Here is a 57671-nt window from a genome sequence, read left to right on the forward strand (position 1 = left end):
GGAATCATGAGTGCTGCTGAACAGACGTTTGTGATCGTGGGCGCCGGCCAGGCCGGCGGCGAAGTCGCGGTGGAGCTGCGCAAGCAGGGCTATACCGGCCGCGTGCTGCTGATCGGCGAAGAGCCGCATGTGCCCTATCGCCGCCCGCCGCTGTCCAAGGCTTATCTCGCCGGTACGGTTGGCGAGGAAGGCCTGTACATCACCCCGGCCGCGAGCCTGGCCAAGCACAACATCGAATTCATCGGCGGCACGCGCGTCACCAAGATCGACCGCGCCGCCAAGACCGTGAGCCTGTCGGACGGCCGCAGCATTGCCTACGACAAGCTGGCCCTGACCACCGGCGGCCAGGCGCGCATGCTCAACCTGCCCGGCGCCAACCAGCCCAATGTGCTGGCGGTGCGCAGCATCGAGGACGTGGCCAAGCTCAAGCCCTATGTGGCGGAAGGCCGGCACATCGTCATCATCGGCGGCGGCTTCATCGGCCTGGAAACCGCGGCGGTGGTGAAGAAGCTGGGCATGAAGGTCACCGTGCTGGAAGGCCTGCCGCGCGTGCTGGCGCGCGTCACCGTGCCGGAAGTTTCGGCCTTCTTCGAGCGCGTGCATCGCGAAGCCGGCGTGGACATCCGCACCGGTGTGCAGATCGCCGGCTTCGAGGGCGACGAGAAGGTCAGCCATGTGAAGCTGGGCAATGGCGAGATGCTGCCCGCCGATGTGGTGGTGGTGGGCATCGGCCTGGTGGCCGGCGTGGAGCTGGCCGAGGCCGCGGGCCTGGCGCTGGACAACGGCATCGTGGTCGATGAGTTCGCGCAGACCTCGGACCCCGACATCGTCGCCGCCGGCGACGTCACCAATCATCCCTCCGAATTCCTGGGCCGGCGCGTGCGTCTGGAGTCGGTGCAGAACGCCATGGAGCAGGGCCGCATCGCCGCGCGCAGCATGCTGGGCAAGAAAGAGCCCTACCGCACCGTGCCCTGGTTCTGGTCCGACCAGTACGATCTCAAGCTGCAGATGGTGGGCGTGTCCACCGGCTTCGACCGCGTGATCATCCGGGGTGATCTGGCCCAGGGCCGCGCCTTCGTCGCGTTTTACCTGAAGGACGGCAAGCTGATTGCCGTGGACACCGTGAACCGTCCGCAGGAATTCATGCTGGCCAAGAAGCTGGTGGCCGCGCACGCGGTGCTGGATCCCGACAAGCTGGCCGATGACAGCATCCCGCTCAAGGAAATCGCCGCCTGATGCGCCTGCTTGATCTGCAGCGCCGCCTGCCGGCGGTGCTGCCCCATCCTCTGCGTGCGCTGCTGGGCACGCGCGTGCACGTGCCGGATGACTTGAGCGCGGTCACGCAGATCGACCACGCCGCCGAGTGCGAACCGCAGCGCGTGGCGATGAGCGACGAAGGCGTGGCGCGGATCTGGAGCGCGGTGGAGAACTTCTACCGCACCGGCCTTCAGCCGGCCATCACCCTGGTGATGCGTCGCCAGGGCCGCGTGCTGATGAAGCGTTCCATCGGCTGCGTGCGCGGCAATCTGCCGGGCGAGGAGCAGGACTTCGAGCCGCTTACGCCGGACACGCCCATCAGCCTGTTCTCGGCATCCAAGTCGATCTCGGCGCTGCTGGTCCACAAGGCCGCCGAGCTGGGCCTGCTGCAGCTGCACGACCACATCGCCGATCACATTCCGGAATTCGCCGCCGCCGGCAAGGCCGCCGTCACCGTGCGCGATCTGCTCGCGCACCGCGCCGGCATTCCCGCCGTGCCGCAGGTGGAGCCTGCGCCCGAGCTGCTGCGGCAGTGGGACAAGATCATTGCCCTGCTCTGCGCCGAGCGGCCTTTCGACCGGCATTTCGAGCGCCAGGCCTATCACGCGCTGTCCGCCGGCTTCATCACCGGCGAGCTGCTGCGCCGCGTCACCAAACGCGAGCTGCCCGAGCTGATGCGGGAATGGCTCGCCGAGCCGCTGCAGCTGCGTTATCTCACGTATGGCCTGAAGCCCGAGCTGCGCCACCTGGCGCCGCCCAATGTGCAGACCGGCGTGAAGCCTTACTGGCCGGCGACCCGGTACATCGAGCGCGTGGTGGGCGTGAGCTTCGACGCCGCCATCCATGCGTCCAACGATGACGCCTTCCTCTCTGCCGTGGTGCCGGCCGGCAACATCTACGCCAGCGCCGACGATGTGAGCCGCGTGTTCCAGATGCTGCTGGATGGTGGCGAGCTGGACGGCCGGCGCGTGCTCAAGGCCCAGACCGTGCGCGAAGCCCTGCGCCCTGTCGGTGCGATGCAGCTCGACCGTACCCTGCTGCTGCCGATGCGTTACTCCGCCGGCTTCATGCTGGGCGAAAACCCGTTCGGCCTGTTCGGTCTCAAGAGCCGCCGCGCCTTCGGGCACCTGGGTTTCGTGAACGTCCTGGCCTGGGCCGACCCCAGCCGCGACATCTCCGTGGCCCTGCTCAACACCGGCAAGTCACTGGAGCCGGCCGCCTACGTGCGCCTGATCGGCGTGGTGCACGCGATCGGGAAGGCGTGTTCGCGGCTGGATTGAGCGGAGCGCTGGCGCGGCGCGCATAACGCTCACCACGCGGCGACCGTAGCAACTGCAGCACCCGTAGGGCGGTTAGGCGCGCTAGCGCCGTAACCCGCCAGGGCTTTGCTAATTGTTGCTGCGCGTGTTTCTCGATCTATTGCCTCTTTCGACCGCCCTTCGGCGGCCGACTCACTTCTCTTTGCTTGTGCAAAGAGAAGTAAGCAAGAGAAAGCACACCCCGGCTCTGGCGCCCGCTACGCGGGTGCCTTCGCTGTGCAACGTGCTCGGGGCCGTTGCAGACACGCCATCCCTGGCGTGGCCGCAACTGAGCCGCCCTTCCTGGGCGGCTCTCCCCTGCGCTCGCCGCACAGCTCAGCGCCAGAGACGGGGACCCCAAAGTCAAAAGCAACAGCGTAGCGACGCTCATCGCTGCGCTGTTGCTTTGCTGTTGACCTTCCCCCCTTTGCCTCGCACCGAGCAGCGCAGCGAGCGCAGGGGAGAATCGAACAGGATGTTCGATTCAGTTGCATACAGGCCATGGATGGCCTGTATGCGACGGCCCCGAGCACGTGAGCAGCGCAGGCTTCCGGCGCCGCGACAGCGGCGACGGATGCGAGGCGTAGGGCGTGCTTTCTCTTGGGTACTTCTCTTTGCACGAGCAAAGAGAAGTACCTCGGGCGCCGGAGGGCGCACGAAACCAAGGCCAGATCAAGAGTTGAACAACGAAGTTACAGCAAGGCCCAGGCGGGTTGCGGCGCTCACGCGCCTAACCCGCCCTACGAATGACGGACTTTCCTGCACGATGTGAGCGCAGGCCAAGACAGCCGCAGACACTGTCGCGCCGCTACCGGGCCGGCGCAGCTGCGTGTGGACCTACAGCTGTGTTGGGCCACAGCACCGCATGCGGCACATGATCCGGCGACAGTTGCTCGCGCCGGGTGCCGGCGACGAAGGCCGGAGCGTGGTCGCCCACCACCACCAGGGCGGTATCGTGGCGCCTGGCCATCATCTCGGCCAGCGATTGCATGAGCAGATGGTGCAGCTTGGCCAGGCGGCATTCCTGTTCGTCGCCGGCCGTGGTCGGGCTCTGGCTGCAGTCCACGGCGGCGCGCGGGTCCTGGCTTTCATAAATCGGCAGGTGCGCATTGAGACTCAGCCAGTACACGAACTGCCTGGCGTGCGCGGGATCGTCGAGCTGGCGGCCGATCAGCGCGGGAACGTCGCCATCGCAGACGCCGGGGAAGGTGGCGCCGCAGCGGGACTCGCGGCCCAGGCGCGTGAGCAGCTCGCGGTCGAACAGGCGCTCGGTGAAGCCCAGCTGCGGATACCAGTGCAGGCGGTTGAACATGCTGCCGCGATAACCGTGCATCGCCACGCTGTGATAGCCCAGCGCGGCCAGCTGATGGGGCAGGCAGTGATCGAGCTGGATGCGCGGATCGGGCAGGCGGATGGAGCTGCTGCGCAGGCCGCAGAGTTCGCGCAGCTCGCCGTTGACGGTGGAGCCCTGGAACAGGGTCTCGCCCAGCTCCAGCCGGAGGTCCGGACGCTGCGCGGCCAGCTGCGTCAGCGGTGCGGTGATCAGCGCGCGCGCGCGCTCGTCCTTGAACCAGCCCCAGGATTCCACCACCACCAGCACCAGCTTCGGCGGCAGCTGCTGCTGCGCGAGGCCGGCGACGATGGGCGCGCTGGCGCGTTCCGGCGCCGGGCTCAGCGTCAGCGGCTGCGAGTTGCCCAGCTGGTGGCGCAGCTCGCGCAGGATGAAGGCGCCCGGCGAGCCGGCCACGTTCACGGAGGTGACGGCGCGGTCCATGCCGGTGAGCAGGTTCGGCGACAGCGCCAGATCCGCGCCCAGCACCAGCAGTGTCAGCAGCAGTGCGCAGCTGCTTTCGCGGACGCGTGCCGCGCCGGGCGCGCGCAGGCGCAGCATCAGCCCGGCCAGCGCGGTGGAGCCCAGCAGCACCACCGCGACAATCGGCAGCACGAAGGACGGCGCCAGATTGAACAGCTCCTGCGTGGTTTCCAGCACCTTGCTCAGATCGAACTGGTAGGTGGGTGCCACCGTCATCGCCAGATCGGCGATCAGGGTCAGGGCCAGCGCCGGCAGGCCCAGCCACCAGGGCAGCCAGGGAATCAGGATGCCCAGGGCCAGGTAGTCGAGATTGGCCAGGGTGTGGCTCACGCCCAGATAACGGGCGATGAGATTCATCAGCAGATCGGGCAGCAGGCCATAGGCCAGCGCGCTGCGCAGCAAGACGCGCAGCCAGGACGGCTCGGGTTCGAAATAGCGCCTCATGACACGACCACCGGTGCGTCTGCGGGCTTGCGCGGACTCCAGCGTCGCGCCAGATACTGCCGCAGGCGCGACTCCAGCAACTCATAGCTGACCCAGGCCACCGCCCAGCTCAGCAGCAGGCTGGCGAGGGTGAAGACCACGAACGTCAGCTCCGGACCCAGCACCGGCAGCAGCTTGGGCACCAGGCTGCGCTTGAGCGGCCACATCAGCACCGCATGCCAGAGATAGAAGCTGTAGCTGACCGTGGCGGTGAACTGGATGGGCCGCCAGCGCAGCGCCGCGATCAGCAGGCCGCGTCCGGCAACCACCGCGTCGAACAAAATCAGGCCCAGGAAGAAGGACAGCACCAGCAGCGCCGCGTACCAGGCATTCAGATGGGCCTGCGCGCGCGAGTAGTCCAGCACCAGGGTCTGCCAGACCACCACCAGCGCCACGAAGCTCAGCGCCGGCGGCACGCGCCGCATCCAGGGCGAAATCAGCTGTTCGCGCCACAGGCAGATGCCGATGCCGGCGAAGAAGAACATCGCGGTGGCCGAGCGCGAGAACAGCAGGAAACCCACGGCGAGGGCAAACGCCGCCGCCGCCGCCGGCCGGCCGCGGTGATAGAGCACGAAGGCCCAGGCGGCCGCGAGATAGAACGCCATCTCGAAGGACAGCGACCAGGACACGTTGAGCACGATCGGCAGCTGGAACACGCCGGGCAGGAACAGCAGATTGGCCAGGATGTGCAGCGGCCAGCTCCAGGCCGGCGTCTCGGCAAACATTTCCACGTGCCGCCAGATGCCGAACACGCACAGCGGAATCAGCACGCCGATGTAAGCCGGATACACGCGCAGCAGGCGGTCGATGAGAAAGCCCGGCACGCTGGCCTTGCGGATCAGGGTCTCCGTGATCAGATAGCCGCTGATCATGAAGAACATCTCCAGGCCGATGCGCAGGCTGCCGAAGACGTGATCGGCGAAACTGCCGGGCGCCACGACCAGCGCGCCGGTCTGCGCGGCGCCCAGGTAGGCGTGATAGACCAGCACCATCAAGGCGCCGGCGCCGCGCAGTCCGTGTATGTATGGGTTATAGCCGCGAGGCGTCGCTGTGGTGGCGCTCAAGTGTGAACCCGTGTTGGAGAGGCGGCAGCCGTTTCCCCCATGAAGACAGCCGCGCCGGCGCTTATCCTCGCACAGTGCCCGTCAGCCGCCCAGCCGCGCGGGCACGACGATTGCCAATGGCACCGCGCTGCGGCAACCTGCCGACCATCTCCCGATCATTATCACCCAGCATGTCCATCCTGATCGCGGCGCCAGGCCCCGCGACGGCCGCGCGCTGCGCAGCCCCGAGCCCCTTGCCATGAAATGGCTGCGTCGCCTCAGCTTCGCCCTGCTGCTGACGCTGGCGCAGTCCAGCGCCGCACGGCTGAGCATGCCGGGAGTGTTCGGCGATCACATGGTGCTGCAGCAGCATCGCCCCATGGTCTTCTACGGCTCGGCGCCGTCCGGCGCCACGGTGCGCGTGCAGGCCGGTGCGGCGCAGGGCAGCACCGAGGCCGACAGCGAGGGCCGCTGGCAGCTGCGCCTGCCGCCGCCGGAGCCGGGCGCGGCCTTCGAGGTCAGCGTGCGCTGCGCGGACGAGGAACTGCGCTTCCGCGACGTGGTGGCCGGCGAGGTCTGGCTGATCTCCGGGCAGTCGAACATGGAGTGGCCGCTGAATTTCCTGCCGGACAGCAAGGACGACATCGCCGGCGCCGCCAATGCGCAGCTGCGCCTGATGCTGATCGGCCACCAGCGCCGCGTGAAGGCCGATGTCAGCGACGTGCCGGGGCGCTGGGCGCCGGCCACGCCGGAAACCGTGGCGGGCTTTTCGGCCGTGGGTTTCTATTTCGGTCAGGCCCTGCAGCAGGAACTCAAGGTGCCGGTCGGCATCATCCAGGCCACCTGGGGCGGCAGCAATATCGAACCCTGGATTCCGCGCGACGCCTGGCTGCAGACCCAGCGAGCCGGCGAACTCAAGCCCAGCGACATGGGCGGCGGCTTCCTGTGGCTGGGCAGCATGTACAACGGCATGGTCCATGCACTCACCGGCTATACCCTGCACGGTGTGCTCTGGTACCAGGGCGAGTCCAATGTGAAGAACGGCGAACGCTATCTGCCCAAGTTTCTGACCCTGATCCGCGGCTGGCGCGCGGCCTGGCAGGCGCCGCAGCTGCCGTTCTATTACGCGCAGCTGGCGCCTTTCGAGGAAAAGCTGGGCGGCGCCAAGCTGCCGCCGCTGTGGCAGGTGCAGACCCGGGTGCGTGAACGCGTGCCCGGCACCGGCATCGTGCCCACCCAGGATCTGAACCCGGAACTGAACGTGCATCCGCGCCGCAAGCGCGAGGTGGCGCAGCGCTTTCTCCGGCTGGTGCTGGCGCGCGAATACGGACGCGAGGGCCTGGTGGAAGGGCCGCGCCTGAGCGGCCTCAGTCGCGAAGGCGGCGTGCTGCGCCTGCGGTTCGTCGACGCCCAGGGCCTGCAGGTGCGCAACGAGGAGCAGGCCACCGGCTTCGAGATCGCCGGCGCCGATGGGGTGTTCAAGCCGGCTTATGCGCGGATCGATGGCGAGAGCATCGTGCTGCGCAGCGCACAGGTGCCGCAGCCGCAGCAGGCGCGCTATGCCTGGGACTTCGAACTGGCGACCATGGCCAATGTCGTCAACGCCGCCGACCTGCCGCTGCTGCCCTTCTCCAGCCCGCCCTAGGCGGCCTCATCACCATCCCCCGAACCCCTCTTGAACGCCGCCAAAGACCCTTCGAGCCCTCCGGTTTCCTATGCCGAGCTGACGGTCCAGCATCGCAGCTGGCTGGGGCGCTTCAGCCATCGCGCGCGCTTCGATCTGGCCCAGCGCCTGCTGGCGCCGCAAGCCGGCGAGCACGTGCTGGACTACGGTGCCGGCGATGCCTATCTGCTGTGTCTGATGCACGCCCGGCAGCCGCAGGCGCGGTACAGCGCCTACGAGCCCTATCCGGCGATGGCGCAGCAGGCGCGCGCGCGGCTGCAGGCGCAGATGCCGGAGGCGTCCCTGTTCTGCACGCGCGAGGAGCTGCAAAACCAGCGCTGCGACAAGCTGGTCTGCTGCGAGGTGCTGGAGCATCTGCAGGAACCGGAGCTGGCGCAGGTGTTCGCGGATTTCCGGCAGCTGCTCGATGCAGAGGGGCGTCTGCTGCTGTCGGTGCCGGTGGAAGTGGGGCCGGTGGCCCTGGTCAAGCATCTGGTGCGCATGCGTGGCGCCCAGGCGCGGCGCACGCCGCTGCGCCATGTGCTGGCCGCCGCATTCGGACGCGTGCGCGAGCTGCCGCGTCCGGCGCAAGGCCGCTACATCTACGCGCACCTGGGTTTTGATCATCGGGCTCTGCGCCGGCGCCTGGCGCAGGAGGGTTTCGTGATCGAGACCGAGCATTTCTCGCCGCTGCCCTGGCTGCGCGACTGGGGCAATTCGCAGGTGTTCTGGCTGTGCCGCAAGGCCTGAGGCGCCTCGCTGGCATTGTCACGGCATCGGGATAGACTGCGAGGCATGGACACCGCGCCCGAGAAACTGCCTGCCGCCGCCAGCACCGGCGAGCTCAGCGCGCGCGGCGGCGAAGCCCGCCAGAACCTGAGCGTGGACGCCTGGGCGCAGGCGGCGCTGGAGGCCATGGCCAGCGGCGGCCTGGAGGCGGTGGCGGTGGAGCCGCTGGCGCGCCGCCTGGGCGTGACCAAGGGCAGCTTCTACTGGCACTTCCCCAATCGCGAGGCCCTGCTGCATGCGGCCCTGGCGCTCTGGGAGCGCAGCGAGACCGACGACATCCTGCAGCGCGTGGGGCCGGAGCCTGATCCCTACCAGCGCATCGTCAAGCTGTTCAAGGCCGCCAACGCCAGCTATCGCTCGGGCCGACTGTATCTGGCCATCGCCGCCGCCGAAGACAAGCCCATGGTGCAGGAAGTGGTGCGGCGCGTCTCCGAGCGGCGCATGAGCTATCTCTACGACTGCTATCGCGCCCTGGGCTTCGAGGAGCCGCAGGCGCGGCACTGGGCGCGCTTTGCCTACGCCACCTTCATGGGCAATCTGCAGATCGGTCGCGACACGCCGGAGCTGATGCCCAATGGCGCCGAGTTCAGCGAATACGTGAAGCTGATGATCCGCGTGCTGATTCCGCACGAGGCGGGCACGGCATCTGCTGACGCGGGAGGCTGATCCAACCCTCGCGGTCCCCCGGATGAAGGAGCGATGTGCATGACCGTCACGATCCTCCTGCTCGGTTTCGCCTGTGCCTGGCTGCTGGCTTTCGTCGGCGCCGCGCTCTGGTCGTGGACGCTGGGGGGCGCCCTGCTGCTCTTGCTGCTGGCGCTGTTCGACGCCCTGAGTCCCGGCGCGCTGATCGTTCTGGCGGCGCTGGGGGCGCTGCTGGCGCTGCTGCTGCATCTGCCGGCGCTGCGGCGCAATGTGCTCTCGGCGCCGGCGCTGAGGGTGTTCCGCAAAGTGCTGCCGGAGATGTCGCGCACCGAGCGCGAGGTGCTGGAAGCCGGCGACGTGTGGTGGGAGGCGGAGCTGTTCCGCGGCCGTCCGGACTGGCAGAAGCTGCTGGATTTTTCATACACGGCGCTGACCGCCGAGGAGCAGTCCTTCCTCGATCATGAGTGCGAGGCCTTGTGCGCGCTCTGCGATGACTGGCGCATCGAGTACGAGCAAAAGGACCTGCCGCAGGCCGCCTGGGATTACATCCGCGAAAGGAAATTCTTCGCGATGCTGATCCGCAAGGAATTCGGCGGCTTGGGGTTTTCCGCCCTGGCGCAATCGGCGGTGGTGACCAAGCTCGCCAGCAAGTCGGTGACACTGGCGGTGACCGTGATGGTGCCCAATTCGCTGGGGCCCGGCGAACTCCTGATGCGTTACGGCACCGAGGCGCAGCGCGCGCAGTGGCTGCCGCGGCTGGTCAGCGGCGAGGCGATTCCCTGCTTCGGCCTCACCGGTCCGGAGGTGGGCTCGGATGCCACCGCGATGCCGGATCTGGGCGTGGTGGGTTACGGCGAGCACCAGGGCCAGCGCATCGTGGGCCTGTATCTCAGCTTCTCCAAGCGCTACATCACCCTGGCGCCGGTGGCGACGGTGATCGGCCTGGCGTTCAAGCTGCGCGATCCGCAAGGCCTGCTGGGGGATCCGGCGCGGATCGACTACGGCATCACCTGCATCCTGCTGCCGGCGGATCATCCCGGCGTGCATGTCGGCCGGCGGCATTATCCGGGCGCGGCGTTCATGAACGGCACCATCCATGGCCGGCAGGTGTTTGTGCCGCTGGATGCCATCATCGGCGGCGTCGCGATGGCCGGCAAAGGCTGGCGCATGCTCAGCGAATGCCTGTCCGCCGGGCGCGGCATTTCATTGCCGGCGCTGTCCACCGCTGCCGGCCAGCTGGGCTATCGCATGGTGGGCGTGTACGCGCGCATGCGCCGCCAGTTCAAGGTGGCGATCGGAAAGTTCGAGGGCGTGCAGGAAGCCACCGGGCGCATCGCCGGATTCACCTACACCCTGGAGGCGATGCGGCTGCTCACGGCCTCCGCAGTGGATCACTGCGCGCCCAGCGTGGCCACGGCCATCGCCAAGTACCAGATGACCGAGCTGATGCGCATCGTGGTCAGCAGCGGCATGGACGTGCTGGCCGGCAAGGCCATCCAGCAGGGACCGCGCAATTTCATGGCCACGGGCTTCAAGGTCATGCCGGTGGCGATCACGGTTGAAGGCGCCAACATTCTCACGCGCAATCTGATGATTTACGGCCAGGGTGCGATCCGTTGCCATCGCTATGTGTTCGAGGAGATGGAGGCGGCGCATGCCGGCGATCTGAAGAAATTCGACCGGCTGCTGTTTGCGCATCTGGGCTTTGCCGTGAACCGTGCGGTGCGCGCGTTCACGCTGGCCTTGAGCGGTGCGCGTCTGGCGCGCTCGCCGCTGCGCGGTGAGCTGGCGCCTTATTTCCGGCAGCTGGAACGCTGCTCGGCGGCGCTGGCCTTTGCCTCGGATCTGACCATGGGCGTGCTGGGCGGCCGGCTGAAGTTCATGGAGCGATTGTCGGCGCGGCTGGGCGATGTGCTTTCACAGCTGTACATCGCCTCGGCGGTGCTGAAGTTCTATCTGGAGGGCAGCCGCTCGCCTGCCGAGCTGGCGCATGCGCGCTGGGCGCTGGAGCACTGCCTGTACGAGATCGGTCAGGCGCTCGGCGCTTTCGTGCGCAACTTCCCCGTCGCGCCAGCCCGCTGGCTGCTGCGTCTGCTGCTGCTGCCGCTGGGCAATCCGTATGCGCCGGTGAGTGACCGCGTCAACGCGCAAGTGGCCGACCTGCTGCTGGAAGCCAGCGATGTGCGCGAGCGGCTCGGCGGCCTGGTGTTCAAGAACGGCGGACCACACGATCCCGTGGGACGCATGGAGCAGGCCTGGCAGGTGGCCGAGGAATGCGAGCGCGCGTATCTGAAGTTCTTTCATCTGGCCAACGCCGATGCGCTGCGCGGCGACAGCGTCGCCGAGCGACTCGACGATGCGCTGGCGCGGCAGCTGCTGACGGCGGCCGAGGTGGCGCAGGCGCGCCGTTACGACGAAGCGCGCTACGAGGTGATTCTCACCGACGACTTCAGCAAGGAATATCTGGCCGGCGATTTCGCAGCCGAAAGCGCCGAGCGCATCGAGCAGGCCGGCTTGCACGCACGCGTGGCCTGAGCGCGTTGTCCTGCGGCACGCCTTGGCCGAAGATAGCCCGCATCGGAAAGCCGAAAAAGGGAGCGGGCGGATGACGGAGGCGGTCGTGCTGGGCAAGGGCGAGACGCCGCAGCGTTTGCTGCTGGCGTACGGCAATCGTCACGGCCTGATCGCCGGCGCCACCGGCACCGGCAAGACCATCAGCCTGCAGGTGCTGGCCGAAGGTTTTTCCGCCGCCGGCGTGCCGGTGTTCGCGGTGGACATCAAGGGTGATCTGTCCGGCATCGCGCAGCCTGGCGAGGCCAGGCCCAAGCTGGCCGAGCGCGCCGCTGCCGTGGGCCTGGCGGATTACGCGCCGCAGGCGGCGCCCACCGTGTTCTGGGATGTGTTCGGCGCGCAAGGGCATCCGCTGCGCGCCACGGTTTCCGAGCTGGGGCCCTTGCTGCTGTCGCGGCTGCTGGACTTGAGCGAGGTGCAGGAAGCGGTGCTGGCCCTGGTGTTCAAGTACGCCGACGACCAGGGCCTGCTGCTGCTGGATCTCAAAGACCTGCGCGCCACGCTCAATCACGTCGCCGCCAACGCGAAAAGCCTGGGCGCCGATTACGGCCTGATCAGCAGCGCCTCGGTGGCGGCGATCCAGCGCGCGCTGCTGCAGCTGGAGTCCGATGGTGCCGAAGCCTTCTTCGGCGAGCCGGCGCTGGAACTGGCCGACCTGATGCGCGTGGACTTGAGCGGGCGCGGCATCGTCAGCCTGCTGGCTGCGGATGTGCTGTATCAAAAGCCGCGTCTGTACGCGGTGGTGCTGCTCTGGCTGCTCTCGGAACTGTTCGAGCAGCTGCCCGAGGCCGGCGATCTGGACCGGCCCAAGCTGGTGCTGTTCTTCGACGAGGCGCATCTCTTATTCAAGGACGCGCCCAAGGTGCTGGTGGACAAGATCGAGCAGGTGGTGCGCCTGATCCGCTCCAAGGGCGTGGGCGTGTACTTCGTGACACAAAATCCGCTGGACCTGCCCGATGCGGTGCTGGGGCAGCTGGGCAATCGCGTGCAGCACGCGCTGCGCGCCTTCACCCCGCGAGACCAGAAGGCCGTGAAGGCGGCGGCGCAGACCTTCCGCGCCAATCCGAAACTCGATGTCGCGGCGGTGATCCAGGAACTGGGCGTGGGCGAGGCCCTGGTGTCCACGCTGGGCGAGCAGGGCGTGCCGGGCGTGGTGGAGAAGACCCTGATGGCGCCGCCGCGCGGCCGCATCGGGGCGCTGGAGGCCGCGCAGCGCCAGCTGATCCGCGCGCGTTCGCCGCTGGCCGGGCGTTACGAACAGGCCGTGGATCGCGAATCGGCCTATGAAAAACTCGCCGCGCGCAGTCAGGCGCCGGCGCCGGAGGCGCAGGCCGGCGAACAGGATCGCGGCTGGTGGGATCGTGGCAGCGCCGCGCCCGCGAGCCGCCGCAGCGCCGCCAGGCGCAGCGACACGGTGATGGACGCCGCCATCAAGAGCGCCACGCGCAGCGTGGCCTCCACCGTGGGCCGCGAGATCGGTCGCCAGCTGCTGCGCGGCCTGCTGGGCTCGCTGTCGCGACGTTGAAGCCCTGCGTTTCGCGCCTTGCCCGGCGCGATTTCCGGCAGCAAGGCAGACGTGCGCAGTTCACGGCTAGCTTCTTATACTGCGCGCCGTTTTGCTCAAGGTGTCCGTTTCCCATGTGTCATCGCCGGAGTGTGTCGTGAGCGCTGCCCTGCAGGCGCAGCTGGCGCGGGGCCTGGAGGAACTGGGCCTGCGGCTGGACGCGGAGCAGCTTGCGCAGCTGCTGGCCTATCAGACCGAGCTGGGCAAGTGGAACACCGCCTACAACCTCACCGCGATCCGCACGCCCAGCGAGATGGTCACGCGCCATCTGCTCGATTCGCTGGCGCTGCTGCCGCTGCTCGACGAACAGATGCCGCCTTCCGGCGCGCTGCTGGACGTGGGCGCCGGCGCCGGCCTGCCGGGCCTCGTGCTGGCCATCGCGCGGCCGGCCTGGTCGGTGACGGTGCTGGACAGCAATGGCAAGAAGGCGCGCTTCATGCGCCATGTGCAGCGCCAGCTGCTCCTTAATAACGTGCAGGTGGCCGAGTGCCGCGCCGAGGACTGGCAGCCGAGCGCGCCGCAGGATGTCATCGTCAGCCGCGCCTTCGCCGCCCTGGCGGATTTCTTCGCCCTGACCCGGCACGCGCTGGCGCCGGGTGGTGTTTGGGTGGCCATGAAAGGCAAACTAGACGATGCCGAACAGGCGGCGGTGCCGGCGGACATCGAAATCCGCGAGAGTCGCCGCCTGCAGGTGCCGGGTTTGCGCGAGGACCGCCACGCCCTCATCGCCAGTGTGAAGACATGAGCTACGTCATCGCCGTTGCCAATCAGAAGGGCGGAGTGGGCAAGACCACCACCGCCATCAATCTCGCCGCCTCGCTGGCGGCGACCAAGCGCCGCGTGCTGCTCGTGGATCTCGACGCGCAGGGCAATGCCACCATGGGCGTGGGCGTGGACAAGAGCGCCCTGCAGTACAGCTCGCGCGATGTGCTGCTGGAGCAGGTCAAGATCGGCGCCGCGATCCAGCATCTGGATGCGCTCAATCTCTGGGTGCTGCCGGCCAATGCCGACATGACCGAGGCCGAGATCAAGCTGCGCGAGGTGGCCCTGGGCGATTTCGCGCTGAAGACCGCGCTGGCCGAGGTGGCCGATCAGTTCGACTACGTGATTCTCGACTGTCCGCCGGCGCTGTCCAAGCTCACCGTCAACGCCCTGGTCGCCGCCGACGGCGTGCTGATTCCCATGCAGTGCGAGTACTACGCCCTGGAAGGTTTGAGCGCGCTGGTGGACACCGTCGGCAAGATCAAGCGCGTAATCAATCCCCGGCTGGAAGTCGAAGGCCTGCTGCGCACCATGTTCGATCCGCGCAACAACCTGGCCAACGATGTCAGCAATCAGCTGATCCAGCATTTCGGCGACAAGGTCTATCGCACCCTGGTGCCGCGCAATGTGCGCCTGGCCGAAGCGCCCAGCCATGGTCTGCCGGTGATGATGTACGACGCCGGCTCCTCCGGCGCCAAGGCTTATCTGGCGCTGGCGGGCGAGGTGCTGCGCCGCCACGACGGCGGGCAGCTGCGGTTGCCGGCTTGAAGAAAGATGCCTCCTCTTCCCCGGCACGGGGAGCGGGCAGGGTGAGGGGGAAGCGGCCAGAGATAAGGCGGCGTGCTTGCCGAATGAGGGCGTCCCCCCTCACCCTAACCCTCTCCCCCCGGCGCTTCGCGACGGGGGGAGAGGGGATTGATCTAAGAGAGCCTTGGAGTCGAAAGTCTTGAGCGTGAAAAAGCGTGGACTGGGCCGCAGCCTCGATGTGCTGCTCAGCAGTGTGGCGGCACCGGCGGCCGAGGAGGGCGGCGAGGAGCTGCGCGAGATCGCCCTGGACCGCCTGCAGCCGGGCAAGCATCAGCCGCGCCGTGACTTCGACCCCGCCGCCCTGGATGCCCTGGCCGCCTCGATCCGCGCACAAGGCATCGTGCAGCCGCTGGTGGTGCGCAGCATCGGTGCGGATCGCTATGAAATCGTCGCCGGCGAACGCCGCTGGCGCGCGGCGCAGCAGCTGCTGCTGAAGACCGTGCCGGTGGTGATCCGCGCGCTCGACGAGCGCGCGGCGATGGCGGTGGCCCTGGTCGAGAACATCCAGCGCGCCGATCTCAACGCCCTGGAAGAAGCCCAGGCCCTGCACAAGCTGATCAAGGAATGCGGCCTCACCCACGAACAGGCCGCCGAGGCCGTGGGCTGTTCGCGCGCGCACATCAGCAATCTGCTGCGGGTGCTGGATCTGCCGGAGGCGGTGCAGACGCTGCTGCGCGGCGGGCGCCTGAGCCTGGGCCATGCCAAGGTGCTGCTCGGCGCGCCGGCGGCACGTCAGGAAGCGCTGGCGCAGCAGGTGCTGGAGCGTCAGCTCAGCGTGCGCCAGCTCGAAGCGCTGCTCGCCCTGCAGCAGGCCGACAAGCCCAGGACCGCCCCGGCGGCGCGCGCCGGCGGCATGGAAAAGGAGCTGAGCCGCAAATTCGGACTGCCGGTGCGCCTGCGTCAGGACGAGCAGGGCCGGGGCAAGCTCACGGTGAGCTTTGCCAGCGCCGAGGAATTACGGGCGCTGTTGCAGCGGCTCGCTTGATTGTGTCAGAGCTGATTCATGCAGCTGAAATGTGCTTGCGCGCTACAAATTTTTGATTGACCTGGGTTCCTGCAACAACATAAAATCGCCGCCCGTTGATCAGCCCGCAGGCCGACGATGGGGATCGTCGCGGTGCGCGGACAGCGATGCAGATATCAAAAAGGGATTTTTTGCTGGCGAGAGCGGTATGCCTCGTGCAGCTGGGTATCGCGGGCATGATGGCCTTGGCATTCGGCGTTTACGTCGGCCGGCCACAGGCATACGCCGCTCTGTTCGGCGGGTTGACGGCAGTGGCACCCACGCTTTATTTCGCGATTCGGATCTTTGTGCGGCCAGCAGATGCCACGCCGCAGCAGATGGTCGGCGCCTTATTCCGTGGGGAAATTGGCAAGTTGGGCTTGACGGCCGTGCTGTTCTGGGTGGGCGTCATGATTTTTGCCAAACAGTTTTTCGCGCTGATGGCGACTTACGCAGCCTGTCTTCTGGCCTATTGGCTAGTGATGGCGCGGGTCGGATTCGATCGTAAACAAGGATAGCAGGCGAGTTATGGCAGCCGAAGAAGGCACGCACGATTCCGGCAGCTACGTGGTCCACCACCTGACCAACCTCAAGTTGGACTTGCAGACCATGACGCTGAACGAGCACGCCACCGGCTTCTGGGTGCTCAATATCGATTCCGTTGTCTTTTCGGTCGTCCTCGGCGCCCTGTTCCTGTTCCTGTTCCTGCGTGTCGCCGCCCGCGCCAACTCCGGCGTGCCGACCGGCGTCGAGAACTTCGTCGAGATGTGCGTCGAGTTCGTCAGCAATCAGGTCAAGGAAGTCTTCCCGGGCGCCGGTTCGCTGGTGGCGCCGCTGGGCATCACGGTGTTCATCTGGGTGCTGCTGATGAACATCATGGATATCTTCCCCGTGGACTGGTTCCCCTACATCGGCGAGCACGTCTTCGGCCTGTCGCATCTGCGCGTGGTGCCGTCCACCGACGTCAACATCACCTTCGGCATGTCGATCTCGATCTTCGTGCTGATGTACATCTTCAGCTTTGTCTACAAAGGCCCCATCGGCCTGGGCAAGGAATTCCTCACCCATCCCTTCTACATCCACGCCCACGGTCCGGCCGCGCTGGTCAACATCCCGCTGATGGCGGTGAACGTGGTGCTGCGTCTGGTGGAAGACCTGGCCAAGCCGGTGTCGCTGGCGCTGCGACTGTTCGGCAACCTGTTCGCCGGTGAACTGATCTTCGTGCTGATCGCCGTGTTCTCCAGCAACGCCTTCAATCATGGTGTCGCCGGCTTCATCGGCTTCGGCCTGTTCGGCGGCCTGATCCAGTTCCTCTGGGCGGCCTTCCACCTGCTGGTGATCCCGCTGCAGGCCTTCGTCTTCATGGTGCTCACCATCGTGTATCTCGCCTCGGCGGCGCAGAGCCACGGTGAGGACCACTGACGCTTCACCCCTTTTCCACCGCGCAAACGCTACAAACTAGGAGTCATTGCAATGCAGGAAATTCTCAGTCACACCGCGCTGGCCGTTGGCCTGATCCTCGGTCTTGGCGGCGCCGGCACGGCCATCGGCTTCGGCCTGCTGGGCGGCAAGCTCATCGAAGGCACCGCGCGTCAGCCTGAGCTGGGCGGCATGCTGCTGGGCCGCATGTTCCTGGTCGCCGGTCTGCTCGACGCCGTGACCTTCGTCGGTATCGGTATCGGCATGTTCTTCGTGTTCGCCAACCCGTTCCTGGGCCAGCTGCACTAAGCAATCCGGCAAATCGCGGGAGCTTTTGAAAAGCTCATCGCGCTTTAGGGTGATCCGATGGACTTAAACGCAACTCTGATCGTTCAGAGCATCACGTTCCTGATTTTCGTGCTGCTCATGTGGCGCATCGCATGGCCGCCGATCATCGCCGCCATGCAGGCGCGTCAGGCGCGTATCGCCGATGGTCTGGCCGCCGCTGACCGCAGCGCCGCTGCGCTCGCCGACGCCACCGCCAAGAGCGAGCAGGCCGTGAGCGCGGCCCGCGTGCAGGCGCAGGACATCCTGGCCGCCGCCAACAAGCAGGCGCAGCAGCTGATCGAGCAGGCCAAGAACACGGCCCAGCAGGAAGCGGCGCGCATCGTGGCCAAGGCACAGGACGACGTGGCCCGCGAAGTCGGCCATGCCCGCGAAGAGCTGCGCAAGCAGGTCGGCGAGCTGGCCGTGGTCGGCGCCGCGAAGATCCTCAAGCGCGAGATCGACGCCAAGGCGCATGCCGACGTGTTGAACGATCTGGCGGCGCGCATCTAAACGGGAGCCGGCACGATCATGGCGGATTTCAGCACCCTGGCTCGTCCTTACGCGAAAGCGGCTTTCGAGCTGGCGCGCGATTCGGGCGACTACCAGTCCTGGAGCGATGCGCTTCAGGCCATCGCGGGCCTGGTGACGGATCCGCAGGTTGCCCAGCTGGTCAGCAACCCGGCGCTGGCGCGCGCGGATCTGGCGGCCACGCTGTCGGCCGCGCTCAGCGGCAAGATCGGCAAGGAGCCCCTGGCCCTGCTGCAGCTGCTCATCGAGAACGGCCGCCTCGGCGCGCTGGGCTCGCTGGTCACGCAGTTCGAGGCCCTGCGGGCGGAAGCACAGCGTCGTGTCGAGGTGGACGTCACCTCGGCCGCCGCAGTGGAGCCGGCGCAGCAGCAGGCCCTGTCCGATGCCATCCGCAAGCGGCTGGATCGTGATGTCGCAGTGCGCTGGCATGTCGATCCGGCGCTCGTCGGCGGTGCGGTGATCCGCGCCGGCGATCTGATCATTGACGGCTCGCTGTCCGGTGAGCTCGAACGTCTGCAGACCGCCCTGGCGCGGTAAGTCGAAACTATTAGGAATCGCTTCCCATGCAACTCAATCCTTCCGAAATCAGCGACCTGATCAAGGCGCGCATCAAGAACTTCGATGCGTCCTCCGAGTCGCGCAACGTGGGTCAGATCGTCTCGCTGCAGGACGGCATCGTCCGCGTGCACGGCCTGTCCGACGCGCTGCAGGGCGAAATGCTCGAATTCCCGGGCAACGTCTTCGGCATGGCGCTGAACCTCGAACGTGACTCCGTCGGCGCGGTGGTGCTCGGCGACTACAAGCACCTCAAGGAAGGCGATACCGTCAAGACCACCGGCCGCATTCTCGAAGTGCCGGTCGGTGAGGCGCTGCTCGGCCGCGTGGTGGACGCGCTGGGCCGCCCCATTGACGGCAAGGGCCCGATCGCCGCGAGCGCGATGAGCCCCATCGAAAAGGTTGCCCCGGGCGTGATCACCCGCAAGTCGGTGAGCCAGCCGGTGCAGACCGGTTACAAGGCCATCGACTCGATGGTGCCGATCGGCCGCGGTCAGCGCGAGCTGATCATCGGTGACCGTCAGACCGGCAAGACCGCGCTGGCCATCGACGCCATCATCAACCAGAAGTCCTCGGGCATTAAGTGCGTCTACGTGGCCATCGGCCAGAAGGCGAGCTCGATTGCCAACGTGGTGCGCAAGCTCGAAGAGTACGGCGCCATGTCCTACACCACGGTGGTCGCCGCTTCGGCTTCCGAATCCGCCGCCCTGCAGTTCATCGCGCCGTACTCCGGCTGCTCGATGGGCGAGTACTTCCGTGACAAGGGCGAAGACGCGCTGATCATCTACGACGACCTCTCCAAGCAGGCCGTCGCCTATCGTCAGGTCTCGCTGCTGCTGCGCCGCCCTCCGGGCCGCGAAGCCTTCCCTGGCGACGTGTTCTATCTGCACTCCCGTCTGCTCGAGCGCGCTGCGCGCATCAACGAGGAGTACGTGGAAAAGCTCACCAACGGCGCCGTGAAGGGCAAGACCGGCTCGCTGACCGCGCTGCCGATCATCGAAACCCAGGCCGGTGACGTGTCGGCCTTCGTGCCCACCAACGTGATTTCGATCACCGACGGTCAGATCTTCCTGGAAACCGACCTGTTCAACGCCGGTATCCGTCCGGCCATGAACGCCGGTATCTCGGTGTCGCGCGTCGGTGGCGCGGCCCAGACCAAGCTGGTCAAGAAGCTCGGCGGCGGCGTGCGTCTGGCCCTGGCCCAGTACCGTGAGCTGGCGGCCTTCGCGCAGTTCGCCTCGGACCTCGACGCCGCCACGCGTGCGCAGCTGGAACGCGGTCAGCGCGTCACCGAGCTGATGAAGCAGAAGCAGTACGCGCCGCTGTCCGTGGGCCTGATGGGCGCTTCGCTGTACGCCGTGGAAAAGGGCTACATCGACAAGGTGCCGGTGAACAAGGTGCTGGCCTGGGAAGAAGGCCTGCATCAGTTCATCGCCAACGGCCACAAGGACCTGCTCGCCAAGCTCGACACCGGCGACTGGAACGACGCGCTCGAAGCGGGCCTGAAGGCCGCGATGGACGCTTACGTCAAGCAGTCCGCGATCTGATAAGCCAAGGAGCCTGACGTGGCCGGCGCCAAGGAAATCCGCACCAAGATCAAGAGCGTGAAGAACACGCAGAAGATCACGCGTGCGATGGAAAAAGTGGCGATGTCGAAGATGCGCAAGGCGCAGGAGCGCATGGCGGCCGCGCGTCCTTACGCTGAGCGGCTGCGTCGCACCCTGGGCCATCTGGCGCAGGCGAAGCTGGAGTACAAGCATCCGTTCACGGTGGAGCGCGAAGCCAAGCGCGTCGCCTTCCTGATCGTGTCCACGGACCGTGGTCTGTGCGGCGGCCTGAACATGAACGTGTTCCGCCAGACCGTGCGCGCGATCCGCGAGTGGCAGGGCAAGAACGTCGAGGTCGATCTGGTGCTGATCGGCGCCAAGGCCGTGTCGTTCTTCCGCCGCATCGGCGGCAAGGTGCTGGCCACCGCCACGCATCTGGGCGACCGTCCGCATCTGGACCAGCTGCTCGGCAGCATCAAGGTGCTCAGCGACGCCTATCTGGAAGGCAAGATCGACCGCGTGTTCCTGGTCGGCAACACCTTCGTCAACACCATGACGCAGAAGGCCGACGTGCTGCAGCTGCTGCCCGTGCTGCCGGTGAAGACCGAAGGCATGCTGGAGCAGTGGGACTACATCTACGAGCCCGACGCCAAGGAGCTGCTGGGCACCGTGCTGCAGCGCTACGTCGAATCGCAGGTGTATCAGGCGGTGATCGAAAACGCGGCCTGCGAGCAGTCCGCGCGCATGGTGGCCATGAAGGCCGCCAGCGACAACGCCGGCAAGATCATCAATGCGCTGCAGCTGCAGTACAACAAGGCCCGTCAGGCCAGCATCACCAAGGAACTGGCGGAAATCGTCGGCGGCGCGGCGGCGGTTTGAGGAATGTGAGACGTGAGGTGTGAGACGTGAGACGAAGCGGACGTGGCGCCTTTTGGCGGTGCCTCACGTCTCAGGTCTCACCTCTCACGGTCGAATTTGAAGCGGAACTATTGAGATAGCAGAGCTATGAGCACTGGCAAGATTGTTCAGGTTATCGGCGCGGTCGTGGACGTGGAGTTCCCGCGTGATGCGATTCCGAATATCTACGACGCCCTCAAGGTCGGCGGCACCGAGCTGACGCTCGAAGTGCAGCAGCAGCTGGGCGACGGCGTGGTGCGTACCATCGCGCTGGGCTCCACCGAAGGTCTCAAGCGTGGCCTGCTGGCCACCAACACCGGCAAGGCGATCTCCGTGCCGGTGGGCCCTGCGACCCTGGGCCGCATCATGAACGTGCTCGGCGAGCCGATCGACGAAGTCGGTCCGGTCGATGCCAAGGAGCACTGGGGCATTCACCGCGCGGCGCCCACCTATGAAGACCAGGCCGGTTCGACCGAGCTGCTGGAAACCGGCATCAAGGTGATCGATCTGCTCTGCCCGTTTGCCAAGGGCGGCAAGGTGGGCCTGTTCGGCGGCGCCGGCGTGGGCAAGACCGTGAACATGATGGAGCTCATCAACAACATCGCCAAGGCGCACTCGGGTCTGTCCGTGTTCGCCGGCGTGGGTGAGCGTACCCGTGAAGGCAACGACTTCTATCACGAAATGATGGAATCGGGCGTCGTCAACGAGAAGAACCTCGGCGAGTCCAAGGTGGCGATGGTGTACGGCCAGATGAACGAACCGCCGGGCAACCGTCTGCGCGTGGCCCTGACCGGTCTGACCATGGCCGAATACTTCCGCGACGAAGGCCGCGACATCCTGTTCTTCGTCGACAACATCTACCGCTACACCCTGGCCGGCACCGAAGTGTCGGCACTGCTCGGCCGTATGCCTTCGGCCGTGGGCTACCAGCCGACGCTGGCCGAGGAAATGGGCGTGCTGCAGGAGCGCATCACCTCCACCAAGAAGGGCTCGATCACCTCGATCCAGGCCGTGTACGTGCCCGCCGACGACTTGACCGACCCCTCGCCGGCCACCACCTTCGCGCACTTGGACTCCACCGTGGTGCTCTCGCGTGACATCGCGGCCCTGGGTATCTACCCGGCCGTGGACCCGCTGGACTCCACCAGCCGCCAGCTCGATCCGAACGTGATCGGTGCCGAGCACTACAACACCGCCCGCGACGTGCAGGGCGTGCTGCAGCGCTACAAGGAACTCAAGGACATCATCGCCATCCTCGGCATGGATGAGCTGAGCGAAGAAGACAAGCAGGTCGTGTCGCGCGCGCGCAAGATCCAGCGCTTCCTGAGCCAGCCCTTCCACGTTGCCGAAATCTTCACCGGCTCGCCGGGCAAGTACGTCTCGCTCAAGGAAACCATCCGCGGCTTCCGCGGCCTGGTGGATGGTGAGTACGACCACCTGCCGGAGCAGGCCTTCTACATGGTCGGCACCATCGACGAGGCCGTCGAGAAGGCCAAGAAGCTTTGATGTAAGCGCCGAGGCGTGGGCGCAGCCGCGCGCACGCCTCGCAACTTACGTCTTACGGGAATCAAGTCATGGCACAACTACACGTTGACATCGTCTCCGCCGAAGGCGCCATTCATTCCGGCGAAGCGGCGATGGTGTTCGCTCCGGCGAGCATGGGCGAAGTGGGCATCGCGCCGCGTCACGCGCCGCTGCTGACCACGCTCAAGCCCGGCACGGTGCGCGTCAAGACGCCGAGCGGCGAAGTGCTGCCGTTCTTCGTCGGTGGCGGCATTCTCGAAGTGCAGCCGAATCTGGTGACGGTGCTCGCCGACACCGCGCTGCGCGCCAAGGACGCCGACGAGGCCGCCGCGCTCAAGGCCAAGCAGGACGCTGAAGAGAAGCTCGCCGGTGCCAAGACCGATATGGATCTGGCCAAGGCGCAGTCCGAACTCATCGAGGCCGCCGCGCGCCTGGAGTTCGTCAAGAAGATCAAGGGCGGGTCACACTAAAAAAAGCAGCTGCAGCACCGCATTGCCAAAGGCGCCGTCAGGCGCCTTTTTGTTTTGCCGTCGTTCCCGCGCAAGCGGCAATCCAGGGCCGTTCCCGTATGCCCGCGGGCCTTGGCGTTCCGGCGCCGGCCGCCTTCTCAACGTCCCGCACAAACCCCTTAAACTCACCGGCATGGCCAAATCCGCACCCGCCCCTCTGCACGTCGTCATCCTCGCCGCCGGACAGGGCACGCGCATGAAGAGCGCGCTGCCCAAGGTGCTGCAGCCCATCGCCGGCAAGGCCATGCTCGGCCATGTCATCGACGCCGCCTCGGCGCTGGGCGCGGCCGGCATCCACCTCGTCATCGGCCATGGCGCCGAGCAGGTGCAGTACTGGGCGCGCGCGCAGTACGGCAAGGACGCGCCGCTGCACTGGGCCTATCAGGCGCAGCAGCTGGGCACCGCGCACGCCGTGCTGCAGGCCCTGCCGCAGATTCCGCAGCAGGCCCAGGTGCTGGTGCTCTACGGTGATGTGCCGCTGGTGTCGCTGAGCGCACTGCAGAATCTCTGCGCGGCCGGCACGCGCGCACTGGCGCTGATGAGCGTGACCCTGGCCGATGCCAGCGGCTACGGCCGCATCCTGCGCAACCGCGCCGGCGCCATCACCGGCATCGTCGAAGACAAGGAAGCCAGCGCGAAGCAGAAGCTGATCCGCGAGATCAACACCGGCCTGCTCAGCGTGCCGGCCGCGCCGCTGCGCCGCTGGCTGCCCAAGGTGAAGAACGACAACGCCAAGGGCGAGTACTACCTCACCGACATCGTGGCGATGGCGGTGAAGGGCGGGATGAAGGTGCAGAGCGTCGGCGCCACGCCCGAGGAAGTGGAGGGCGCCAACGACCGCCTGCAGCTCGCGCGCCTGGAACGCTATTACCAGCTGCGCCAGGCCGAAGGCCTGATGCGCGACGGCCTGAGCCTCGCCGATCCGGCGCGCTTCGACCTGCGCGGCACGCTCAAGGCCGGGCGCGATGTGAAGATCGATGTCGGCTGCGTGCTGGAAGGCGCGGTGGAGCTGGGCGATGGCGTGCAGCTGGGCGCCTGCTGCGTGCTGCGCAATGTGCGCATCGCCGCCGGCAGCATCGTCAACACGCACAGCGTGCTGGAAGACTGCGAGATCGGGCCGGACTGTCGCATCGGTCCTTTCGCGCGCATCCGTCCGGACAGCGTGCTCGGCGCCGAGGCCCATGTCGGCAACTTCGTGGAACTGAAGAATGCCAAGCTCGGCCCCGGTGCCAAGGCCAATCATCTGGCTTATGTGGGCGATGCCCAGGTCGGCGGCAAGACCAATATCGGCGCCGGCGTCATCACCTGCAATTACGACGGCGCCAACAAGCACCAGACCGTGATTGGCGAAGACGTGTTCGTGGGCTCCGACACGCAGCTGGTGGCGCCGGTGCGTGTGGGCGACGGCGCGACCATCGCCGCCGGTTCCACCATCACCCGCGACGTGCCGCCCGGCGGCCTGACGATTGCACGCGCACGCGAACAGAAAACCGTGCCAGGCTGGAAGCGGCCGCGCAAGCAGAAGCGCGAGTGAGCGGCGGGGCGTGCGGCGTGAGGCATCGCCGCGCGCGCCCGAGCTGACGGGCATGCCTGCGCTTACTGCTTTTCCTGCAAACGCTGCCAGTCCTGTGGCGTGTCGATGTCGATGGCCGCTTGCGGCATGACGATGCGGATCAGGCTGTCGTGATGCTGCTGCAGCAGGGTGCGTGCACCGCGATCCCCGCGCAGCGCCGCGAGTTCCGCCAGAAAGCGTGCCGGAAACAGGCAAGGTGGCCCGAGCGTCTCGCCGTGGTCGGCGGCGATGATTTGCTGCGGATCCGCCTGATGCGCTGACAACAAGGCGCGCAGTGCCTGCGCATCGACCAGCGCTTGATCGGCGAGTGTGATCAGCACAGCATCGAGGCTCGAATCCCCGAGCAGGCTCTGCGCCCCCAAAGCCAACGAGCTGCCCATGCCGTGCTGCCACTGCGGATTGCGCAAGAGGCGCAGCGGTAGATCGTGCAGCTCGGCTTCAACCGCTTCTGCATGAGCGCCGGTGATCACGGTCAGCTGCGTGCCCGCAGCCAGCGCTGCGCCTGCCGCGCGCCGCACCAGACTCTGGCCATCAAGCTGCAGCAACTGCTTGGGCGCGCCAAAGCGCGAGGCTTGTCCGGCGGCGAGCAGCAGGGTGTGGATGCGTGGATTCACGGCGGCGTCACCCTGCAGGCGCCCCCTCTCCCCTGACCCCTCTCCCGCCAGGGGAGAGGGGAATGGCGCGCTGATTGTTTGGGAGATGGCGGTGACTGACGGCGCGTCGGCAGCGCGTCTGCCACAGCGAGTGCAGCGATGCGATCGTGCCCTGCTTTGCTCCCCTCTCCCCTTGCGGGAGAGGGGCGGGGGAGAGGGGGCGACCGGCGAGGTTCACGAACCGCCTCAGCGATGAATCGGCGTGGCCACGCGGCTCAGCAGGCCACCTTCGTGACCGTTGCTCACCGCCAGCATTTCCGCAGCAATCGACAGCGCGATCTCTTCCGGCGTCTCCGAGCCGATGTCCAGGCCCGCCGGGGCGAAGAACGCGGCGCGGATCTCCCCCAGCGCCTCGCGCAAGCGCTGCACACGCGCCCGCGCGCCCAGTGCGCCCAGGTAGCGCAGCGGCTTGATCGCCAGCGGCCGCAGGTAGTCCAGATCGCGCTCCAGATTGTGCGTCATCACCAGCACGCAGCTGCGCTCGTCGAATTCCACTGCGCCCAGCTGTGCCGGGCTCATCACCTCGTACGGCACGTTCTCGGCCAGCGTCTCCGGGCGCGGCTGCTCGGGCTGATGATCGATCAGCTGTACCGCCCAGCCCAGCTGACTGAGCAGGCGGGCCAGGGCGAAGGCGCTGGCGTTGACGCCGACCAGCAGCGCGCGCAGCGGCGGCTCCAGCGGCTCCAGCAACACCTCGTGACCATCGATCAGCTCGACCTGCGGCTTGCTGCGCGGCGGCAGCTGCGCGATGCGCGCGCGGATCTCGCCGGCCAGGGCGCGATCCTGCAGCTCGTCGAACGCGTCACCGCCGACCAGCAGATGCCTGGGCCGTGGCAGACAGACCGCATCGCGCGTGAACACCGTGGCCAGCACGCCGCTGCGACGCTGCAGCAGGCAGCGCTGTGCGGCTTCGGCAAACGCGATGTCGTTGCGGCGCAGAAGCGGTTCGATCAGCACTTCCAGCTCGCCGCCGCAGCCCATCTCCAGCATCACATCGAAATTCTGCTGACGGTTGTAGCGCAGCAGCCGCGCCTGGCCGACGGCCAGCGCCTCGCGCGCGTGCAGGGCGATGTCGCGTTCCGGACAGCCGCCGGAGAGGCCGCGCAGCAGACGGCCGTCGGCGTAGACCAGCATGCGCGCGCCGGCGCGGCGGAAGGTGGAGCCGCTGGTGCGGGTGAGCGTGGCCATGGCCAGGCCCTCGCGCGGCAGCGCACGCAGCGCCGCGAGAATCGGCGCGAATTCCTGCGGCGTGTTCATGCGCGCACCCGGCGCGCGGCGGCTGGCCTCATGTGCTGAGCTGACTGGCGATGGGCAGCTTGCGGATGCGCTGGCCGCTGGCGGCGAAGATGGCATTGGCCAGGGCCGGGGCCAGCGGCGGCACGCCGGGCTCGCCCACGCCGGTCGGCGGCGCGGCGGAGGGCACGATGTGCACTTCCACCTTCGGCATCTCGTTCATGCGCAGCATGGGATAGCCGTCGAAATTGCGCTGCTGCACCGCGCCCTTGTCCACCGTGATCGCGCTGTACAGCGCGGCGGTGAGCGCAAAGCCGATGCCGCCTTCCATCTGTGCGTGGATCACGTCGGGGTTGATGGCCAGGCCGCAGTCCACGGCACAGACCACGCGGTCCACCTTCAGCTGGCCGTTCTTCAGGCTGACTTCCACCACCTGCGCCACGAAGCTGTTGAAGGATTCATGCACGGCGATGCCGCGTCCGCGCTTCACGCCTGCGCCAGCTTTCAGCGGCTTGCCCCAGCCGGCTTTCTGCGCGGCCAGATCCAGCACGCCGAGATGGCGCGGCGATTGGGCCAGCAGGCCGCGGCGGAACTGGTAAGGGTCCTGGCCGGCGGCGGCGGCCAGTTCATCGATCATCGATTCCGTGGCAAAGGCGGTGTGCGTGTGCCCCACCGAGCGCCACCATTGCACCGGCACGCCGTTGACGGGCGAGTGCAGTTCCACCTGCACGTTAGCGGCGGCATAGGCCGCCAGAATGCCTTCCACCGAGGCGCCGTCGATGCCGTTCTTCACCAGGCCAGCCAGCGGCGTGCCGCTCATGATCGACTGCCCCACCGCGCGCTGCTGCCAGGCGAGGATGCGGTTCTGCGCATCCAGGCCGGCGCGCACGCGATGCAGGAACAGGGGCCGGTAGTAGCCGGCGCGGGTGTCTTCCTCGCGTGTCCAGACCATCTTGATGGGCACGCGATGGCCCTGCGCGGCGGCATTCCTGGCGATCTCCGCAGCCTCCAGCACGTAGTCGCCATTGGGATTGGCGCGACGTCCGAAGCTGCCGCCGGCATAGAGCTGCGTGATCTGCACCTTCTCCGGCGGCAGGTTCAGCAGCCTGGCGACGCCGGCCTGATCGAAGGTCTGGAACTGCTCGCCGTTGTAGATCTGGCAGCCATCTTCCTGGATGTGCACCACGCAGTTGAGCGGCTCCATGGCGGCGTGCGAGAGATAGGGAAACTCGTAGTCGGCCTGCACGGTTTTCACCGCCTGGGCCAGCGCGGCGGCGGCATCGCCTTCCTGGCGCGCCACGGTGCCGGCCTGGTCGGCCAGGCTGCGGTACTGCGCCATCAGCTCGGCGCTGCCGACGCTCATCGCCGCGCTCTCATCCCATTCCAGTTTCAGCGCATCGCGGCCCTGCCGCGCGATCCAGGTGTTGTGCGCCAGCACCGCCACGCCGCTGAAGCGCTTGGCATCGCCTTCGAAGCGCACCACGTCCACCACGCCCTTGATCGCCTTGGCGGCGGCGTCGTCGAAAGACTTGAGCCTGGCGCCGAAGCGCGGCGGATGCGCCACCACGGCCACCAGCATGCCGGGCAGCTGCACGTCCTGCGTGAACCGGGCGCTGCCGTCGGTCTTGTCGTGGCTGTCGCGGCGGCTGAGCTTCTGCTTGCCGATCAGCTTGAACTGCGACGGCTCCTTGAGCCTCACCTGCGCCGGCACCGGCTGCTGTGCGGCGGCCTCGGCGAGTTCGCCGAAGCTGGCCTTGCGCCTGGAGGCGGCGTGCTGCACCACGCCATTGCTCACGCTGATCTGTGCGGGGTCCACCTGCCAGCGCTGCGCGGCGGCGGAAACCAGCATGGCGCGTGCACTGGCGCCGGCGCGTCGCATCTGTTCGTGGGCATTGGCCATGGCATTGCTGCCGCCGGTGCCCTGGATACCGCCGAGCAGGGTATTGCCGTAGCGCTTGGCGTCGGCCGGCGCGCCTTCCACCTGCACCTGGCTCCAGTCGGCGTCCAGCTCCTCGGCCAGCAGCGTGGCCAGGCCGGTATAAGTGCCCTGGCCCATTTCCAGATGCTTGGCGATGACGGTGACGCGGTTGTCGCTGCCGATGCGCACGAAGGCGTTGGCGGCGTACTCGCCCGGCGCCTGCTGGGCCGTCGCCTGCGCGGATTCAAACGGCGACAGATACACGCCCAGCACCAGACCGCCGGCGCCCTGCAGCACGCGGCGACGGCTCAGATTCACCGGCGCGCTGTCCACGGCGGCGGTTTTGGCGAAACGTTCGATGATGCCCATGCTCGATGCTCCCGGAACTGGCTCAGGCCTTGGCCGGCTGGCTGGCGTCGTGGATGGCAGCGCGGATGCGCTGATAGGTGGCGCAGCGGCAGATGTTGCCGCTCATGGCCGCGTCGATCTGCGCGTCGCTGGGCTGCGGCGTCTGCTTGAGCAGGGCGGTGGCCGACATCATCTGTCCGGACTGGCAGTAGCCGCACTGCACCACGTCGAGCTTGCGCCAGGCTTCCTGCACGCGCTTGCCTACCGGGTCCTGCTGCAGCGCCTCGATGGTGCGCACGTCCTTGCCGGCCGCCGCCGCCACCGGCGTGATGCAGGCGCGGATCGCCTGGCCGTCCAGGTGCACGGTGCAGGCGCCGCACAGCGCCATGCCGCAGCCGTACTTGGTGCCGGTGAGGGACAGCTCGTCGCGCAGGAACCACAGCAAGGGCATGTTGGGGTCGCCGTCGAACTGCTGCGGCTTGCCGTTGATGCTGAGTTTGACCATGGGGTGAATCCTCCATGCGGCGGTCTTTTTATGGGAATGGAAATGATACGCCGCGGCCCGGAGACATGCCGGTCGGGGGCTCGTTAGGCGCCGGTCAGGGCGGAGGCCGTAAAATGGCCGTCATCATTTTCAGGCAAGGCCAGGCTCAAACCCCATGTGCGGAATCGTCGGCGCCATCGCGCAAACGGATGTCACGCCTCTTCTGATCGAGGGCCTGCGGCGTCTGGAATATCGCGGCTATGACTCCACCGGCATCGCGCTCAGCGACGGCCACGGCGGCCTGGCGCTGCGCCGTGCGGTGGGCAAGGTGACGCGCCTGCAGGACAAGCTGGCCAGCGCGCCCTGCGCCGGCGTGCTGGGCGTGGCGCATTCGCGCTGGGCCACGCACGGCGGCGTCACCGAAGCCAATGCCCATCCGCATGTCTCGGGCGGGCGTATCGCGCTAATCCACAACGGCATCATCGAAAACTATGTGGAGCTGAAAGCCGAGCTGAGCGCTCAGGGCTATGTGTTCGCCTCGGAAACCGACACCGAGGTGGTGGCGCATCTGATTCACGCCGAGGTCACCAAGGGCCTGGACCTCACCGCCGCCGTGCAGCAGGCGGTGCGCCGGCTCAAGGGCGCTTACGCCATCGTGGTCTTCGACGCACAGCAGCCGGACCGCATCTGCGTGGCGCGCATCGCCAGCCCGCTGGTGATCGGCCTGGGCGAGAACGCCAACTACGTCGCCTCCGACGTGCAGGCCCTGCTGCCGGTGACGCGGCGCTTCCACTTCCTGGAAGAAGGCGATGTGGCCGATGTGCGCCGCGAAGGCGTCACCATCTACGACGCACAGGGCCGGCGCGTGCAGCGCAAGCTGCATGAGTCCTCGCTGTCCGCCGACGCCGTAGAGCGCGGCGAATTCGCGCACTACATGCTCAAGGAAATCTACGAGCAGCCGCGCGCCATCGCCGATACGCTCTCCGAGCGCATCGTCGGTGATCACGTGCTGCAAGCGGCCTTCGGCCCCATGGCGGCCGAGATTCTGCCGGCGGTGCAGAGCGTGCACATCGTGGCCTGCGGCACCAGCTACCACGCCGGCTTGGTGGCGCGTTACTACCTGGAGCAGGGCACGCGCATTCCCTGCACCGTGGAAGTGGCCAGCGAATATCGCTACCGCGATCCGGTGGTGCTGCCCGGCACGCTGTTCCTGGCCATCTCGCAGTCCGGCGAAACCGCCGACACGCTCGCTGCGCTGCGCGAAGCCAAGCGCCTGGGCTATCTGGCCACCGGCGCCATCTGCAATGTGCCGGAATCCTCGCTGGTGCGCGAAGCCGATCTGGTGCTGATGACGCGCGCCGGCCCCGAAGTGGGCGTGGCCTCCACCAAGGCCTTCACCACGCAGCTGGCCGCGCTGGGCCTGCTGGGTCTGGCCATTGCCCAGGCGCAGCTGCAGGATCGCCGTCGCATCGCCCTGTTCGCGCGGCAGATGCTGCAGGTGCCGGAGATGGTGGAACACACCCTCAAGCTCGACGGCCAGATCCGTGAATGGGCCAAGCACTTTGCCGACAAGCATCACGCCCTGTTTCTCGGCCGCGGCCCCAGCTACCCGATTGCCCTGGAAGGCGCGCTCAAGCTCAAAGAGATTTCCTACATCCACGCCGAAGCCTATCCCGCCGGCGAACTCAAGCACGGCCCGCTGGCGCTGGTGGACGACGACATGCCGGTGATTGCGGTGGCGCCCAACAACGCCCTGCTGGAAAAGCTCAAATCCAATCTGCAGGAAGTGCGTGCGCGTGGCGGCAAGCTCTTCGTCTTCGCCGACCCCAACACCGGTTTGGAAGAAGCCGACGGCGTGGAAGTGATCACCATGCCCGAACACATCGAAGCGCTGCAGGCGCCGCTGGTATACACGATCCCGCTGCAGCTGCTGGCGTATCACGTCGCGGTGCTGAAGGGCACCGATGTGGATCAGCCGAGGAATCTGGCGAAGAGTGTGACGGTGGAGTGAGGGGGCTGGTCTGAGATGGGGTCTGTTCTCGCGCGCAAGCATCACGCATTGATGCAGACCGTGCTGAACGCAATCATGGCCGGCGGTACAGGATGTTATCGGTTAACAGCTTGATGTAATTGCTGAATGCCTCGCGCACTCTGCTCTGTCGACGATGATTGGTTCTGATCAGAGCGCCGTGATCGTTCACAGCGAGGCCGAGAGCGCACGCAGCATCGCTGCACTCGCTTGATGGCCGGCGCCATCACCTCCGCAGGCAATGCCAGCTAGACTAGCTGCCCGTTTTTGCCGGTATGCGTCATGGCCAAGCCCAATTATCAGTTCGACAAGCGTCAGCGCGAGCTGAAGAAAGCCAAGGCGCAGGAGGAAAAGCGCCAGAAGAAGCGCATCCGCGATGCGGCCGAAGCCTCGCCGGAAGAACCGACGTCTGCGGCGGATGCGGCATGAAGATTCCGCCGTCGCTGCAGCCCCTGGTCGAGAACGGCGTGATCAGCGCGGTCACGCGCCAGCTCAAGAGCGGCAAGGAAGCCGCGGTGTTCGTGGTGGACTGCGCGGGGCAGGCTTGTTGCGCCAAGGTCTACAAGGAGGCCGAGCGGCGCGGCTTTCACAAGCTCGCGGCGTATCAGGAAGGGCGCAAGGCGCGCGGCAGCCGCGAGGCGCGGGCCATGGATCGGCGCAGCCGCCACGGCCGCCGTGTGCAGGAAGAGGAATGGAAGAGCGCAGAAGTCGATGCGCTGTACCGGCTCGCCGCAGCCGGGGTGCGCGTGCCGCAGCCGCGCGGTTATTACGATGGCGTGCTGCTGATGGAGCTGGTGCTCGATGCGCAGGGCCGGCCGGCACCGCGACTCAATGAAGTGGAGATGAGCGCCGAGCAGGCGCGCGCCTGGCATGGCTTCATGGTCCGCCAGATCCAGCTGATGCTCTGCGCCGGCCTGATTCACGGCGATCTGTCGGAGTTCAACGTGCTGGTGGATCGTGATGGCCCGGTGATCATCGATCTGCCGCAGGCGGTGAGCGCGGCCGGCAACAACAATGCCTTCCAGATGCTGCAGCGTGATGTGGACAACATGCGCGCCAGCTTCGGCCGCGTGGCGCCGGAGCTGCTGGAGACGCAGTACGCGCGCGAAATCTGGCAGCTCTACGCCCGCGCCGAGCTGCAGCCGGATACGCCGCTCACCGGCCGCTTCGTCGATGACTCGGGCGCCGCCGATGTCGGCGCGGTGCTGGATCAGATCGAGGAAGCACGCCGCGAGGCGCTGGCGCGCGAGCGTGGCCGCGTGGCGGCGCAGGAGGAGTGAGGCCCGCGCGCTTGCCTCTGCCGCCTGCCGCTGGAAGCGGCTGCGCCGGCGGCATGAGTCAAGGAAAGCGATAGCGCAGCGTTGCGCCCAGGGTTCGCGGGGTGCCGGGCATGCCAACATAAATGGCATTGACGATGGCGCCCGCGGTGAGCAGGTATTGCTGATCCAGCAGATTGCGCGCCCAGAGTGACAGTTCCAGAGTGTCGTGCGCGCGCGTCCATTGCAGTGTGGTCGAAGCGTTGAGCACGCCGTAAGCCTGGATGCGTGCGTAGCGTGAATTGTCGAGGCTGCCGTTGACGGCGGAGCGCCAGGCGTAGTTCAGCGCAAACTGCTGGCTGAGTTCGGGGCGCCAGTCGGCCTTGTAGAGCAGGCCGCTGTTGACGGTCCAGCGCGGCGCGCCTTGCACCGCCTGGCCGCTGAGACTGCAGGAGACCGGTTCCTCGGGATTGGTTTCCGCCGGGCAGGGCGCATTGTCGAAGCTGCGATACACCGCATGATTCCAGCTGCCATTGAGGCTGAGCACCAGCCCGCGCGCCAGCAGCGTGAGCAGGTCCCATTCCACACCCCGGCTTTCCAGCTTGCCGACGTTGGTCAGCACCTGCACCGGCAGCGCCTGACCGGAGACCGTGCGATTCACCGAAGCCTGGTAGTCGCTGACGCGAGTGTCGAAGAGATTGAAGTTGGCGCGCAGGCGTTGTCCCAGCCAGCTGCTCTTGTAGCCAAGCTCCAGGTTGTTGGAACGCTCGGGCGCGACCTTCAGCGACTCGATGCCCAGCGCCGGTCCCGAGCCCACGCCGTTGACGTTGAAGCCGCCGGACTTCTCGCCATGCGAGATCGTGGCGTAGAGCAGCTGCGCGCTCGCCGGCTGCCAGCTCAGGGTCAGCAGCTGCGAGGGGCTCAGCTCGTGCAGGCGCAGGCGGCCGTAGTCGCTGGAATTCCAGGGGCCGATCTGGGCGTTCTGCACATTGCTGAACGGCGGCACCGTCCAGCGCACCGCGGCCACGGGCTCCTCGCGCTCGGCATGGCCGGTTTTCACTTCATAAGTGCCGCGCAGGCCGGCGGTGAGGATCAGCTGCTCGGTGATTTTCCAGTTGCCTTGAGCAAACAAGGCGCCGCTGTCGGTGAGTACCTTGCCGTAACTGTCGGACAAGGCACTGCTGAGAATCTGATAGCCGCCGTCGGCCAGATTGATCGGCAGCCACACCGTGCCGGCGGCGGTGGCCAGCGGGGTTTCAGTGGGCAACAGGCCGGCATCGGCTTGCGGCCCGAAGTCGATATGCAGATGGTTGCGCACCGCCTGGTGAAACCAGTAAGCGCCCAGCACGTAGTCGAGACGACCGTCGCTGGGCGAGGCCAGGCGAAGCTCCTGCGACCATTGGCGGTCGCGCACGCTGACGCCGTAATCGTCAAGAATCGGCGCATTGGTGAAGTCGGCATCGTTGTGCGGTGTGAAGTTCCAGAAGCGCCAGGCGCTGATCGAACTCAGGGTGAAATCGCCCCAGTCCACATCCAGCTGCGCCGAGCCGCCGCCCTGGCCGGAACGCATGCGCTGTACGCCGTCGATGCGGGTCTGGCGAAGGTCGGGGTTCACCGGACTGAGATCAGCGCCGGTGGCGGCCTCCACCTCGGATAGATCGCGAAAGTGTGGCCGGGCCGGACCCGCGCCGCTGATCACGGCCGAGCCTTGTGAGTCCTGCTCCTCGGCATAGTCCGCGATGAGGCGCAGCTTGTATCCGTCTCCGGTGTACAACAGCTGGCCGCGCAGGCCATAGCGGTCGATGCTGTCGAGCCGGCCGCCGCCGTTGAGATTGCTGACCCAACCCTCATCATCGGTCTTGGCCAGAACGATGCGCCCGGCCCAGCGCTCGCTCAGGGCGCCGGACCACAGGCCGCGCAGAATGCGGCTGTTGCGCGCGCCATACGAGGCTTCCAGCTTGCTTTCCGTGGCGAAGCTGGGCGCACGCGACTGGATGTTGAGTACGCCGGCGGTGGTGTTCTTGCCGAACAGCGTGCCTTGCGGGCCGCGCAGCAGATCGACCTGTTCGATATCGACGAGGTCTTGCACCGCCATGCCCGGACGACCGAGAAAGACGTTGTCCAGATAGATGCCGACACTCGGCTCCAGCCCTTCATTGGCGGGGTTGTTGCCAATGCCGCGGATCGCCAGGCTGGACTGACGCGCCTGACCATAGGCCGCATTCAGGCTCGGCAGCAGCTGCTGAAAATTCTGCACCTCGGCGATGCCCTGCGCTTCCAGCTGTTCACCGCTGACGCTTGAGATGGCCGTGGGCACATCTTGTGAACGCTCGCTACGGCGCCGTGCCACCACGACGACGGTGGGCAGCTGCTCATCCGTCGTCGCACTGGCGTTGCGCTCCGGCAGCAGCGCAGGCGCTGCATTCACCGCGATGCTGCTCAGCGGCGCTCCGGCTTGTTCGTTCGTCTGTCCCCAGGCGGGCGCCAGACTGGTGCCCGCAATGATGGCCAGTGCAGCGCGCAGGCTGCCTGGCATCGGCTTGATGATCATGATGTCCCTGTCGCCGCGCCGGCACCCCGTTTGCCGTGCGCGGGCTTCCCGTCAGAGCGATGATCATCGCGAGCCGGCGAGCGGGAATGAAGTGATATCTTGGTCTAAGGTAAGACGCAGCCGCAGTGCGGATTTTCGGGATCAGTTTGACCAGTACACATAAGCTGCATCGGCCGGCGCCGGCACGCCCAGCGGATAGTCGATGCGGATCGGTGCCTCCAGCAGCGCCGGCCACAGAGGCTTGGCCATCTGACCGTTGTATTCGGCCAGACGCGCCTTGAGCTCGGCCAGCTTCTCTGGATTGCGCGCGGCGAGATCCACTTGCTCGGTGGGGTCGTCCTTGAGATTGAACAGCCAGTCCTTGCGCGGCGTGCCGGAGACCTGCAGCTTCCAGTCGCCATCGAGCAGTGTGGCGTAATCGCCGGATCGCCAGTACAGAGTCTGGTGCGGACGTCCCGTTTCGCGGCCCTGCAGATAGGGAATCAGATCGACGCCGTCCACCACGCGATCAGCCGGAAGCGTCGCGCCAGCGGCACGCGCCGCGGTGGCGAACATATCCACGTGCGCGACCGGCTGTTCGTAGCGACCGCCGGCCGCCAGCTGCGCCGGCCACTTGATGAAGAAGGGCACATGGATGCCGCCTTCGAAGAAGCTGGCTTTCCAGCCTCGGTAAGGGCGGTTGATATCGGGCAGGCCGATGTAATTGGCGCCGCCATTGTCGGTGGTGAACAGCAGCAGGGTGTTGTCATCCAGGCCCTGTGCCTTGAGTGCCGCCGTGATCTTGCCGACATTGCGGTCCAGAGCCCGGATCATCGCCGCATATACGCGCAAGCGATGATCCGGTATCTGTGCCAGCGCCTCGTAGTCTGACTTGAGCGCCTGCAGCGGCGTGTGCGGCGCGTTGAACGCCACGTAGAGAAAGAAGGGGCGCTTGGCATTGGCCTGAATCGCCGCCACCGCCTGATCGCCGAGATAATCCGTCAGATAACCCGTGGGTTTGAAATAAGCCTCGTTGTTGAGCTGCACCGCAAAGGGCAGGTTGGCCCACAGGAATTTGTCGATGGGATCGAAGTCCTGCTTGGAATTCACCACCTCCGGCGAGTCTTCCGGCAGATACATCGAAGCGCCCGGATAAAAGCCCAGCGACTCATCGAAGCCCGCCGCCAGCGGCCGGAACTGTGGCGCTGAACCCAGATGCCACTTGCCCAGATGAATGGTGTGATAGCCCTGGCGCTTGAGCAGTTCTGCGAGCGTGATTTCGGAAGTCGGGATGCCCATGTCGTCCAGGGCAATGGCTTGGGCCTCGCGCTCGGCGTGATAGATGACCGGCGGCCGTCCGGGCTCATTGGGGAAGCGGCCGATCACCTTGGCGAATTGCGTGGGTACCGGCGTGAACTCGAAGCCGAAGCGGGTCGCGTAACGGCCGGTGAGAATCGCGGCGCGCGAGGGCGCGCAGGTGGCGTTGCCGGCATAACCCTGGGTGAGATTCACGCCCTGCTGGGCAATGGCATTGATACTGGGGGTGGGCACGGCGCCTTCGGCAACGCCGCCCCCGGACAGACTCAGATCGTTGTAACCCAGATCGTCAGCCAGAATCAGCACGATATTCGGGGCTCGCTTGCCGCCTGGCGCTTGCGACGCCGGGCCGCTCGCCCAGTTCACCGCGCGCGATTCACTGACATGCGGCGCGGTCCAGCCGACGATGTGCAATACCAGATAATCACGCGCATGCGGCCAGGCCAAGGCCGCAAGCAGAGTAAGCAGCAAAGCAATCGCGCCGATCCGGCGAACACGCAAGCTCATAAAAATCCCCGAGCGCCTATGATGTTTTGGCGGCGCGCGGCGAGACTAGCAAACTCATCTCGCTTGCTTACGCACTCAAGACGATTGAACTAAGCATATGCCAAAAATCCGGCCCGTCCTGGGCCTGTTCGCTTCACTGTTGCTGCTCGTCGCGGTGCTGCCGCTGCTGCGCCCGCACGCGCCTGTGCCGGTCCAGAGCGCGGCGGCGCAGTATGTGGGCGCGGCGGCCTGCGCGGGCTGTCATCAGGCCCAGACCTCGGCCTGGCGGCGCTCGCAGCACGCTCTCGCCATGCAGGAGGCGAATGCGCAGACGGTGCTGGGCAATTTCGAGAATGCGCAATTCAAGGATGGCAGGACCGTCTCCAGTTTCCTGCGCAGGGACGGTGCCTATTTCGTGCGTACTGACGGGCCCGATGGCCGGCTCGCCGAGTTTCCGGTGCGCTACACCTTTGGCGTCTATCCCCTGCAGCAATACCTGGTGCCGTTTCCCGATGGTCGCCTGCAGGCCCTGCCGATTGCCTGGGATGCACGACCCGCCGCGCAAGGCGGTCAGCGCTGGTTTCATCTGTATGCCGGACAGGGTCTGGATCATCGCGATCCGCTGCACTGGACGCGGCTCGAACAGAACTGGAACTTCATGTGTGCGAGCTGTCATTCCACGAATCTGGAACGCGGCTACGATGCCGCGCACGATACCTACGCCAGCCGCTGGAGTGATCTCAACGTTGCCTGCGAAAGCTGCCATGGCGCCGGCTCCCGGCATCTGAGCTGGGCGCAGCTGGCGCCTGCGGCGCGCGCGGCCGATGCCGGCAAGGGGCTGTCCATCGCGCTCGACGAGCGACGCGCCGTGCACTGGCAGCTCGATCCCGCCACCGGCAACTCCACGCGCAGCGTGCCGCTGCACACGCATCGCGAAATCGAGACCTGCGCCAACTGTCATGCGCGCGGCGCCACGCTCGGGGCGCAGGCGCCGGCGGCGGGCCATCTGTTCGATGCTTTCGATCCCGCGCTGCTGCGCGCGGGCCTTTATTTTCCCGACGGGCAGCAGGACGGCGAGGTGTATGTCTACGGCTCATTCCTGCAGAGCAAGATGCATGCGAAAGGCGTGAGCTGCAGTGACTGCCATGAGCCGCACAGCATGCAGCTGCGCGCGCCGGGCAACGCCGTCTGCGCGCAGTGTCACAGCGCCGCCAAATTCGACACTCCGGCACATCATCTGCATGCCAGCGGCAGTGCCGGGGCGCAATGCGCCGACTGTCATATGCCCAAGCGGGTCTACATGAGTGTCGACGAGCGTCGCGATCATTCGCTGCGCGTGCCGCGTCCGGATCTGAGCCTGCGTCACGGCGTGCCCAATGCTTGCAACAACTGCCATCGCGATCGCAATGCCGCCTGGGCGGCGGCGGTGATCGAAAAGCACTACGGTCCGCAGCGCAAGGGCTATCAGCATTTTGTGCAGGCCCTGGCCGATGCGCGGCTCGGCGTGCCGGGCGCCGCGGCACAGCTGCGGACACTGGCAGCGGATGGCAGCTCGCCGGACATCGCACGTGCCACCGCGCTGGCGGAGTTGGCGGCCTATCCCTCGCGGGCGACGCTGTCGAGCCTGCAGGCGGCGCTGCGGGACGCCAATCCGATGATGCGTGCCGCGGCGCTGGAGAGCCTGCTGGCCTTTGCGCCGGAGCAGCGCGCTGCCGCAGCCTTGCCGCTGGTGGACGATGCGACGCGGCTGGTGCGCATCAAGGCCGGACGCGCGCTGGCCGATGTGCCGGATGCGGTGCTCACGTCCGCGCAGCGCCAGACGCGTGAGCGTGCCTTCGGGCAATACCGGCAGGCGCAGGAAGGGCTGGCCGAACGTCCGGAGGCGCACCTCAATCTCGGCAGCGTGTATGCCCTGCGCGGCGATGCGCCGCAGGCGGCTGCGCAGTATCAAACCGCGCTCAAGCTCGATCCCGATTTCGTGCCGGCTTATCTGCATCTTGCCGACTTGTATCGCGCGCAGCATCGTGAGGATCAGGTGAGCGCGGTTCTGACGCAAGGACTGCAACGTCAGCCGGGCAATGCCGCGCTGCTGCATCTGTCCGGCCTGCAGCGGGTACGACAGGGCCAGCTCGATCAGGCGCTGGCCTTGCTGGGACAGGCAGCCGGCGCCGCACCCGGCGAGGCGCACTATGCCTACGTGTATGCCGTGGCCTTGCATGAAGCCGGACGCGCGCCAGCCGCGCTGCGGGTGCTGAGCCAGGCCTTGCAGGCCTCGCCCTATTCGCCCGAACTGCTGCAGGCGGCCAGCGCCTTCGCCGAGCGCAGTGGCTCGCGCGAACTCGCCCTGCAGTACCGGCGCCGTTACGAAGCGCTGCAAGCCGAGTCTGGACCCTGAGGGGCAGGTTCGCTGCGCCCGAGGCTGCAGGCAGGCCGCGCGCTGCGTTTTTCCAACCGGGACCGGGATTTAGGCGTATAGTGCTCGGCCGTGCTCCGGGGCGCAGAGGCTCGGAGCTGTCGCGGCAGGCCTTGTCGCTGAGAGCTGTCCCCGCACGCTCTTCCTCGCGCAGCGCGCGTATCACCGCGGTAGATCCTTGTGCTCGCGGGCGCAGGAATCATCGGCAATCCTGCTGGATCGGGATTCCGGAAGAAGCCGCATCTTGTCCGTCATCGCCCGGGGCGGGATTGCGGGCCGTACCCCGTGTCACGGCGCTGCCGGTCTTCACGCGCTGCGTGACAGTGGCCGTTTCGTTCACGTACATCAAGCCTGTCTGATCCCGGCGATCCGCCGCCAGCAGCGCCAGGAGTGACACCATGACGCCCTGCAAGCTTTGCTCCGAGCAGATCGGCCTTCCGGCGGAGTGGCGCGCACACAAGAAGCTGGAATCGCCGGGCTCGGCGCGCACGCTGGGTTATGCGGCCTCGCTCAATCAGAAGCTGTATGCCTGCCGCGAATGCCGGACGGTGCTGCGCAAGGGCCGGAACACCGGCTGGGTGCTGGCGACACGTCTGGAAAGCGCCAGCCCGTGAGCCCGCCCGCCGCGCGACATCTGCTGCGTGTCGGATGTGGCGGCCAGGTCCACGGCAAATTTTCACACTGCAAGACACCACCGGAGGCTGGATCAGGATGGCAATGAAGCCCCGCATCAATGATGCGCAGCTGCGCGAGCAGCGGCAGCGGGAATACAACGCCTCGCAGACGCTGGCTGCACGCTATCCGCAGGTGCAGGAGCTGCTGCTGGAGCTGCGCTTCACCGAGGGCGACGAAGTGCCGCTGCTGTCGCCGTACCGGCAGATCTTCACCGGCGAGATGCAGGCCTTCTTCGAGCTGCGTTGTCCTTCGCGCAGCTGCGCGGGCGGCGGCTTCGATCTCGGTCGCGCGGTGGATGATGCCGCACGCGGGCGCGCCAGGAGCGAAGGCGGCAGATTGTTCTGCCGCGGAGTGAATACCGAAGGCGCCGGTCGCGGCGAAAGCTGCCGGGTGCAGCTGAGCTACGGCATCGAAGTGGTGCCGCTGACGCCGCGCTGATCGCGGACCCGCCCGCTGCGATTACGCCGCCAGCTGGCGGCGGATGTCGCCGACATCGAAGTGGGCGCGCTTCTCCGTGATCTTTCCTGCCTTGCAGCGCAGGTACATCATCACGGAGATGCGCAGGTTCTTGCCGGAGGCGGGGACGCCGAACACATCCGAGCGATAGTTGTGCCCTTCGAAATGCATGTAGGCGCAGATGCGATCTCCTTCGCCCAGCAGATCGATGATCGGAAACCGGAACGACTCGAAGGCATCGAAGTTTTTCTTCTCGGCGGCGACCAGGCCCGCCACGCCGCGATAGGTGGTATCCACCTGGTTGAAGAAGACGAAGTCCTCATCGACCATTTCATGCAGCGCCTCGAAGTCGCCGCGCTCGATGGCCGCATAGAAGCGGCGCACCAGATTCTTGTTTTCCTCGACAGACATGAACCCGCTCCGCTTGATCAGGATGCGGGCATTATCGGCAGGCCGCCATGGCGGGACGAGGGCGGCTTGTGCAATGGCGCCTTGCATAAATGCATGGGCGCCGGCGCGCTCATCACAAACCAAGCAGCAGCTTCTCATCCTGCGCGATGCACTCGGCCAGCCAGTCGGCCACCACGCGGAACTTGGCGATGCGGGCGGTGGCGCGGTGCTTGAGCAGCCAGATCTCGCGCTGATGCACGGGCGCATCGCTCAGACGTACCAGCTTGGCGTCGCGGGCTGCGATCGCGGGCAGCAGCGCCAGACCCAGGCCGGCCTCGCAGGCGCGCGTGATGATGGCGGTGGCGCTGGTGCGCAGATGGCAGCGCAGTTTCGGCGCCATCGCGTGCAGCCAGCGCATCTGCGGCAGGTCGGCGAGATCGTCTTCGTACGTGATCCAGGGCAGCTCCGGCCACTGTGCCGGCGTGACGCCACGGAACTGAGGCGCGCCATACACCCAGATGCCGAAGCTGCCGACACGGCGCATCAGCAGCGCCGCGTCCTGCTCGGGCCGCGCCAGACGCAGGGCCAGATCGGATTCGCTGTGGGTGAAGGAGAGATTCTTGTGCTCGGGCAGCAGCCTGATCTCCAGCTTCGGATGCAGGGCCAGCAGCTCAGGCAGGCGTGGCACCAGCCAGTCGCCCAGCAAGGTGTCCACCGAGGTGATGCGCACCGGTCCCTGCACTTCTTCGGACGCGCTGCGCGTGGCATTGAAGATCGACAGCACCTGGCCTTCGATCGTCTGCGCTGATTCCAGAAACATATGCCCGGCCTGTGTCGGCACATAACCGTCGGGCTTGCGCAAGAACAGCCGCGTGCCCAGACGTTCTTCAGCAGCGGCCAGGCGCCGGCTCACCGTGGACGTATCGACGCCCAGGCGCAGCGCCGCCGTGCGCAGCTGACGGTCACGTGCGACGGCCAGCAACAGCGAGATGTCGTTCCAGTCTATGCGGGCAACGCGTTTGGCCATGTCCGTCTCATTGCCGCTCCAGCGGCGACAGCGATTGCATTTACGCAATCCGGGATTGTTTTATCGTGGGACATCGAGGCGGCAGGCGCGGCCGATAATGGCCCGGTCAGGTAGCAAGACCATCGGGAGCCACGCCGGTCTGGCGATGGCCCGCCATCCATCGCGAGGAGAGCTTCATGCGCTTCACCCAGATTCGCAGCGCCACCGTCATCATCGAATTCGCCGGCCACAAATTTCTCATCGATCCGATGCTCGCGGAGAAGGACGCCTACCCGGGCTTTCCCGGCACGGTGAACAGTCATATCCGCTTCCCCACCGCGCCGCTGCCGGTGCCGGTGTCGCAGCTGTTCGACGTGGACGCGGTGATTGCCACGCACATCCATCCCGATCACTGGGATGAAGCCGCAGCCCGGCTCATTCCCAAGGACAAGCCGATCTTCTGCCAGAGCCAGCGCGATGCCGAAGCCATCCGCAGCGAAGGTTTCACCAATGTCAGCGTGCTGGGCGAGATCACGAGCTTCGGCGCGCTGAGCATTCACAAGACGCCGGGTCAGCATGGCGGCGACAAGATTGTCGAGAGCGGCTTGTGGAAGGAGGTACTGGGCGATGTCTGCGGCCTGGTGTTCAAGCATCCGGACGAAAAGACCTTGTACATCGTCGGCGACACGGTCTGGTACGAAGGTGTGCAGCGCAGCATCGAGCGCCATAAGCCTGCGGTCATCGTGCTGAACAGCTGTGATGCAAAAGTCTTCGAAGACCAGCTGGGTGATATGTCCATCATCATGAGCAAGGAAGATGTGTGTGCGGTCTGCAAGGCGGCGCCCGAAGCCACGGTGATCGCCAGCCATATGGAGGCGGTGAATCACGCCACGCTGACGCGGGCGCAGCTGTCCGCCCATCTGAGTGAAGCCGGCCTGCGCGAGCAGGTCCGCATTCCGGCCGACGGCGAGGCCTATACCCTCTAGGGCAGCGCGCCATCGCGCCCGCAAACATCGCGCCGCAATTGGCGCGATGCCCACAAGCCGTCCCCGGCATCGAACAGGATGCTGCGGACGGCTTGTGTCGTTTGGGCTGACAGGAACAGGACCGCGCCGCACCTGCGCCGGCGCGCTGTGCAGCCCCTGTCCACTATCTGGACACCTTGTGTGGATCAGCCTGTCCAGAAAGCAGACAAAACGCAGCGCGGTGGCGGCTTTCGCTGTCACTGAACTCAAGGATTTCCGGCAGTTGGCGCTTTGGCACTGCGGTTGCTAACTGGCCTGTACTCGCTGCATCAATCAATCTGGGAGGAGAGTGTATGAACGAAGTCCCTCACGCGATGACCATCAATGGCGCCCGCGTATTCACCAGCAATGTCGATCTGGTCATCAACCCGGCCACCGAGAAGCAGATCTGTGCGTATCCGCTGGCCTCGCGCGAACAGCTCGATGATGCGGTGCGGGCGGCGCAGAAGGCCTTCATCAGCTGGCGTGACCGTCCGCTGTCCGAGCGCCAGGCGCTGGTTGCGAAGCTGGCGGACCTGATTCAGGAAAATCAGGAATCCTTCATCCGCCTGCTGAGCACCGAGCAGGGCAAGGGCCGCGCGGCCGCCGAGTGGGAGATCGGTGGTTCCATCCACTGGCTGCAGGAAGTGGCCAAGCAGTCGCTGCCCAACGAGGTGGTGGTGGACAAGGGCGATGAGCAGATCGTCACGCGTCACACGCCGATCGGTGTGGTGGGTGCGATCACGCCCTGGAACTTCCCGCTGCTGCTGGCGGTGTGGAAGGTCGCGCCGGCGCTGGTGGCGGGCAACACCGTGGTGCTCAAGCCTTCGCCGTTCACGCCACTGTGCACGCTGTGGTTCGGCGAGCTGGCGCAGTCGGTGCTGCCGCCTGGCGTGCTGAACGTGATCTCCGGTGGCAACGAGCTGGGACAGTGGATGACCGAGCATGCGGACATCGGCAAGATCAGCTTCACGGGTTCGACCGCCACCGGCCGCAAGGTCATGGCCAGCGCCTCGACCAATCTCAAGCGCCTGACGCTGGAGCTGGGCGGCAACGACCCGGCCATCGTGCTGCCGGACGCCGATCCCAAGGCCATCGCCAAGGATCTGTTCTGGGCTTCGTTCGCCAACAGCGCGCAGTTCTGCGCGGCCTGCAAGCGCCTGTACGTTCACGAAGACATCTACGATGCGGTGGCCGCCGAGCTGGTGGCTTATGCCAAGACCGTGAAGATGGGCGATGGTCTGGCCGACGGTGTCGAGCTGGGCCCCATCCAGAACAAGATGCAGTACGACAAGCTGCTCAACCTGCTGCAGGACATCAAGGCCAATGGCCAGAAGGTTCTGCTCGGCGGCGAAGCGCCCGGCGGCAAGGGCTATTTCATTCCGGTGACCCTGGTCGACAACCCGCCCGAGGATTCGCGCGTGGTCGTGGAAGAGGCCTTCGGTCCGGTGCTGCCGCTGCTGAAGTATCGCGATATCGAGGATGTGATCAGTCGCGCCAACAACACCTGCTACGGCCTGGCGGCCTCAGTCTGGGGCAAGGATGTGAGCAGGGCCGAGGCTGTGGCGTCGCGTCTGGAAGCCGGCACCGTGTGGGTCAATCAGATCCACGTGTTCTCGCCGGGCCTCGCCTTCGGCGGTCACAAGCAGTCCGGCGTCGGCGTGGAGAACTCGCTGCACGGCCTGGCCGAGTACTGCAACGTCCAGACCGTCATCCGCAAGGCTGCCGCGTCGGCCTGAGCCCGGTGACAGGCAGGATGGGAAGCACGTGGACAGCTTTTTCAGGAAGCGTGCTTTCTCATCCGGCGGACATGAACAGGCCATCGGACAGCATCTTGACCATCTGCGGCACCACCTCATCGAGCTTGTCCCGCTTGGGGTCGTACCACTCGGTGGTCCAGTTGATGGCGCCCACCACCACCAGTCGCGCGACGCTGGTGGTCAGATGAGGCCTCAGCTCGCCCTTGGATTTGGCTTCCGCCAGCAGGCCGTCCCAGAACTTGCTGTACTCGTTGCGAAGCTTCTGATTCTGCTTCTTGAGATGTTCAGGCAGATGGCCGTAGACGCGGGTGCTGGCCGAGCTGAACTCGCCACCATGGCGGGTGAGGCCTTCCAGGTGCCCGATCATGGCCGCCTCGACCTTGGCCTTGGAGCTGGCGTTGCGGGGCAGGGCCGCCACGCGTTCCTGCGCCGACTGACGCACGGCATTGATGCCGGTGTCGAGAATCTCCTGAAGAATCTCTTCTTTGGAGCTGAAGTGGTAATAGATGCTGCCAGCCTTGATCTTGGCGGCATCGGCGATCTGACGCAGCGTGGTGGCGCTATAGCCCTGGGACAGGAATAGTCGCGCCGAAACCTGAAGGATCAGCTCGCGGGTATCCGCGCCACCCTGCGAATTGGCATCCGACTTGGGGCGGCCCCTGGGCCGCGCGACACGAGCGGTGCTCATAGCGCTCCTTAAAACAAAGGTTTGTTAGTTATGCCGATAAGGATGACACATTTTATGCCCCTGAGGGCATTTGCAAAGCCCGGTGAAACAGCGGCGTTCACCGAGGGCGGGAACGGGAAACGGTCGGCTTGAGGCCGACGCCGCCGCGTCCGGCCGGGCCGGAGCGCACACGGCGAGGGCGGCCGATGGTGGCGGCACGCCTGAGCCGGCGGCACGGGCCTTGGCCTCGGCGGCGGCGCCTGCCGGGCCTGCCGTCGCATCAAACAAGAAGTGGAGAATACGGTGAATATTGCTTATGCCAGTGGCTGCAGCGAAGTGCCGCTGCTCGGGGAAACCATCGGCGCCTGCCTGAACCGCATCGCGGCACGCTTTCCGGATCGCGATGCGCTGGTCGATGTCTCGCAGGGGCGGCGCTGGACCTATGCGCAACTCAATGCCGAGGTCGATCGTCTGGCCAGGGCCTTGCTGGCGATGGATGTGGCAAAGGGCGCGCGCGTCGGCATCTGGGCGCCCAACTGTCCGGAGTGGGCGCTGCTGCAGTACGCCACGGCGCGGATCGGCGCCATCCTGGTCTGCATCAACCCCGCGTACCGCAGCCACGAGCTGAGCTATGTGCTGCGCCATGCCGGCGTCAGCCTGCTGGTCGCGGCCACGGGCAACCGCGGCGCCGACTACCGCGCCATGGTCGCCGAAGTCAGAGGCGAGGCGCCGGAACTGCGCGAGGTGATCTACATCGGCGATCCGAGCTGGGAGCAGCTGATGCGCGCCGGCGATGCGGTTTCCGCAGAGACGCTGGCGCGCCGCGCCGACGAACTCTCCTTCGGCGATCCCATCAACATCCAGTACACCTCCGGCACCACCGGCGCGCCCAAGGGCGCCACGCTGACGCATCACAACATCCTCAACAACGGCTACTTCGCCGGCGGGCTGATCAACTACACGGAGCGCGATCGCGTCTGTGTGCCGGTGCCGTTCTATCACTGCTTCGGCATGGTGATCGGCAACCTGGCGGCGATGAGCCATGGCGCGGCGGTGATCGTGCCGGGCGCCAACTTCGATCCCATCGCCACCGCCCGCGCCGTGGTGGCGGAAAAGTGCACCTCCCTGTACGGGGTGCCGACCATGTTCATCTCGATCCTCGCCGAGCCGGAAGCCCGGCATCTGGATTTCAGCTCGCTGCGCACCGGCGTGATGGCCGGTGCGCCCTGTCCGGTGGCAGTGATGCGCGAGGTGATCGAGCGCCTCAACATGCGCGAGGTCGCCATCTGCTATGGCATGACCGAGACCTCGCCGGTGTCGACCATGACCCGCGTCGATGACGATCTGCGCCGGCGCACGGAAACCGTCGGTCGCGCCATGCCGCATGTCCAGGTGCAGATCGTCAGTCCGGTCACCGGTCTGACCGTGCCGCGCGGCACCGCCGGTGAAGTCTGCACCCGTGGTTACTCGGTGATGCGCGGCTACTGGAACCAGCCGGACAAGACCCGCGAGGCCATCGACGAGGACGGCTGGATGCATACCGGCGATCTCGGCGTGATGGACGAGGATGGCTATGTCGCGATTGTCGGTCGCATCAAGGACATGGTGATCCGTGGCGGCGAGAACATCTATCCGCGCGAGATCGAGGAGTTTCTCTACGGCCATCCGGATGTGATCGATGCGCAGGTGATCGGCGTGCCGGATGAAAAATACGGCGAGGAACTCATGGCCTGCCTGCGTCTGCGCGAAGGCGCCGAGCCGCTCAACGCCGCCAGCCTGCGCGCGTTCTGTGAAGGCAAGCTGGCGCGCTACAAGATTCCCCGCTACGTGCGCGTGATGGAGGCCTTTCCCATGACCGTGACCGGCAAGATCCGCAAGGTGGAACTGCGTGAACAGGCCCTGGCCTGGCTGCAGCAGCAGGCCGCTGCCAAGGCCGAAGCCCTGGCGGAAGGGGAAGCGGCGCGATGAGCGGCAAGCATTATCCGGGCGCCCGGGCGACGCGTCCCGGGCCGGCGTTGAGGCATAAACTAACAGTTGTTAGAATTATGCGAGTGGCGTAAAACCGACTGCGCGACAGCTCAGGCGATGAATCGTTGCCATCTGTCGCAGCAGTCCGCAGAACCAGAAAATGATAGGGGAGCCCGCTGCGCGTGAGCGCGGTCTCAGGCCGAAAAGACAGGTCAGCGAGGAGAGTTGGGGCGATGGAAAATTTCTACGACAAGCGCGTGCTGCCGTATGTCATCGATTTCATCTGCGGTCTGCCGACTTTCGAGAAGGGCCGGGCCGATGTGGTGGGACAGACCAAGGGCAGAGTGCTGGAAGTCGGCATCGGCACCGGTCGCAATCTGCCCTACTACAACAGCGAGCAACTGAGCTGCCTGTGCGGCATCGATCCGGGCCTGCATCCGCGCGCCAGCAAGCGCGCGCAGCAGGCCGGCATCCAGGTCGAGCAGATGCCGCTGTCGGCGGAGCGCATCCCCTGCGCCGATCATTCCTTCGACTATGTGGTGTCCACCTTCACCCTGTGCACGATTCCGGATGTGCAGTCGGCGCTGCGTGAAATGCATCGCGTGCTGGTGCCGGGCGGGCGCCTGCTGTTTCTCGAACACGGCGCGGCACCCAGTGCCAATGTGAAGCGCTGGCAGGATCGCATCACGCCGTACTGGCGGCCGCTGGCGGGCGGTTGCCATCTGAACCGCCAGATCGACGGGATGATCGAGGAAGCGGGCTTCGAGATCGAGCGTCTGGAGCAGCGCTATCACCCGGGGCCGCGCCTGCTCACCTATCTCTACTCCGGCGCCGCCGTGCGCCACTAGGGCCTGTTCACGCTATGGACAATCGCTGCGTTGCTGCCGGAAATGGCGCCCCGCAAGGCCGCAGGGCGGCGTTGGCAGCCGCAGGCTTGGAGTCACCCAGCGGCGCGTCTGCCGCCTTGCCCTGCGGCAAAACGACCTCCATCGCAGTGATCGCCCTAGCGTGGACGCGACACCGCGCTCAGGGTTGCAGAGCCCGATCCCGATGACTCAGAAACTCGACCACCTGTTGCGGTTCTCCAGCCCAGCGCCAATGGCTGCGCTGCGCCTCGCAATAGACGGTGTCGGCCGCGCAGCCCTGGTAGTGATGGCAGCGCTCGTCGCCGTCCTGCGCAAGGCCGGGTTCGCCGGCGTCGGTGCAGCGGTTGCAGGCCGACCACCATTGCGCCGCCTGCCGGCCAAAGCCGGGAAAGTGCGTGTCCTGCGCGCCGTGCAGAATCATCACCGGCTTGGCTGCCGGACACTGCGTCGCATCGAAATCGAGCTTCTGCCAGCCCATGCCGCTGACCACGATGCCACGCACGCCCTCGCGATAGCGCGGCAGGGTGGCCACTGCGGTGGCCATCGTGCCGCCATCGGAATGTCCGGTCGCGTACACGCGCGAAGGATCGATGCACCAGGTCTTGAGCACCTCGTCCGCAACCGTCGCCATGCGGTCCACGGCTTCAAGGCTCATGCGCAGGCTGCCCACGTAGCTCACCACGAAACCCGCCGCAGTGGCGGCGTGGGTGAGCCCGGCATAGCGCTCGGACAAGCCGGGGCTGAAGCCGGCCGGCGCATAGACCACCAGCAGCGGATGGGCGACATCAGCGCGGTAGTTCAGCGGCGTGACCACGGCAAAGGGCACGCCTTGCGCGCTCTTGCCCTGCATGCGTCCGCCCGCGCCGCTGCGCTGGCCGAGCGGGCAGCCAAGGCTTGCGCTGCGCGGCGCCGGATAAGTTGCGGCGGCGGGCCGCAGCGCCTCGCCGAAGTGAAAAAAAAGCGGCGCCATCAGGGCTGCCACTAGGCACAGAACCGCGATGCCGAGCAATTGGAATTTCATATGACTGCGTGCCACCCAGGAATTCAAACAAACAGTTGTTAATTAACTATATCAGGCCCGGCCGCGATCCCGAGACCGGCTTGCCTGCATCGCCCATCGCAACCGTCAACAAGGACGCGTCTTGTCGCTCGAGTGCAAGCCGTCGCTGAGAACCACAAAAGGAGATTGTTCAATGTCGAAGTACACAAGCCGCCCAGGCCTGTTCAAGGGCGCGAGCAAGAAGACGGCGCTGGCCCTGGGCCTGTCGCTGGCCATCGCCGGACCGCAGTTCGCGCAGGCCGACACCAGCGCGGTGAGCCGCGTCGACGGCGCCTTCATCAGCAGCAATGCCGCCGAGACGCGCGACTGGCCCAGCGTGGGCCTGGACTACGCGGAAACCCGCTACAGCCGACTCGCGCAGATCAACGGCGGCAACGTCAAGAATCTGGGCCTGGTCTGGGCTTACAACCTGGGCTCGACGCGCGGCGTCGAAGCCACGCCGCTGGTGGTGGACGGCGTCATGTACGTCACCGCGTCCTGGAGCGTGGTGCACGCCATCGACGTGCGCACCGGCAAGGCGCTGTGGACTTACGATCCGAAGGTGCCCAAGGAAACCGCCGCCATCGCCTGCTGCGATGTGGTCAATCGCGGCGTGGCGCTGTATCACGGCAAGGTGTTCGTGGCGTCGCTCGATGGCCGCCTGATCGCGCTGGATGCCAACAGCGGCAAGAAGGTCTGGGAGCAGGACACCCGCCTGTCCGCGAAGCTGCCGTTCACCATCACCGGCGCGCCGCGCGTGATCAAGGGCAAGGTGATGATCGGCAACGGCGGCGCCGAACTGGGCTTGCGCGGTTACATCACTGCCTACGATGCCGAAACCGGCAAGCAGGCCTGGCGCTTCTTCACGGTGCCGGGTGATCCCGCCCAGCCCTTCGAGAACAAGGCCATGGAGATGGCCGCCAAGACCTGGGATCCGAGCGGCGAATACTGGAAGGGCGGCGGCGGCGGCACGGTGTGGAATTCCATCGCCTATGACGCCGATCTGAACCTGATGTACATCGGCGTGGGCAATGGCTCGCCCTGGTCGCACAAGGCGCGCAGCCCGGCCGGTGGCGACAATCTCTTCCTGGGCTCGGTGGTGGCGCTCAATCCCGATACCGGCGAGTACGTCTGGCACTACCAGGAAACGCCGGGGGACAACTGGGACTACACCAGCACGCAGGACATCATCCTGGCGGACGTGAAAATCGAGGGCAAGCCGCGCAAGGTGCTGATGCACGCGCCGAAGAACGGCTTCTTCTTCGTGGTCGATCGCACCAACGGCAAGTTCATCTCGGCGAAGAATTTCGTGGACGTGAACTGGGCCACCGGCTATGACAGCAACGGTCGTCCCATCGAGCTGGCGGAAGCGCGGTCCACCACCACCGCGTTCGATGCCGTGCCCGGCCCCTTCGGCGGCCACAACTGGCATTCGATGTCCTTCAGCCCGAAGCTGGGCCTGGCCTATATCCCGGTGCAGAACATTCCGCTGGTGATGCAGCACGACCCGAGCTGGAGCTTCGGCTCCAACAAGCCGGGCCAGCCCATGAGCGGCATCGGCTGGAACACCGCCATGCATCTCAACACGCGTCCGCCCAAGAGCCTGCCGTTCGGTCGCCTGATCGCCTGGGACCCGATCCAGCAGCGCGAGGTGTGGCGCCACAACCATGTCTCGCCGTGGAACGGCGGCACGCTGGCCACGGCCGGTGATCTGGTGTTCCAGGGTTCCGCGGATGGCCGCTTCGCGGCCTATGACGCGCGCACCGGCGAGTCGCTGTGGGAGACGCCGGTGGGCACGGGTGTGATCGCGGCGCCGTCGAGCTATGAGGTGGACGGCAAGCAGTATGTGTCCATCGCGGTGGGCTGGGGCGGTGTGTATGGCGAGGCCGCACGTGCCACCGAGCGCAACACGCCGGGAACCGTCTACACCTTCGCACTGGGCGGCACCGCCAAGGCGCCGGACTTCGTGCAGTACCAGATGTCCGGTCTGCTCACGGGCGTGAAGTACAACCCGGCGGATGTGCCGGCCGGCACCGCGCTGTATGTCAGCCACTGCGTCTTCTGCCACGGCGTGCCGGGCGTGGACAAGGGTGGCCACATCCGCAATCTCGGCTACGTGCCCGCTGCAGAAATCGAGAACCTGGACAAGTTCGTGTTCAAGGGCCCGATGATGCCGCTGGGCATGCCGGACTTCACCGGCAAGCTCAGCAAGGAGGACGTGGAGAAGATCAAGGCCTTCATCCAGGGCACCGCCGATGCGGTGCGTCCCAAGGCCAACTAGAGCCTGTAAATGCTATGGCGGTCGCTGCGCCCGAGGCTGTTTTGGCGCAGCAACGCAGTGATCGTCCATAGCGTTAACAGACCCTGGCGCCAAGGTGGCGAGGGCGCGTGGTCCCGCCCTCGCCACACCGGCGGCCAAACAACAGCGACGCCAGCCGCGGGTTTGCGTCAGCGACTCATCTTGAATCTGGAGAACAACATCATGACGGCCATCAGAGCCTGGGCGGCGCGTGCGGCGGCGCAGCCACTTGGCGAATACGTATTCGATCCCGGGGCGCTCGGCCCTGAAGAGGTCGAAATCACCGTGGAGCACTGCGGGCTTTGCCATTCCGATCTGTCCCTGCTCGACAATGCCTGGGGCATCAGCGCCTTTCCCCTGGTGGCGGGCCATGAGGTGATCGGCACCGTGGCGGCGCTGGGCAGTCAGGCCAAGGGCCTGAAGCTCGGGCAGCGCGTCGGCCTGGGCTGGAACGCGGGCAGCTGCATGCACTGCGAATCCTGTCTGGGCGCCGATCAGCATCTGTGCGCACAGCTGCAGCCCACGGCCATCGGCCGCAACGGCGGTTTTGCGGAACGCGTCCGCGCCCACTGGGCCTGGGCCGTGCCCTTGCCGGAAGATCTGGACGCAAGCACGGCCGGGCCCTTGCTGTGCGGCGGCATCACGGTGTTCTCGCCGCTGCTGAATCTGGGCATCAAGCCCACCGACCGCGTCGGTGTCGTCGGCATCGGCGGGCTGGGCCACATGGCCCTGCAGTTCGCCAATGCCTGGGGCTGCGAGGTGACGGCTTTCACTTCCAGCGCCGACAAGCATGGCGAGATCCGCGGCTTCGGCGCGCACCGCGTCGTCTCCGTGCATGACGCGCAGGCCCTGCAGGCCATCGCCGGTTCGCTGGATCTGATTCTGGATACGGTGAATGTGCCGCTCGACTGGACCAGCCTGATGGCCACGCTCGCGCCCAAGGGCCGGCTGCATATCGTCGGCGCCCTGACCGAGCCGATGCCGGTCAACACCATGGGCATGCTCATGAAACAGCAGAGCGTTTCGGCTTCGCCTTCCGGTTCGCGAGCCGCCATCGCCAGCATGCTCGAATTCGCGGCACGGCACCGGATTGCGCCGCAGGTGGAGCGCTTCCCGATGCGGCAGCTCAATGAGGCGCTGGCCCATCTGCGCTCCGGCAAGGCGCGATACCGCATCGTGCTGGACGCGGACTTCGCCTGAGGCGAAGCGCTTCTCGAGGGCCGGATCTGCACGCGCCATGCGATCTGCAATGACGTCCGTTTCAAGCCTCACCGGCGGCACGCCAGGCCATGGAAGGCAGGCGTGTCGCTGGTTCTTGGCGCTTTCCGAAGCTGCCGGCGGCGAGGCTTTTCTCTTCGGCAGAACAGGGAGTCCGCAGCGTCATTTTTTGCTGCAGCGCGCAATGCAAAGGCCTCGGGCACGTCGTTTTCCGATGGGATTTCAGATTGGCACGATTCGCCAAATCTCTGTCACAAATAACCAAGCCTGGGTCCCATCACTCGTAGCACATTCACTACCGAGACGGACTGGTCGTATTGCGGCACGAATATAACCAGAAAGTCTTTAAACCATAGAAAGGCATGGCTGGACTTGCAGCTTGAGGTAAAGCTGGAAACGAAATGCCTTAACGCTACGAAAAACTCTGGGCGCATAGCCCGTGATCTATCGAGCAGGAGGAGGGGAACGATGGGAAAGAGCAAGACACAAGCGGCTGCCTGTGCAAGGCCCGCTTATCGCAAGCTGGTCTCGAGAGCACCGGCCAGCGGCAATCTGGAAAAGGCGTCGGGCAGGAGATCCCTGTCGCAAGACCGTCACGACATCGTCGCTGACGTGGCGCCGCAAATCGAGTTTCTCCGGTTTCTGAGCAATGAACTGCGCAAGCCCAGGGTCTCGGGTGCGCAGGGCGCGGTTCCGATGCTGCAAAGCATGTTCGACGCCTGGGAGAATCCGCCTTCCGCGCAGCAGGAAGACAGCTACCGCAAGCCTGAGCTGGGCGGCGTGGAAGCGTTCTGGATCCGTCCCGCGAATGCCGATTCGGCACGGATCGTCCTGTACGTGAACAGCGGCGGCGTCGACATCGGCGACTCCTTCGGCTGCCGCAAGGTGGCGTCGAATCTCGCCGGCGTGCTGCGCAGCGAGGCGGTGGTGGTGGGTTGCCATTGTCCGAGCGCCCGGCCGCTGTCGGCGCAGATCCGCGATGCGCTGTCCGCCTACAAAGGTCTGATCGATCTCGGCTATGCGCCGCAGGACATCACCATGGCGGGTGATTCGCTGGGCGCCAAGGTGGTGCTCTGCTGCGTGCTGGGCATGCGCGCCTTCAATCTGCCGATGCCCGGCAACGTGATCGCCATGACGCCCTGGCTGGATGCGGAGTCCGAGCACGACAGCCGCAGCCCCATGCAGAAAGGCTGCCTGACGCTGCCCAGCGCCATTGCCTATGAGCAGGCGCCGGCAGTGGCGGCGGCGCAGGACATTCTGCGCGCCAGCTATCGCGGCTTTCCGCGTCTGTACATCAACGTCGGCGCCGTCGACGGCTTTCTCGACAACCTGCTGCTGGAGCGTGCGCAGAAGCTGCATGCCCGCGCCGTGAAGGCCGGTGTCGATGCCTGCCTCTCGGTGGTGGATGGCATGCACCACGCGTTCCCGTTCCTGGCCCGACAGGCGCCCGCGGCGGAGATGGAACTCCAGCATATCGCGCAGTGGCTCGCCGACGGCAAGCGGTCTGTTGCCGGCGCCGGCCTTGCCAGAGCACAGCTCAGGAGCGGTGTTGCGCAAGGAGCGGCCCGGAGGGATTGACTCCAGGCCGGAGAAGAACGAGTTCAGAGGAGGCCAGAGCGGGTCTGGATCCATCGGGCGGTATCGCTGCCGATGGAAAACAGGAAAGGCGGCTGCAGCGCCTTTCATGCAAGGACCGGCGACAGCGCATCGCAATGAACCAGGATTTCAAAAAAACAGTGATCGCCACTGCTCTTGCCGGCCCATTCTTTCTGGTGGGCCTATGGCTTGGCAGCCTGCAGCGCGGTGTTCACGCACAAGCAGTCAGCCCGAAGTCGGGGAGCCTCGCGGCAAGCGGCTCCGAAACATCTGCCAGCAGCCCGCTGTGTTCGCAGGGGCTGGCTTTTCATCGTTAACAGGAGAGGTAGCCATGTCAGTTCAAGTCGCTTCTACAACGGGAAAAGATCCGCAAAAGCCCGCGCGTGTCTTCAACATTCTGCCGGTGGCGATCGCATGGGGCGTGATGCTCGCCTTCTATGTGAGTCTGCGTCTGTACCAGCAGGCCTTCGCCTTCAAGTTCGGCCTGGACTCCACCTCGCCTGACTTCGAGATTTACTGGAAGGCGCTGTTCAAGATCGAAGTGCCGGCCATCTTCGGCATCGGCGCGGTGATCTGGGCTTATCTCTGGTTCACGCGTGATCGTCGCATCAACGACATCTCGCCGGGCACCGAGCTCAAGCGCTACTTCACGCTGATCGGCTGGTTCCTGGTCTACACCTTCTCTTTCCTGTGGGTCGCCAACTTCTTCGGTGAAGGCGACGCCACCTGGCATCAGACGGTGATCCGCGATACCGCGCTCACGCCCAGCCATATCGTGCTGTTCTATGCCTGCATCCCGACCTACATCGTCGTGGGCGTCGGCACGCTGATCTACGCCACCACGCGCATCCCGGCCTTTGCCAAGAGCTACTCGGTGCCGCTGCTGATGGTGGTGGTGGGCCCCGGCCTGATCCTGCCGAACCTCGGCTACAACGAGTGGGGTCACGCCTTCTGGTTCACGGAAGAGACCTTCAGCCATCCGCTGCACTGGGGCTTCCCGGTGCTGGGCTGGACTGCGCTGGCAATCGGCGGCGTGCTGCTGCAGGTGATGCGGCGCGTCTCGGAGCTGTTCAAGGTGTTCACGCCTGCCGCTTCGCTGACGGCGAAGTAAACAGCAAGCGCAACAAGGATGTGTGTCGCACCGGTCCGGCTGGATGAACGGATCGGAAGGCCGGACGGTGCGACAGTTTTGGAAGGGCCTGCGCTTGGTTGGGGAAGAAGCGGGGCTCGGTATTGACGATCGGTTCGTGAAAGTGATGAGGAGATGGCGGTGACAGAGAACGACAGGGAAGTGCTCCGGGTAGCGGGACTATCCGGCGATACAGCACGGTGGTCCCGCACATTCGATTACCTGATTATTGTGGTCGCGGCCTTTCTGGTGCTCGCGGTCACGTACATCAATTTTCTGCTGCTGGCGGGCGACTGGGATTTCTTTACGGACTTCAAGGATCGCCAGTACTGGGTCGTGATTTATCCGATCGTGCAGATCATGATGGCGGCGGCATTCCAGGCGGTGTTCTGGACCTTGTTCCGGCTGCCATTCGGTGCCACTGCGAGTGCCTTTCTGTTCGGCCTCGGCGTCTGGCTGGTGCGTTATCACAGCTGGATGGGCATGGCGCACTTTCCGCTCACCCTGGTGGTGCCCGGCACCTTCATGGTCGGCGCCATGATTCTGGACGGCATCCTGACCGTCAGCCGCGCCTGGCTGGTGACCGGTCTGTTCGGCGGCACGCTGTTCGGCATCACCTTCTACGCCAGTAACTGGATCGTCTTCGCGCCTTACTTCCAGCCTGTCGAGAACATGGGTCAGCTGTCTTCGCTGGCGGATGTCATCGGTTATGTGTTCCCCCGCGCCGGCACGCCGGAATATATCCGCATCATCGAGCGCGGCACGCTGAGAACCTTCTCCGATTCCTCGACCTGGGTGTCGGTGTTCTTCTCCTGCTTCATCTGCATCTTCATGTACATGCTCTGGTGGCTGATCGGTGCTTTTGCCTGCAAGGCGGCCTCGGTGCCGACGGGCGATCGCTTCAAGCTGCTGTTCGGCATGAAGCCCGCGGAGGCGACGAAATGAAAAAGCTGATCAAACGCCTGCTGGTGGCCTGTCTGGGTCTGAGCGCGGTGCTGGGCGGTGGCGGCGATCTGCTGCCGGCCATGGTCGAGGCGCACGGTGAACGCGCCACGGAGCCGTACATCCGTACCCGTACCGTGCACTGGTACGACATGACCTGGTCCAAGGACAGCATCGCGGTCAACGACACCTACACGATCAAGGGCAAGTTCCGGCTCTTCTCCGACTGGCCGGACGCCGCAGCACGCCCCGAGCTGCTGTACGTCTCGGCCTACGGTCCCGGTGCCGTGCTGACCCGCGTGGAGAGCAGGCTCAACGGCCTTCCCGCGCAGCAGTCGTTCCGTGGCGGTGAACTCGGCCGCGACTATGAGTTCGAGATCACCATGAAAGGCCGCGTGCCTGGCCGCTGGCACGTGCACACCATCGTGCAGGTGGAAGGCGCGGGCGCCATCGTGGGACCGGGCAAGTGGATCGAGGTGACCGGCAGCGCCAGCGATTACAAGCAATCGCTGGAGACCATGACCGGCAACAAGATCGACGATCTGCAGACCTACAAGGTGGCCGATGCGCAGCGCTATCACCTGTTCCTGGGCGCTTTCGCACTGGCCTGGCTGCTGTGGTGGCTGCGTCGTCCGCTGATCATTCCGCGCTGGCTGGCCATTCAGAAAGGACGCAGCGATCTGCTGGTGCGTCCGATCGATGACAAGGTGGCCGCGGCAATGGTGGGTGTGATGCTGCTGATCACGGTGGTGGGCTATCACAACGCCACGCAGGCCTATCCGTACACCGTGCCGCTGCGCGGCGGCTGGACGAAGATTCCGACGCAGCCGCTGCCGGAAGAAAAGGTGCGGGTGGATCTGACGCATGCGGAATACGACGTGCCGGGTCGCAGTCTGAGAATGCGCGCCAACATCACCAACACCCTGGACAAGCCGGTGCGCATCGGCGAGTTCATGACGGCGGAGCTGCGCTTCATCAACAAGGCCTTGCCGGCGGCGGTTGCCAATGTCACGCCCGGATATCCGCAGGAGCTGCTGCCCGGGCAGGGTCTGAAGGTCGACAACGATCTGCTCGCGCCCGGCGAGACGCGCTCGGTCTATATCGAGGCGACCGACGCGGTCTGGGAAGTCGAGCGGCTGGTCAGCTTCCTCTCGGACGTCGACAGCCGTATCGGTGGCCTGGTGTTCTTCTGGGATGAAAAGGGCGAGCGCTACGTCAGCGAGCTGCACGGCCCCATCGTGCCGGTGATCAAGGGTCACGGCACGCACATGAGCATGTAGTGCTGGCGGGGCTTGCCGCGTTCGCGACGTCCGGGCGGGACGAACGCGGCAAGCCACCCTCCAACAAAAAAGAAAATCGGGATACGAGATGGCGGCTGTACCAAAGGAGGCGTGACGGCATGAACGGGTTTC

The 57671-nt window shown here is 66.1% G+C and carries 51 protein-coding genes (1 of these 51 running past the window's edge); 38 read left to right on the forward strand and 13 right to left on the reverse strand.

The window, feature by feature from the left end:
* Positions 1-6: 6 nt before the first annotated feature.
* Positions 7-1236, forward strand: coding sequence for an NAD(P)/FAD-dependent oxidoreductase (locus BMY12_RS14095; protein WP_093287487.1), 1230 nt, complete (start codon positions 7-9; stop codon positions 1234-1236).
* Entirely contained in the window at positions 1236-2537 is a 1302-nt protein-coding gene (locus BMY12_RS14100) for a serine hydrolase domain-containing protein (RefSeq protein ID WP_093287490.1), read from the forward strand. The genes BMY12_RS14095 and BMY12_RS14100 overlap by 1 nt, the downstream gene beginning before the upstream one ends.
* Before the next feature lie 826 nt (positions 2538-3363).
* Here BMY12_RS14100 and BMY12_RS14105 read toward each other — a convergent pair.
* Together BMY12_RS14105 and BMY12_RS14110 are read right to left on the reverse strand one after the other, a co-directional pair.
* Entirely contained in the window at positions 3364-4812 is a 1449-nt protein-coding gene (locus BMY12_RS14105) for a sulfatase-like hydrolase/transferase (protein ID WP_093287493.1), read from the reverse strand.
* On the reverse strand, positions 4809-5915 hold the full coding sequence (locus tag BMY12_RS14110) for an acyltransferase family protein (protein ID WP_143068965.1): 1107 nt from the start codon (positions 5913-5915) through the stop codon (positions 4809-4811). Before BMY12_RS14110 ends, BMY12_RS14105 begins: the two co-directional genes overlap by 4 nt.
* 238 nt (positions 5916-6153) lie before the next feature.
* Between BMY12_RS14110 and BMY12_RS14115 the strand changes: the two genes are divergently transcribed.
* The 18 genes from BMY12_RS14115 (at position 6154) to glmU (ending at position 24538) form a co-directional block, all read left to right on the forward strand.
* Positions 6154-7539, forward strand: a complete 1386-nt coding sequence (locus BMY12_RS14115) for a sialate O-acetylesterase (RefSeq protein ID WP_093287498.1) — start codon at positions 6154-6156, stop codon at positions 7537-7539.
* Positions 7540-7569: 30 nt separating this feature from the next.
* Positions 7570-8307, forward strand: coding sequence for a class I SAM-dependent methyltransferase (locus BMY12_RS14120; protein ID WP_093287501.1), 738 nt, complete (start codon positions 7570-7572; stop codon positions 8305-8307).
* A 45-nt stretch (positions 8308-8352) separates the two neighbouring features.
* Positions 8353-9012 carry a TetR/AcrR family transcriptional regulator gene (locus BMY12_RS14125; RefSeq protein WP_093287503.1) on the forward strand — a complete coding sequence of 220 codons (660 nt, stop codon included), beginning with the start codon at positions 8353-8355 and terminating at the stop codon, positions 9010-9012.
* A gap of 39 nt (positions 9013-9051) precedes the next feature.
* Complete coding sequence (locus BMY12_RS14130; protein WP_093287505.1) at positions 9052-11526, forward strand: acyl-CoA dehydrogenase; 2475 nt, start codon at positions 9052-9054, stop codon at positions 11524-11526.
* 70 nt (positions 11527-11596) lie between these two features.
* A complete protein-coding gene (locus BMY12_RS14135; RefSeq protein WP_093287507.1) occupies positions 11597-13087 on the forward strand; it encodes a helicase HerA-like domain-containing protein in 1491 nt (496 codons plus the stop codon).
* 136 nt (positions 13088-13223) lie between these two features.
* Positions 13224-13871 (forward strand): 16S rRNA (guanine(527)-N(7))-methyltransferase RsmG, encoded by a 648-nt coding sequence (gene rsmG, locus BMY12_RS14140; RefSeq protein ID WP_177189003.1) that lies wholly within the window; start codon positions 13224-13226, stop codon positions 13869-13871.
* Positions 13868-14656 carry a ParA family protein gene (locus BMY12_RS14145; protein ID WP_093287510.1) on the forward strand — a complete coding sequence of 263 codons (789 nt, stop codon included), beginning with the start codon at positions 13868-13870 and terminating at the stop codon, positions 14654-14656. Before rsmG ends, BMY12_RS14145 begins: the two co-directional genes overlap by 4 nt.
* 184 nt (positions 14657-14840) lie before the next feature.
* Positions 14841-15680 (forward strand): ParB/RepB/Spo0J family partition protein, encoded by an 840-nt coding sequence (locus BMY12_RS14150; RefSeq protein WP_245732537.1) that lies wholly within the window; start codon positions 14841-14843, stop codon positions 15678-15680.
* 95 nt (positions 15681-15775) lie between these two features.
* Positions 15776-16216 (forward strand): ATP synthase subunit I, encoded by a 441-nt coding sequence (locus BMY12_RS14155; RefSeq protein WP_093287514.1) that lies wholly within the window; start codon positions 15776-15778, stop codon positions 16214-16216.
* 10 nt (positions 16217-16226) lie between these two features.
* Complete coding sequence (gene atpB / locus BMY12_RS14160) at positions 16227-17120, forward strand: F0F1 ATP synthase subunit A (protein WP_093287516.1); 894 nt, start codon at positions 16227-16229, stop codon at positions 17118-17120.
* A 51-nt stretch (positions 17121-17171) separates the two neighbouring features.
* The gene (gene atpE / locus BMY12_RS14165) at positions 17172-17426 is read left to right on the forward strand and encodes a F0F1 ATP synthase subunit C (protein WP_093287517.1); all 255 of its coding nucleotides are present in this window, start codon (positions 17172-17174) and stop codon (positions 17424-17426) included.
* Positions 17427-17483: 57 nt separating this feature from the next.
* Positions 17484-17954 carry a F0F1 ATP synthase subunit B gene (locus tag BMY12_RS14170; RefSeq protein ID WP_093287520.1) on the forward strand — a complete coding sequence of 157 codons (471 nt, stop codon included), beginning with the start codon at positions 17484-17486 and terminating at the stop codon, positions 17952-17954.
* An 18-nt stretch (positions 17955-17972) separates the two neighbouring features.
* Complete coding sequence (locus BMY12_RS14175) at positions 17973-18509, forward strand: F0F1 ATP synthase subunit delta (protein ID WP_093287523.1); 537 nt, start codon at positions 17973-17975, stop codon at positions 18507-18509.
* A gap of 26 nt (positions 18510-18535) precedes the next feature.
* Complete coding sequence (gene atpA / locus BMY12_RS14180; RefSeq protein WP_093287526.1) at positions 18536-20074, forward strand: F0F1 ATP synthase subunit alpha; 1539 nt, start codon at positions 18536-18538, stop codon at positions 20072-20074.
* 18 nt (positions 20075-20092) lie between these two features.
* Positions 20093-20953, forward strand: coding sequence for a F0F1 ATP synthase subunit gamma (gene atpG / locus BMY12_RS14185; RefSeq protein ID WP_093287529.1), 861 nt, complete (start codon positions 20093-20095; stop codon positions 20951-20953).
* A gap of 126 nt (positions 20954-21079) precedes the next feature.
* On the forward strand, positions 21080-22477 hold the full coding sequence (gene atpD, locus BMY12_RS14190) for a F0F1 ATP synthase subunit beta (RefSeq protein WP_093287531.1): 1398 nt from the start codon (positions 21080-21082) through the stop codon (positions 22475-22477).
* 68 nt (positions 22478-22545) lie between these two features.
* Positions 22546-22965 carry a F0F1 ATP synthase subunit epsilon gene (locus BMY12_RS14195; RefSeq protein ID WP_093287534.1) on the forward strand — a complete coding sequence of 140 codons (420 nt, stop codon included), beginning with the start codon at positions 22546-22548 and terminating at the stop codon, positions 22963-22965.
* A gap of 172 nt (positions 22966-23137) precedes the next feature.
* Positions 23138-24538 carry a bifunctional UDP-N-acetylglucosamine diphosphorylase/glucosamine-1-phosphate N-acetyltransferase GlmU gene (glmU, locus tag BMY12_RS14200; RefSeq protein ID WP_093287537.1) on the forward strand — a complete coding sequence of 467 codons (1401 nt, stop codon included), beginning with the start codon at positions 23138-23140 and terminating at the stop codon, positions 24536-24538.
* 62 nt (positions 24539-24600) lie between these two features.
* On the opposite strand, the gene BMY12_RS14205 is transcribed toward glmU, so the two are convergent.
* From BMY12_RS14205 to BMY12_RS14220, 4 genes are all read right to left on the reverse strand, one after another.
* Positions 24601-25191 carry a nucleotidyltransferase family protein gene (locus BMY12_RS14205; protein WP_177189004.1) on the reverse strand — a complete coding sequence of 197 codons (591 nt, stop codon included), beginning with the start codon at positions 25189-25191 and terminating at the stop codon, positions 24601-24603.
* Between the two features lie 225 nt (positions 25192-25416).
* Entirely contained in the window at positions 25417-26487 is a 1071-nt protein-coding gene (locus tag BMY12_RS14210) for an XdhC family protein (RefSeq protein ID WP_177189005.1), read from the reverse strand.
* A 28-nt stretch (positions 26488-26515) separates the two neighbouring features.
* Positions 26516-28750, reverse strand: a complete 2235-nt coding sequence (locus BMY12_RS14215; RefSeq protein ID WP_093287545.1) for a xanthine dehydrogenase family protein molybdopterin-binding subunit — start codon at positions 28748-28750, stop codon at positions 26516-26518.
* Between the two features lie 22 nt (positions 28751-28772).
* Positions 28773-29234, reverse strand: a complete 462-nt coding sequence (locus BMY12_RS14220; RefSeq protein WP_093287547.1) for a (2Fe-2S)-binding protein — start codon at positions 29232-29234, stop codon at positions 28773-28775.
* 154 nt (positions 29235-29388) lie between these two features.
* Here BMY12_RS14220 and glmS point away from each other — a divergent pair, with 154 nt between their 5' ends.
* The 3 genes from glmS (at position 29389) to BMY12_RS14230 (ending at position 32522) form a co-directional block, all read left to right on the forward strand.
* Positions 29389-31224, forward strand: coding sequence for a glutamine--fructose-6-phosphate transaminase (isomerizing) (glmS, locus tag BMY12_RS14225; RefSeq protein WP_093287551.1), 1836 nt, complete (start codon positions 29389-29391; stop codon positions 31222-31224).
* 300 nt (positions 31225-31524) lie between these two features.
* A complete protein-coding gene (locus BMY12_RS20360) occupies positions 31525-31671 on the forward strand; it encodes a hypothetical protein (RefSeq protein WP_177189006.1) in 147 nt (48 codons plus the stop codon).
* Positions 31668-32522 carry a PA4780 family RIO1-like protein kinase gene (locus BMY12_RS14230; RefSeq protein WP_093287554.1) on the forward strand — a complete coding sequence of 285 codons (855 nt, stop codon included), beginning with the start codon at positions 31668-31670 and terminating at the stop codon, positions 32520-32522. The genes BMY12_RS20360 and BMY12_RS14230 overlap by 4 nt, the downstream gene beginning before the upstream one ends.
* A gap of 58 nt (positions 32523-32580) precedes the next feature.
* Here BMY12_RS14230 and BMY12_RS14235 read toward each other — a convergent pair whose 3' ends face one another.
* Positions 32581-35049 carry a TonB-dependent receptor gene (locus BMY12_RS14235; RefSeq protein WP_093287557.1) on the reverse strand — a complete coding sequence of 823 codons (2469 nt, stop codon included), beginning with the start codon at positions 35047-35049 and terminating at the stop codon, positions 32581-32583.
* 141 nt (positions 35050-35190) lie between these two features.
* On the reverse strand, positions 35191-36852 hold the full coding sequence (locus BMY12_RS14240) for a sulfatase-like hydrolase/transferase (protein ID WP_093287560.1): 1662 nt from the start codon (positions 36850-36852) through the stop codon (positions 35191-35193).
* A gap of 97 nt (positions 36853-36949) precedes the next feature.
* Here BMY12_RS14240 and BMY12_RS14245 point away from each other — a divergent pair, with 97 nt between their 5' ends.
* Positions 36950-39226, forward strand: coding sequence for an ammonia-forming cytochrome c nitrite reductase subunit c552 (locus BMY12_RS14245; protein WP_093287563.1), 2277 nt, complete (start codon positions 36950-36952; stop codon positions 39224-39226).
* 217 nt (positions 39227-39443) lie between these two features.
* Here BMY12_RS14245 and BMY12_RS14250 read toward each other — a convergent pair whose 3' ends face one another.
* The gene (locus tag BMY12_RS14250) at positions 39444-39644 is read right to left on the reverse strand and encodes a hypothetical protein (protein ID WP_093287566.1); all 201 of its coding nucleotides are present in this window, start codon (positions 39642-39644) and stop codon (positions 39444-39446) included.
* Here BMY12_RS14250 and BMY12_RS14255 point away from each other — a divergent pair.
* Both BMY12_RS14255 and BMY12_RS14260 read left to right on the forward strand, forming a co-directional pair.
* On the forward strand, positions 39643-39858 hold the full coding sequence (locus tag BMY12_RS14255; protein WP_093287569.1) for a hypothetical protein: 216 nt from the start codon (positions 39643-39645) through the stop codon (positions 39856-39858). The two genes, BMY12_RS14250 and BMY12_RS14255, sit on opposite strands and share 2 nt — an antisense overlap.
* Before the next feature lie 97 nt (positions 39859-39955).
* Positions 39956-40357, forward strand: a complete 402-nt coding sequence (locus tag BMY12_RS14260) for a hypothetical protein (protein ID WP_143068966.1) — start codon at positions 39956-39958, stop codon at positions 40355-40357.
* A 21-nt stretch (positions 40358-40378) separates the two neighbouring features.
* Here BMY12_RS14260 and BMY12_RS14265 read toward each other — a convergent pair whose 3' ends face one another.
* Both BMY12_RS14265 and BMY12_RS14270 read right to left on the reverse strand, forming a co-directional pair.
* Complete coding sequence (locus BMY12_RS14265; RefSeq protein ID WP_093287576.1) at positions 40379-40786, reverse strand: ester cyclase; 408 nt, start codon at positions 40784-40786, stop codon at positions 40379-40381.
* 112 nt (positions 40787-40898) lie between these two features.
* A complete protein-coding gene (locus BMY12_RS14270; protein WP_093287579.1) occupies positions 40899-41792 on the reverse strand; it encodes a LysR family transcriptional regulator in 894 nt (297 codons plus the stop codon).
* Positions 41793-41968: 176 nt separating this feature from the next.
* Here BMY12_RS14270 and BMY12_RS14275 point away from each other — a divergent pair, with 176 nt between their 5' ends.
* A complete protein-coding gene (locus tag BMY12_RS14275; protein WP_093287582.1) occupies positions 41969-42757 on the forward strand; it encodes an MBL fold metallo-hydrolase in 789 nt (262 codons plus the stop codon).
* A 332-nt stretch (positions 42758-43089) separates the two neighbouring features.
* Positions 43090-44514, forward strand: a complete 1425-nt coding sequence (locus BMY12_RS14280) for an aldehyde dehydrogenase family protein (protein WP_093287585.1) — start codon at positions 43090-43092, stop codon at positions 44512-44514.
* 58 nt (positions 44515-44572) lie between these two features.
* Here the strand turns inward: BMY12_RS14280 and BMY12_RS14285 are convergent, their stop codons facing one another.
* Positions 44573-45223, reverse strand: a complete 651-nt coding sequence (locus BMY12_RS14285) for a TetR/AcrR family transcriptional regulator (protein ID WP_093287588.1) — start codon at positions 45221-45223, stop codon at positions 44573-44575.
* Between the two features lie 282 nt (positions 45224-45505).
* On the opposite strand from BMY12_RS14285, the gene BMY12_RS14290 reads away from it, so the two are divergent.
* Positions 45506-47170, forward strand: a complete 1665-nt coding sequence (locus tag BMY12_RS14290; protein WP_245732526.1) for an AMP-binding protein — start codon at positions 45506-45508, stop codon at positions 47168-47170.
* Positions 47171-47403: 233 nt separating this feature from the next.
* Positions 47404-48018 (forward strand): class I SAM-dependent methyltransferase, encoded by a 615-nt coding sequence (locus BMY12_RS14295; RefSeq protein WP_093287594.1) that lies wholly within the window; start codon positions 47404-47406, stop codon positions 48016-48018.
* Positions 48019-48196: 178 nt separating this feature from the next.
* On the opposite strand, the gene BMY12_RS14300 is transcribed toward BMY12_RS14295, so the two are convergent.
* The gene (locus tag BMY12_RS14300) at positions 48197-49006 is read right to left on the reverse strand and encodes an alpha/beta hydrolase family protein (RefSeq protein WP_093287597.1); all 810 of its coding nucleotides are present in this window, start codon (positions 49004-49006) and stop codon (positions 48197-48199) included.
* Between the two features lie 223 nt (positions 49007-49229).
* Here BMY12_RS14300 and BMY12_RS14305 point away from each other — a divergent pair, with 223 nt between their 5' ends.
* From BMY12_RS14305 to BMY12_RS14335, 8 genes are all read left to right on the forward strand, one after another.
* Positions 49230-51356, forward strand: a complete 2127-nt coding sequence (locus BMY12_RS14305) for a PQQ-dependent dehydrogenase, methanol/ethanol family (RefSeq protein WP_093287600.1) — start codon at positions 49230-49232, stop codon at positions 51354-51356.
* Positions 51357-51557: 201 nt separating this feature from the next.
* Complete coding sequence (gene ahr, locus BMY12_RS14310) at positions 51558-52574, forward strand: NADPH-dependent aldehyde reductase Ahr (protein WP_093287813.1); 1017 nt, start codon at positions 51558-51560, stop codon at positions 52572-52574.
* Positions 52575-52964: 390 nt separating this feature from the next.
* Positions 52965-54170: an alpha/beta hydrolase gene (locus BMY12_RS14315; RefSeq protein ID WP_177189007.1), complete on the forward strand. Its 1206-nt coding sequence runs from the start codon at positions 52965-52967 to the stop codon at positions 54168-54170.
* A 134-nt stretch (positions 54171-54304) separates the two neighbouring features.
* On the forward strand, positions 54305-54505 hold the full coding sequence (locus BMY12_RS20365) for a hypothetical protein (protein WP_177189008.1): 201 nt from the start codon (positions 54305-54307) through the stop codon (positions 54503-54505).
* 14 nt (positions 54506-54519) lie between these two features.
* On the forward strand, positions 54520-55299 hold the full coding sequence (gene amoC, locus BMY12_RS20370) for a bacterial ammonia monooxygenase, subunit AmoC (protein WP_177189009.1): 780 nt from the start codon (positions 54520-54522) through the stop codon (positions 55297-55299).
* Between the two features lie 159 nt (positions 55300-55458).
* Complete coding sequence (locus tag BMY12_RS14325; protein ID WP_177189010.1) at positions 55459-56262, forward strand: methane monooxygenase/ammonia monooxygenase subunit A; 804 nt, start codon at positions 55459-55461, stop codon at positions 56260-56262.
* The gene (amoB, locus tag BMY12_RS14330; RefSeq protein ID WP_093287610.1) at positions 56259-57539 is read left to right on the forward strand and encodes a bacterial ammonia monooxygenase, subunit AmoB; all 1281 of its coding nucleotides are present in this window, start codon (positions 56259-56261) and stop codon (positions 57537-57539) included. The genes BMY12_RS14325 and amoB overlap by 4 nt, the downstream gene beginning before the upstream one ends.
* A gap of 119 nt (positions 57540-57658) precedes the next feature.
* Positions 57659-57671, forward strand: the start of a protein-coding gene (locus tag BMY12_RS14335) for a hypothetical protein (RefSeq protein ID WP_218140210.1). It continues 572 nt past the right edge of the window; the window shows 13 of its 585 coding nt (coding positions 1-13); its start codon is at positions 57659-57661; its stop codon lies beyond the right edge, outside the window.

It is taken from the genome of Solimonas aquatica (assembly GCF_900111015.1).
Classification (GTDB): Bacteria; Pseudomonadota; Gammaproteobacteria; order Nevskiales; family Nevskiaceae; genus Solimonas; species Solimonas aquatica.

Excerpts from the sequence above, each read along its gene's own strand:
- amoB (WP_093287610.1), top strand. The coding sequence starts at position 56,259 with ATGAAAAAGCTGATCAAACGCCTGCTGGTGGCCTGTCTGGGTCTGAGC.
- BMY12_RS14215 (WP_093287545.1), bottom strand. The coding sequence starts at position 28,750 with ATGGGCATCATCGAACGTTTCGCCAAAACCGCCGCCGTGGACAGCGCG.
- BMY12_RS14295 (WP_093287594.1), top strand. The coding sequence starts at position 47,404 with ATGGAAAATTTCTACGACAAGCGCGTGCTGCCGTATGTCATCGATTTC.
- atpB (WP_093287516.1), top strand. The coding sequence starts at position 16,227 with ATGGCAGCCGAAGAAGGCACGCACGATTCCGGCAGCTACGTGGTCCAC.
- amoC (WP_177189009.1), top strand. The coding sequence starts at position 54,520 with ATGTCAGTTCAAGTCGCTTCTACAACGGGAAAAGATCCGCAAAAGCCC.
- BMY12_RS14240 (WP_093287560.1), bottom strand. The coding sequence starts at position 36,852 with ATGAGCTTGCGTGTTCGCCGGATCGGCGCGATTGCTTTGCTGCTTACT.
- BMY12_RS14270 (WP_093287579.1), bottom strand. The coding sequence starts at position 41,792 with ATGGCCAAACGCGTTGCCCGCATAGACTGGAACGACATCTCGCTGTTG.
- BMY12_RS14245 (WP_093287563.1), top strand. The coding sequence starts at position 36,950 with ATGCCAAAAATCCGGCCCGTCCTGGGCCTGTTCGCTTCACTGTTGCTG.
- BMY12_RS14195 (WP_093287534.1), top strand. The coding sequence starts at position 22,546 with ATGGCACAACTACACGTTGACATCGTCTCCGCCGAAGGCGCCATTCAT.
- ahr (WP_093287813.1), top strand. The coding sequence starts at position 51,558 with ATGACGGCCATCAGAGCCTGGGCGGCGCGTGCGGCGGCGCAGCCACTT.
- BMY12_RS14235 (WP_093287557.1), bottom strand. The coding sequence starts at position 35,049 with ATGATCATCAAGCCGATGCCAGGCAGCCTGCGCGCTGCACTGGCCATC.
- BMY12_RS14265 (WP_093287576.1), bottom strand. The coding sequence starts at position 40,786 with ATGTCTGTCGAGGAAAACAAGAATCTGGTGCGCCGCTTCTATGCGGCC.
- BMY12_RS14305 (WP_093287600.1), top strand. The coding sequence starts at position 49,230 with ATGTCGAAGTACACAAGCCGCCCAGGCCTGTTCAAGGGCGCGAGCAAG.
- BMY12_RS14100 (WP_093287490.1), top strand. The coding sequence starts at position 1,236 with ATGCGCCTGCTTGATCTGCAGCGCCGCCTGCCGGCGGTGCTGCCCCAT.
- BMY12_RS20360 (WP_177189006.1), top strand. The coding sequence starts at position 31,525 with ATGGCCAAGCCCAATTATCAGTTCGACAAGCGTCAGCGCGAGCTGAAG.
- BMY12_RS14210 (WP_177189005.1), bottom strand. The coding sequence starts at position 26,487 with ATGAACACGCCGCAGGAATTCGCGCCGATTCTCGCGGCGCTGCGTGCG.
- BMY12_RS14280 (WP_093287585.1), top strand. The coding sequence starts at position 43,090 with ATGAACGAAGTCCCTCACGCGATGACCATCAATGGCGCCCGCGTATTC.
- atpA (WP_093287526.1), top strand. The coding sequence starts at position 18,536 with ATGCAACTCAATCCTTCCGAAATCAGCGACCTGATCAAGGCGCGCATC.
- atpE (WP_093287517.1), top strand. The coding sequence starts at position 17,172 with ATGCAGGAAATTCTCAGTCACACCGCGCTGGCCGTTGGCCTGATCCTC.
- atpD (WP_093287531.1), top strand. The coding sequence starts at position 21,080 with ATGAGCACTGGCAAGATTGTTCAGGTTATCGGCGCGGTCGTGGACGTG.
- BMY12_RS14125 (WP_093287503.1), top strand. The coding sequence starts at position 8,353 with ATGGACACCGCGCCCGAGAAACTGCCTGCCGCCGCCAGCACCGGCGAG.
- BMY12_RS14250 (WP_093287566.1), bottom strand. The coding sequence starts at position 39,644 with ATGGTGTCACTCCTGGCGCTGCTGGCGGCGGATCGCCGGGATCAGACA.
- BMY12_RS14255 (WP_093287569.1), top strand. The coding sequence starts at position 39,643 with ATGACGCCCTGCAAGCTTTGCTCCGAGCAGATCGGCCTTCCGGCGGAG.
- BMY12_RS14115 (WP_093287498.1), top strand. The coding sequence starts at position 6,154 with ATGAAATGGCTGCGTCGCCTCAGCTTCGCCCTGCTGCTGACGCTGGCG.
- BMY12_RS14230 (WP_093287554.1), top strand. The coding sequence starts at position 31,668 with ATGAAGATTCCGCCGTCGCTGCAGCCCCTGGTCGAGAACGGCGTGATC.
- BMY12_RS14260 (WP_143068966.1), top strand. The coding sequence starts at position 39,956 with ATGGCAATGAAGCCCCGCATCAATGATGCGCAGCTGCGCGAGCAGCGG.
- BMY12_RS14170 (WP_093287520.1), top strand. The coding sequence starts at position 17,484 with ATGGACTTAAACGCAACTCTGATCGTTCAGAGCATCACGTTCCTGATT.
- glmU (WP_093287537.1), top strand. The coding sequence starts at position 23,138 with ATGGCCAAATCCGCACCCGCCCCTCTGCACGTCGTCATCCTCGCCGCC.
- BMY12_RS14300 (WP_093287597.1), bottom strand. The coding sequence starts at position 49,006 with ATGGCGCCGCTTTTTTTTCACTTCGGCGAGGCGCTGCGGCCCGCCGCC.
- BMY12_RS20365 (WP_177189008.1), top strand. The coding sequence starts at position 54,305 with ATGAACCAGGATTTCAAAAAAACAGTGATCGCCACTGCTCTTGCCGGC.
- BMY12_RS14135 (WP_093287507.1), top strand. The coding sequence starts at position 11,597 with ATGACGGAGGCGGTCGTGCTGGGCAAGGGCGAGACGCCGCAGCGTTTG.
- BMY12_RS14130 (WP_093287505.1), top strand. The coding sequence starts at position 9,052 with ATGACCGTCACGATCCTCCTGCTCGGTTTCGCCTGTGCCTGGCTGCTG.
- BMY12_RS14145 (WP_093287510.1), top strand. The coding sequence starts at position 13,868 with ATGAGCTACGTCATCGCCGTTGCCAATCAGAAGGGCGGAGTGGGCAAG.
- BMY12_RS14105 (WP_093287493.1), bottom strand. The coding sequence starts at position 4,812 with ATGAGGCGCTATTTCGAACCCGAGCCGTCCTGGCTGCGCGTCTTGCTG.
- BMY12_RS14220 (WP_093287547.1), bottom strand. The coding sequence starts at position 29,234 with ATGGTCAAACTCAGCATCAACGGCAAGCCGCAGCAGTTCGACGGCGAC.
- BMY12_RS14175 (WP_093287523.1), top strand. The coding sequence starts at position 17,973 with ATGGCGGATTTCAGCACCCTGGCTCGTCCTTACGCGAAAGCGGCTTTC.
- BMY12_RS14275 (WP_093287582.1), top strand. The coding sequence starts at position 41,969 with ATGCGCTTCACCCAGATTCGCAGCGCCACCGTCATCATCGAATTCGCC.
- BMY12_RS14095 (WP_093287487.1), top strand. The coding sequence starts at position 7 with ATGAGTGCTGCTGAACAGACGTTTGTGATCGTGGGCGCCGGCCAGGCC.
- glmS (WP_093287551.1), top strand. The coding sequence starts at position 29,389 with ATGTGCGGAATCGTCGGCGCCATCGCGCAAACGGATGTCACGCCTCTT.
- BMY12_RS14285 (WP_093287588.1), bottom strand. The coding sequence starts at position 45,223 with ATGAGCACCGCTCGTGTCGCGCGGCCCAGGGGCCGCCCCAAGTCGGAT.